Origin of the sequence: Pseudomonas sp. ACM7 (assembly GCF_004136015.1) — a bacterium.
Taxonomy (GTDB): domain Bacteria; phylum Pseudomonadota; class Gammaproteobacteria; order Pseudomonadales; family Pseudomonadaceae; genus Aquipseudomonas; species Aquipseudomonas frigoris.
Map to the genome: position 1 here is coordinate 3,378,247 of NZ_CP024866.1, position 55,456 is coordinate 3,433,702.

Annotated in this window: 60 protein-coding genes, 4 tRNA genes and 1 rRNA gene (1 of these 65 cut by a window edge); 57 read left to right on the plus strand and 8 right to left on the minus strand. The window is 56.3% G+C overall.

Features of this window, described 5'->3' with window-relative positions; genetic code table 11:
• Positions 1-123: 123 nt before the first annotated feature.
• The 51 genes from rrf (at position 124) to bfr (ending at position 36,918) form a co-directional block, all read left to right on the plus strand.
• Positions 124-239: ribosomal RNA gene (rrf, locus tag CUN63_RS15860) — 5S ribosomal RNA — on the plus strand.
• A 135-nt stretch (positions 240-374) separates the two neighbouring features.
• Positions 375-1,334: a bifunctional biotin--[acetyl-CoA-carboxylase] ligase/biotin operon repressor BirA gene (birA, locus tag CUN63_RS15865; RefSeq protein WP_129440751.1), complete on the plus strand. Its 960-nt coding sequence runs from the start codon at positions 375-377 to the stop codon at positions 1,332-1,334.
• On the plus strand, positions 1,324-2,073 hold the full coding sequence (locus CUN63_RS15870) for a pantothenate kinase (protein ID WP_129440753.1): 750 nt from the start codon (positions 1,324-1,326) through the stop codon (positions 2,071-2,073). Before birA ends, CUN63_RS15870 begins: the two co-directional genes overlap by 11 nt.
• 7 nt (positions 2,074-2,080) lie before the next feature.
• Complete coding sequence (locus tag CUN63_RS15875) at positions 2,081-2,521, plus strand: hypothetical protein (protein ID WP_129440755.1); 441 nt, start codon at positions 2,081-2,083, stop codon at positions 2,519-2,521.
• A gap of 142 nt (positions 2,522-2,663) precedes the next feature.
• Positions 2,664-2,748: transfer RNA gene (locus tag CUN63_RS15880), tRNA-Tyr, on the plus strand.
• 23 nt (positions 2,749-2,771) lie between these two features.
• A tRNA-Gly gene (locus CUN63_RS15885) sits at positions 2,772-2,845 on the plus strand.
• A gap of 26 nt (positions 2,846-2,871) precedes the next feature.
• A tRNA-Thr gene (locus tag CUN63_RS15890) sits at positions 2,872-2,947 on the plus strand.
• An 84-nt stretch (positions 2,948-3,031) separates the two neighbouring features.
• On the plus strand, positions 3,032-4,225 hold the full coding sequence (gene tuf, locus CUN63_RS15895; protein ID WP_007896619.1) for an elongation factor Tu: 1,194 nt from the start codon (positions 3,032-3,034) through the stop codon (positions 4,223-4,225).
• Between the two features lie 53 nt (positions 4,226-4,278).
• Positions 4,279-4,354: transfer RNA gene (locus CUN63_RS15900), tRNA-Trp, on the plus strand.
• A 45-nt stretch (positions 4,355-4,399) separates the two neighbouring features.
• Entirely contained in the window at positions 4,400-4,768 is a 369-nt protein-coding gene (gene secE / locus CUN63_RS15905) for a preprotein translocase subunit SecE (RefSeq protein ID WP_008145488.1), read from the plus strand.
• A 9-nt stretch (positions 4,769-4,777) separates the two neighbouring features.
• Positions 4,778-5,311, plus strand: a complete 534-nt coding sequence (gene nusG, locus CUN63_RS15910; RefSeq protein ID WP_007896622.1) for a transcription termination/antitermination protein NusG — start codon at positions 4,778-4,780, stop codon at positions 5,309-5,311.
• 117 nt (positions 5,312-5,428) lie between these two features.
• Positions 5,429-5,860, plus strand: a complete 432-nt coding sequence (gene rplK / locus CUN63_RS15915) for a 50S ribosomal protein L11 (RefSeq protein ID WP_003210097.1) — start codon at positions 5,429-5,431, stop codon at positions 5,858-5,860.
• Positions 5,860-6,555 carry a 50S ribosomal protein L1 gene (rplA, locus tag CUN63_RS15920; RefSeq protein WP_007896626.1) on the plus strand — a complete coding sequence of 232 codons (696 nt, stop codon included), beginning with the start codon at positions 5,860-5,862 and terminating at the stop codon, positions 6,553-6,555. Before rplK ends, rplA begins: the two co-directional genes overlap by 1 nt.
• Positions 6,556-6,753: 198 nt before the next feature.
• On the plus strand, positions 6,754-7,254 hold the full coding sequence (gene rplJ, locus CUN63_RS15925) for a 50S ribosomal protein L10 (protein WP_010467255.1): 501 nt from the start codon (positions 6,754-6,756) through the stop codon (positions 7,252-7,254).
• Between the two features lie 80 nt (positions 7,255-7,334).
• Positions 7,335-7,700, plus strand: a complete 366-nt coding sequence (gene rplL, locus CUN63_RS15930; RefSeq protein WP_008145490.1) for a 50S ribosomal protein L7/L12 — start codon at positions 7,335-7,337, stop codon at positions 7,698-7,700.
• A 220-nt stretch (positions 7,701-7,920) separates the two neighbouring features.
• Entirely contained in the window at positions 7,921-11,994 is a 4,074-nt protein-coding gene (gene rpoB, locus CUN63_RS15935) for a DNA-directed RNA polymerase subunit beta (protein WP_129440756.1), read from the plus strand.
• A gap of 64 nt (positions 11,995-12,058) precedes the next feature.
• Positions 12,059-16,258 (plus strand): DNA-directed RNA polymerase subunit beta', encoded by a 4,200-nt coding sequence (gene rpoC / locus CUN63_RS15940; RefSeq protein WP_007896632.1) that lies wholly within the window; start codon positions 12,059-12,061, stop codon positions 16,256-16,258.
• A 216-nt stretch (positions 16,259-16,474) separates the two neighbouring features.
• A complete protein-coding gene (gene rpsL, locus CUN63_RS15945) occupies positions 16,475-16,846 on the plus strand; it encodes a 30S ribosomal protein S12 (protein WP_002555494.1) in 372 nt (123 codons plus the stop codon).
• A gap of 118 nt (positions 16,847-16,964) precedes the next feature.
• Entirely contained in the window at positions 16,965-17,435 is a 471-nt protein-coding gene (rpsG, locus tag CUN63_RS15950; protein ID WP_002555493.1) for a 30S ribosomal protein S7, read from the plus strand.
• A gap of 30 nt (positions 17,436-17,465) precedes the next feature.
• Positions 17,466-19,571: an elongation factor G gene (gene fusA, locus CUN63_RS15955; protein ID WP_129440758.1), complete on the plus strand. Its 2,106-nt coding sequence runs from the start codon at positions 17,466-17,468 to the stop codon at positions 19,569-19,571.
• Positions 19,572-19,601: 30 nt separating this feature from the next.
• Entirely contained in the window at positions 19,602-20,795 is a 1,194-nt protein-coding gene (gene tuf, locus CUN63_RS15960) for an elongation factor Tu (protein ID WP_129440760.1), read from the plus strand.
• Positions 20,796-20,936: 141 nt separating this feature from the next.
• Positions 20,937-21,248 (plus strand): 30S ribosomal protein S10, encoded by a 312-nt coding sequence (gene rpsJ / locus CUN63_RS15965; protein WP_003186070.1) that lies wholly within the window; start codon positions 20,937-20,939, stop codon positions 21,246-21,248.
• A gap of 80 nt (positions 21,249-21,328) precedes the next feature.
• Entirely contained in the window at positions 21,329-21,964 is a 636-nt protein-coding gene (gene rplC, locus CUN63_RS15970) for a 50S ribosomal protein L3 (RefSeq protein WP_003186059.1), read from the plus strand.
• Positions 21,965-21,976: 12 nt separating this feature from the next.
• Positions 21,977-22,579 carry a 50S ribosomal protein L4 gene (gene rplD, locus CUN63_RS15975; protein WP_007896707.1) on the plus strand — a complete coding sequence of 201 codons (603 nt, stop codon included), beginning with the start codon at positions 21,977-21,979 and terminating at the stop codon, positions 22,577-22,579.
• A complete protein-coding gene (gene rplW, locus CUN63_RS15980; RefSeq protein ID WP_002555488.1) occupies positions 22,576-22,875 on the plus strand; it encodes a 50S ribosomal protein L23 in 300 nt (99 codons plus the stop codon). Before rplD ends, rplW begins: the two co-directional genes overlap by 4 nt.
• A 14-nt stretch (positions 22,876-22,889) precedes the next feature.
• A complete protein-coding gene (gene rplB, locus CUN63_RS15985; protein ID WP_129440762.1) occupies positions 22,890-23,714 on the plus strand; it encodes a 50S ribosomal protein L2 in 825 nt (274 codons plus the stop codon).
• A gap of 16 nt (positions 23,715-23,730) precedes the next feature.
• Positions 23,731-24,006 (plus strand): 30S ribosomal protein S19, encoded by a 276-nt coding sequence (rpsS, locus tag CUN63_RS15990; protein WP_002555486.1) that lies wholly within the window; start codon positions 23,731-23,733, stop codon positions 24,004-24,006.
• A 13-nt stretch (positions 24,007-24,019) separates the two neighbouring features.
• Positions 24,020-24,352, plus strand: a complete 333-nt coding sequence (gene rplV / locus CUN63_RS15995; protein ID WP_003103908.1) for a 50S ribosomal protein L22 — start codon at positions 24,020-24,022, stop codon at positions 24,350-24,352.
• A 13-nt stretch (positions 24,353-24,365) separates the two neighbouring features.
• Complete coding sequence (rpsC, locus tag CUN63_RS16000; RefSeq protein ID WP_003176422.1) at positions 24,366-25,052, plus strand: 30S ribosomal protein S3; 687 nt, start codon at positions 24,366-24,368, stop codon at positions 25,050-25,052.
• Between the two features lie 12 nt (positions 25,053-25,064).
• Complete coding sequence (gene rplP / locus CUN63_RS16005; RefSeq protein WP_008145497.1) at positions 25,065-25,478, plus strand: 50S ribosomal protein L16; 414 nt, start codon at positions 25,065-25,067, stop codon at positions 25,476-25,478.
• Entirely contained in the window at positions 25,478-25,669 is a 192-nt protein-coding gene (gene rpmC / locus CUN63_RS16010) for a 50S ribosomal protein L29 (RefSeq protein WP_008030901.1), read from the plus strand. Before rplP ends, rpmC begins: the two co-directional genes overlap by 1 nt.
• A gap of 2 nt (positions 25,670-25,671) precedes the next feature.
• Complete coding sequence (rpsQ, locus tag CUN63_RS16015; RefSeq protein WP_003176419.1) at positions 25,672-25,938, plus strand: 30S ribosomal protein S17; 267 nt, start codon at positions 25,672-25,674, stop codon at positions 25,936-25,938.
• A gap of 23 nt (positions 25,939-25,961) precedes the next feature.
• Entirely contained in the window at positions 25,962-26,330 is a 369-nt protein-coding gene (gene rplN, locus CUN63_RS16020) for a 50S ribosomal protein L14 (RefSeq protein WP_002555479.1), read from the plus strand.
• A gap of 11 nt (positions 26,331-26,341) precedes the next feature.
• On the plus strand, positions 26,342-26,656 hold the full coding sequence (gene rplX, locus CUN63_RS16025; protein WP_008145498.1) for a 50S ribosomal protein L24: 315 nt from the start codon (positions 26,342-26,344) through the stop codon (positions 26,654-26,656).
• Positions 26,657-26,676: 20 nt separating this feature from the next.
• Positions 26,677-27,216 carry a 50S ribosomal protein L5 gene (gene rplE / locus CUN63_RS16030; protein WP_003176415.1) on the plus strand — a complete coding sequence of 180 codons (540 nt, stop codon included), beginning with the start codon at positions 26,677-26,679 and terminating at the stop codon, positions 27,214-27,216.
• 13 nt (positions 27,217-27,229) lie between these two features.
• Positions 27,230-27,535, plus strand: coding sequence for a 30S ribosomal protein S14 (rpsN, locus tag CUN63_RS16035; RefSeq protein WP_003176414.1), 306 nt, complete (start codon positions 27,230-27,232; stop codon positions 27,533-27,535).
• Between the two features lie 209 nt (positions 27,536-27,744).
• On the plus strand, positions 27,745-28,137 hold the full coding sequence (gene rpsH / locus CUN63_RS16040) for a 30S ribosomal protein S8 (protein WP_003186040.1): 393 nt from the start codon (positions 27,745-27,747) through the stop codon (positions 28,135-28,137).
• Between the two features lie 12 nt (positions 28,138-28,149).
• The gene (gene rplF / locus CUN63_RS16045; RefSeq protein ID WP_007896774.1) at positions 28,150-28,683 is read left to right on the plus strand and encodes a 50S ribosomal protein L6; all 534 of its coding nucleotides are present in this window, start codon (positions 28,150-28,152) and stop codon (positions 28,681-28,683) included.
• Between the two features lie 10 nt (positions 28,684-28,693).
• Positions 28,694-29,044, plus strand: a complete 351-nt coding sequence (gene rplR / locus CUN63_RS16050; protein ID WP_003186037.1) for a 50S ribosomal protein L18 — start codon at positions 28,694-28,696, stop codon at positions 29,042-29,044.
• Between the two features lie 3 nt (positions 29,045-29,047).
• The gene (rpsE, locus tag CUN63_RS16055; protein ID WP_007943782.1) at positions 29,048-29,548 is read left to right on the plus strand and encodes a 30S ribosomal protein S5; all 501 of its coding nucleotides are present in this window, start codon (positions 29,048-29,050) and stop codon (positions 29,546-29,548) included.
• A 2-nt stretch (positions 29,549-29,550) separates the two neighbouring features.
• On the plus strand, positions 29,551-29,727 hold the full coding sequence (gene rpmD, locus CUN63_RS16060) for a 50S ribosomal protein L30 (protein ID WP_003186033.1): 177 nt from the start codon (positions 29,551-29,553) through the stop codon (positions 29,725-29,727).
• A 3-nt stretch (positions 29,728-29,730) separates the two neighbouring features.
• A complete protein-coding gene (gene rplO, locus CUN63_RS16065) occupies positions 29,731-30,168 on the plus strand; it encodes a 50S ribosomal protein L15 (RefSeq protein ID WP_007896782.1) in 438 nt (145 codons plus the stop codon).
• Entirely contained in the window at positions 30,169-31,497 is a 1,329-nt protein-coding gene (gene secY / locus CUN63_RS16070) for a preprotein translocase subunit SecY (protein WP_003228718.1), read from the plus strand.
• Between the two features lie 27 nt (positions 31,498-31,524).
• Entirely contained in the window at positions 31,525-31,641 is a 117-nt protein-coding gene (gene rpmJ / locus CUN63_RS16075) for a 50S ribosomal protein L36 (RefSeq protein WP_002555468.1), read from the plus strand.
• Positions 31,642-31,771: 130 nt separating this feature from the next.
• Complete coding sequence (gene rpsM / locus CUN63_RS16080; RefSeq protein ID WP_003186020.1) at positions 31,772-32,128, plus strand: 30S ribosomal protein S13; 357 nt, start codon at positions 31,772-31,774, stop codon at positions 32,126-32,128.
• A 30-nt stretch (positions 32,129-32,158) separates the two neighbouring features.
• Complete coding sequence (gene rpsK / locus CUN63_RS16085; protein WP_002555466.1) at positions 32,159-32,548, plus strand: 30S ribosomal protein S11; 390 nt, start codon at positions 32,159-32,161, stop codon at positions 32,546-32,548.
• An 18-nt stretch (positions 32,549-32,566) separates the two neighbouring features.
• Positions 32,567-33,187 carry a 30S ribosomal protein S4 gene (gene rpsD / locus CUN63_RS16090; protein WP_003210056.1) on the plus strand — a complete coding sequence of 207 codons (621 nt, stop codon included), beginning with the start codon at positions 32,567-32,569 and terminating at the stop codon, positions 33,185-33,187.
• A gap of 22 nt (positions 33,188-33,209) precedes the next feature.
• Positions 33,210-34,211 carry a DNA-directed RNA polymerase subunit alpha gene (gene rpoA / locus CUN63_RS16095; RefSeq protein WP_003186012.1) on the plus strand — a complete coding sequence of 334 codons (1,002 nt, stop codon included), beginning with the start codon at positions 33,210-33,212 and terminating at the stop codon, positions 34,209-34,211.
• 42 nt (positions 34,212-34,253) lie between these two features.
• Positions 34,254-34,640, plus strand: a complete 387-nt coding sequence (rplQ, locus tag CUN63_RS16100) for a 50S ribosomal protein L17 (RefSeq protein ID WP_008145500.1) — start codon at positions 34,254-34,256, stop codon at positions 34,638-34,640.
• Between the two features lie 209 nt (positions 34,641-34,849).
• Positions 34,850-36,304 (plus strand): catalase, encoded by a 1,455-nt coding sequence (locus CUN63_RS16105; RefSeq protein WP_129440764.1) that lies wholly within the window; start codon positions 34,850-34,852, stop codon positions 36,302-36,304.
• 149 nt (positions 36,305-36,453) lie between these two features.
• Entirely contained in the window at positions 36,454-36,918 is a 465-nt protein-coding gene (gene bfr, locus CUN63_RS16110) for a bacterioferritin (RefSeq protein ID WP_129440766.1), read from the plus strand.
• 65 nt (positions 36,919-36,983) lie between these two features.
• Here the strand turns inward: bfr and uvrA are convergent, their stop codons facing one another.
• Positions 36,984-39,818 carry an excinuclease ABC subunit UvrA gene (gene uvrA, locus CUN63_RS16115; protein ID WP_129440768.1) on the minus strand — a complete coding sequence of 945 codons (2,835 nt, stop codon included), beginning with the start codon at positions 39,816-39,818 and terminating at the stop codon, positions 36,984-36,986.
• Positions 39,819-40,009: 191 nt separating this feature from the next.
• On the opposite strand from uvrA, the gene CUN63_RS16120 reads away from it, so the two are divergent.
• Positions 40,010-41,407 carry an MFS transporter gene (locus tag CUN63_RS16120; protein ID WP_129440770.1) on the plus strand — a complete coding sequence of 466 codons (1,398 nt, stop codon included), beginning with the start codon at positions 40,010-40,012 and terminating at the stop codon, positions 41,405-41,407.
• A gap of 9 nt (positions 41,408-41,416) precedes the next feature.
• Positions 41,417-41,947: a single-stranded DNA-binding protein gene (locus CUN63_RS16125; protein WP_008145505.1), complete on the plus strand. Its 531-nt coding sequence runs from the start codon at positions 41,417-41,419 to the stop codon at positions 41,945-41,947.
• A 65-nt stretch (positions 41,948-42,012) separates the two neighbouring features.
• Here the strand turns inward: CUN63_RS16125 and CUN63_RS16130 are convergent, their stop codons facing one another.
• Positions 42,013-44,217: an OsmC domain/YcaO domain-containing protein gene (locus CUN63_RS16130; RefSeq protein ID WP_129440772.1), complete on the minus strand. Its 2,205-nt coding sequence runs from the start codon at positions 44,215-44,217 to the stop codon at positions 42,013-42,015.
• 154 nt (positions 44,218-44,371) lie between these two features.
• A complete protein-coding gene (locus tag CUN63_RS16135) occupies positions 44,372-44,926 on the minus strand; it encodes a cysteine hydrolase family protein (protein WP_129440774.1) in 555 nt (184 codons plus the stop codon).
• A 102-nt stretch (positions 44,927-45,028) separates the two neighbouring features.
• Between CUN63_RS16135 and CUN63_RS16140 the strand changes: the two genes are divergently transcribed.
• From CUN63_RS16140 to CUN63_RS16150, 3 genes are all read left to right on the plus strand, one after another.
• On the plus strand, positions 45,029-46,021 hold the full coding sequence (locus tag CUN63_RS16140) for a GlxA family transcriptional regulator (protein ID WP_129440776.1): 993 nt from the start codon (positions 45,029-45,031) through the stop codon (positions 46,019-46,021).
• Between the two features lie 303 nt (positions 46,022-46,324).
• Positions 46,325-47,434, plus strand: a complete 1,110-nt coding sequence (locus CUN63_RS16145) for a DUF3182 family protein (protein WP_129440778.1) — start codon at positions 46,325-46,327, stop codon at positions 47,432-47,434.
• Positions 47,424-48,182 carry a S9 family peptidase gene (locus CUN63_RS16150; RefSeq protein WP_129440780.1) on the plus strand — a complete coding sequence of 253 codons (759 nt, stop codon included), beginning with the start codon at positions 47,424-47,426 and terminating at the stop codon, positions 48,180-48,182. The genes CUN63_RS16145 and CUN63_RS16150 overlap by 11 nt, the downstream gene beginning before the upstream one ends.
• A gap of 116 nt (positions 48,183-48,298) precedes the next feature.
• On the opposite strand, the gene CUN63_RS16155 is transcribed toward CUN63_RS16150, so the two are convergent.
• The 5 genes from CUN63_RS16155 to CUN63_RS16175 all read right to left on the minus strand — a co-directional run bounded on the left by CUN63_RS16155 (position 48,299) and on the right by CUN63_RS16175 (position 53,694).
• Positions 48,299-49,285: a lysylphosphatidylglycerol synthase domain-containing protein gene (locus CUN63_RS16155; RefSeq protein WP_129440782.1), complete on the minus strand. Its 987-nt coding sequence runs from the start codon at positions 49,283-49,285 to the stop codon at positions 48,299-48,301.
• The gene (gene clsB, locus CUN63_RS16160) at positions 49,285-50,568 is read right to left on the minus strand and encodes a cardiolipin synthase ClsB (protein WP_129440784.1); all 1,284 of its coding nucleotides are present in this window, start codon (positions 50,566-50,568) and stop codon (positions 49,285-49,287) included. The genes CUN63_RS16155 and clsB overlap by 1 nt, the downstream gene beginning before the upstream one ends.
• Entirely contained in the window at positions 50,565-51,362 is a 798-nt protein-coding gene (locus CUN63_RS16165; protein WP_129440786.1) for an endonuclease/exonuclease/phosphatase family protein, read from the minus strand. The genes clsB and CUN63_RS16165 overlap by 4 nt, the downstream gene beginning before the upstream one ends.
• A complete protein-coding gene (locus CUN63_RS16170; protein WP_129440788.1) occupies positions 51,359-52,285 on the minus strand; it encodes a DUF72 domain-containing protein in 927 nt (308 codons plus the stop codon). Before CUN63_RS16170 ends, CUN63_RS16165 begins: the two co-directional genes overlap by 4 nt.
• Before the next feature lie 206 nt (positions 52,286-52,491).
• Positions 52,492-53,694, minus strand: a complete 1,203-nt coding sequence (locus CUN63_RS16175) for an MFS transporter (protein WP_129440790.1) — start codon at positions 53,692-53,694, stop codon at positions 52,492-52,494.
• Between the two features lie 381 nt (positions 53,695-54,075).
• On the opposite strand from CUN63_RS16175, the gene CUN63_RS16180 reads away from it, so the two are divergent.
• On the plus strand, positions 54,076-55,456 hold the 5' portion of the coding sequence (locus CUN63_RS16180; protein ID WP_129440792.1) for a mechanosensitive ion channel family protein. It continues 749 nt past the right edge of the window; only the first 1,381 of its 2,130 coding nucleotides appear in the window; it begins with the start codon at positions 54,076-54,078; its stop codon lies beyond the right edge, outside the window.

The following is a 55,456-nucleotide window of genomic DNA, read 5'->3' on the forward strand; positions in this document are numbered from 1 at the left end:
AGATTGCGGTGTGTGAAGACGAAACGAACCGAAAGTTCGAGATACTCACAAAACACCCAACTATCGCATACCCATTCGCTGGAGCGTGAACCTGAAAAGGCCCACGACCTGGCTACCGAATTTCTTGACGACCATAGAGCATTGGAACCACCTGATCCCATCCCGAACTCAGCAGTGAAACGATGCATCGCCGATGGTAGTGTGGGGTTTCCCCATGTGAGAGTAGGTCATCGTCAAGATTAAATTCCGAAACCCCTATCTGCGTATGCAGGTAGGGGTTTTGTTTTGTCCGCAGGAAAACTGACCTGTAGGGTTTCTATGCAATGGCGCGGGGCATGGCTATCATGCGGGCCTCATTGTGAGGCGAGACTTGCATGCTGACATTGTTAAAGCTTCTTAAAGATGGCCGATTCCATTCGGGTCAGGCCTTGGGCGTCGCCTTGGGTGTCAGTCGTAGTGCCGTTTGGAAGCAGCTTCAGCATTTAGAAGCTGAGCTGGGATTATCTATTCACAAGGTGCGGGGTCGCGGCTATCAACTGGCTGCGCCATTGACGCTGCTTGATCCTGTCGAGATAAGAGAGCAGGCGCCTTCTTGTGATTGGCCCATCCTGGTTTTCGATTCAATTGACTCCACTAATGCCGAGGCATTGCGCGCCATAGAGCGGGGGCAGGCGGCACCCTTTCTGGTGCTTGCCGAGCGGCAAACTGCAGGGCGCGGGCGGCGTGGACGTAAATGGGCGAGTCCATTCGCGGAAAACATCTATTACAGCCTCGTGCTGCGTATTGAAGGTGGAATGCGTCAGCTGGAAGGCTTGAGCCTTGTTGTTGGGCTCGCCGTCATGCAGGCCCTGCGTGAGCTTGGTATTTCGGGGGCTGGATTGAAGTGGCCCAATGATGTTCTGGTTGGTCAGAAGAAGATCGCCGGGATATTGCTCGAGCTGGTGGGGGATCCTGCTGATGTGTGTCACGTTGTGCTGGGTGTGGGAATTAATGTGAACATGCAGATTACCGATGAGGTAGATCAGCAGTGGACGTCCATGCGGCTAGAGTCGGGCAAGGTGTTTGATCGAAATCACTTGGTCGGGCAGTTGGGTGCGACGCTCAAGGCATATCTGTCTCGTCATCAAGTCGACGGATTTTCAGCTATCCAGGCAGAGTGGGAGCAAAATCATCTCTGGCAGGGGCGGGCCGTGTCGTTGATCGCAGGTGTTAACCATATAGATGGCGAAGTGCTGGGTATTGATAGTCAGGGTGCTCTGCGCTTGAAGGTGGGTGGTGTGGAAAAAGTCTTTAGTGGTGGTGAGCTCAGTCTGAGGTTGCGTGATGATTCTTGAGCTCGACTGCGGAAACAGTTTTATCAAGTGGCGTGTGCTCGACGCGGATGTTCGGTGGGTGGTTGGCGAGGGCGTCGTTGATTCGGATCTCGCTTTGTTGGAGAGCTTGAAAGTGCTCAAGGGTCTCGCTCTCAAGTTTTGTCGGTTGGTCAGTGTCAGGACCGCCGAAGAAACCAGTGCACTGATTTCTCTGCTGACAGAAGCTTTTGGCGTGTCGGTGGTATGTGCGGCGCCGTCCCGCGAAATATCCGGGGTTCGTAATGGTTATGAGGAGTTCGAACGGTTAGGGCTCGACCGTTGGCTGGCGATGCTTGGGGGATTCCAACTGGCTTCGGGTGCGTGCCTTGTGCTTGATTTTGGTACGGCTGTTACTGCGGACTTCATCTCTAGGGATGGAGAGCACCTAGGAGGATTTATATGTCCGGGAATGCCTCTGATGCGAAACCAATTGCGTACCCACACCCGTAGAATTCGTTATGGCGATCTAGCAGCTGAGCGCGCTCTGGAAAGTCTTGTTCCTGGTCGGACAACTGTCGAGGCGGTCGAGCGGGGGTGCTCGTTGATGCTGAGAGGCTTTGTCCTGACACAGCTAGAGTTGGCGCGTAGCTATTGGGGGGATGATTTTGCTGTGTTCCTCACTGGAGGAGATGCAGACCTGGTTTCCGAGATCGTGCCTGAGGCCAGGGTGGTTCCTGATCTGGTGTTTGTAGGTTTGGCTATGGCGTGTCCCTTGTCGTGAGGTTTTTATGCGTTGGTTGTTTCTGCTGCTGCTTGTTCTCAATGTGTTCTATTACATCTGGCACCAACAAGAGGCTCCTCTGCGTGCGAAGGATGTAACCCCTTTGAATTTGTATAGGGGGTCGCAGCAGGATATTCGCTTGTTGAGTGAAACGACTGACGCGGCTCGTGACAAAGGAAAGCCTACCCAGGCAGACGAGGGATGCCTCTATCTTGGCGGTTTTACTCGTCAGGAAGCGGCTCAGGCGGTTGAGCGGCGATTGAGTGGCATGGAAATCAAGTTCGAGTCCTTGCTGAGGCCCCCTGCTGAGTCTGATGGTTACTGGGTGCGTGTGGCACCAGAAAGCCGGCGTTGGCTGGATGACTCGCAGCTGAAAAACCTTTCTAGAGAATTCAATGAGTTAAAACATAAAATAATGCCGTGCGAGGGGGTTGCACCCGCCGAATAGTTTGCATAGAATGGCGCCCGCTTCGCAGTGAAGACCTTTAATGGTTAACACCGCAAAGTGATGTCAACGCAGCTAACCTCAGGTTTTTAATGAGAAAATGCTTGACAGAAGGCTGGCATGATATAGAATGCCGGCTCGCTTAGGAGGGGTTCCCGAGCGGCCAAAGGGATCAGACTGTAAATCTGACGTCTACGACTTCGAAGGTTCGAATCCTTCCCCCTCCACCATTTTTAGCGAGAGCTGCAAGCTCGCGGGTATAGTTTAGTGGTAGAACCTCAGCCTTCCAAGCTGATGATGCGGGTTCGATTCCCGCTACCCGCTCCAAGTTTGCAGATCCTGCATAGTGTTACGCTCTTGTAGCTCAGTTGGTAGAGCACACCCTTGGTAAGGGTGAGGTCAGCGGTTCAAATCCGCTCAAGAGCTCCATATAACAAGGCAGATATGAAAATATCTGCCTTTGTTTTAATGGCTTGTTTGACCTGCTCAATTCTTCTCCTAGGGGTGATTTTGATGGCTAAGGAAAAGTTCGAACGTAATAAGCCGCACGTCAACGTTGGTACCATTGGTCACGTCGATCACGGTAAAACTACTCTGACTGCTGCTTTGACCCGCGTCTGCTCCGAAGTTTTCGGTTCGGCAAAGGTAGACTTCGATAAGATCGATAGCGCCCCTGAAGAAAAAGCTCGTGGTATTACCATCAACACCGCTCACGTTGAGTACGATTCGGCTGTGCGTCACTACGCGCACGTTGACTGTCCAGGTCACGCTGACTACGTAAAAAACATGATTACCGGTGCTGCCCAGATGGATGGCGCGATTCTGGTTTGCTCGGCCGCTGATGGTCCGATGCCGCAAACCCGTGAGCACATCCTTCTGTCCCGCCAGGTTGGCGTTCCGTACATCGTTGTCTTCCTGAACAAGGCTGACATGGTTGATGATGCGGAGCTGCTGGAGCTGGTTGAGATGGAGGTGCGCGACCTGCTGAGCACTTACGATTTCCCAGGTGATGACACTCCGATCATCATTGGTTCGGCGCTGATGGCGCTGAATGGTCAAGATGACAACGAGATGGGTACTACTGCCGTCAAGAAGTTGGTCGAGACTCTGGATAGCTACATTCCGCAGCCTGAGCGGGCTATTGATAAGCCGTTCCTGATGCCGATCGAGGATGTTTTCTCGATCTCCGGTCGCGGTACTGTTGTGACTGGTCGTGTTGAGCGTGGCATTGTCCGCATTCAGGAAGAGGTTGAGATTGTTGGTCTTCGTGACACAGTCAAAACTACTTGCACTGGTGTTGAGATGTTCCGCAAGCTGCTCGACGAAGGTCGTGCTGGCGAGAACTGCGGCGTATTGCTGCGTGGTACCAAGCGAGATGATGTTGAGCGTGGCCAGGTTCTGGTCAAGCCGGGCACTGTCAAGCCGCATACCAAGTTCACTGCAGAGGTTTACGTTCTGAGCAAGGAAGAGGGTGGTCGTCATACTCCGTTCTTCAAGGGTTACCGTCCACAGTTCTACTTCCGTACCACGGACGTGACCGGTAACTGCGAATTGCCAGAAGGCGTTGAAATGGTAATGCCTGGTGACAACGTTCAGATGACTGTCACCCTGATCAAAACCATCGCGATGGAAGATGGCCTGCGTTTCGCCATTCGTGAAGGCGGTCGTACCGTCGGTGCTGGTGTCGTTGCTAAGGTTATCGAGTAAATTGTTGTAATGTCTTTTTCGGGCCGGCATAATGGTCGGCCTGATTTTGTTTTAGGTCAGTAGCTCAATTGGCAGAGCGACGGTCTCCAAAACCGTAGGTTGGGGGTTCGATTCCCTCCTGACCTGCCAGATTCACTTGGTGTGTCTGGCTTTCTTTTCACAGGATCTTCATAGATGACTCCTAAAGCTGAAGCTCAAGGCTCTCGCTTCGATCTGCTCAAGTGGCTAGTAGTAGTTGCTTTGGTGGTTGTTGGCGTTGTTGGCAATCAGTATTACTCTGCTTCGCCGATCCTGTACCGCGTACTTGCTTTGCTCGCCATTGCTGCTGTAGCTGCCTTTGTAGGCCTGCAGACGGTCAAGGGCAAGTCTTTCTTTGTACTGGTTAAGGAAGCTCGCACCGAGATTCGTAAAGTCGTATGGCCAACTCGCCAAGAAACCACGCAGACCACGTTGATTGTTGTGGCTGTTGTTCTGGTTATGGCGTTGCTGTTGTGGGGGCTTGATTCCCTGCTCGGCTGGCTTGTTTCCTTGATTGTCGGCTAAGGGTGTCCCGTGGCTAAGCGTTGGTACGTTGTGCATGCTTACTCCGGTTACGAGAAGCATGTCATGCGCTCGTTGGTAGAGCGCGTAAAGCTGGCTGGCATGGAAGATGGCTTTGGCGAAATTCTGGTTCCCACTGAAGAAGTGGTTGAAATGCGTAATGGCCAGAAACGCAAAAGCGAGCGCAAGTTCTTCCCAGGTTATGTGCTGGTTCAGATGGACATGAATGAGGGTACTTGGCACTTGGTCAAGGATACTCCTCGGGTGATGGGTTTTATCGGCGGTACTGCTGATAAGCCTGCACCTATCACAGATAAAGAGGCAGAAGCGATTCTGCGTCGCGTTGCTGATGGTAGCGACAAGCCGAAGCCGAAGACGTTGTTCGAGCCAGGTGAGTCGGTGCGTGTCAATGATGGGCCGTTTGCTGACTTTACTGGCACGGTCGAAGAAGTTAACTACGAGAAGAGCCGGATCCAAGTGGCAGTGCTCATTTTCGGTCGCTCTACTCCGGTAGAGCTAGAGTTCAGCCAGGTCGAAAAAGTCTAGCTGAGCAAGCATCCCAACCCCGCAGCCCTAGGCTGTGGGGTTTTGTCGTCACTGGGATAAACGCGCAAGTAACCGGGGAGCCTTTCGAGGCGTTCGAACCCGTAATTGGAGTGCCTCATGGCCAAGAAGATTACCGCTTACATCAAGCTGCAAGTGAAGGCCGCTCAGGCTAACCCAAGCCCACCTGTTGGTCCTGCTCTGGGTCAGCACGGCGTGAACATCATGGAATTCTGCAAGGCTTTCAACGCCCGTACTCAGGGTATTGAGCCAGGTCTGCCGACTCCAGTGATCATCACTGTCTACAGCGACCGTAGCTTCACTTTCGAAACCAAATCCACACCTGCTTCGGTTCTGCTGAAGAAAGCTGCTGGTCTGACTAGCGGTTCCGCTCGTCCGAACACCGTTAAGGTTGGCACCGTTACCCGTGCTCAGCTGGAAGAGATCGCGAAAACCAAAAACGCGGATCTGACTGCAGCTGATATGGACGCGGCCGTGCGTACTATCGCCGGTTCTGCTCGTAGCATGGGCCTTAACGTGGAGGGTGTGTAATGGCTAAGTTGACCAAACGTCAAAAGGCTATCGCCGGCAAAATCGAAGCAGGCAAGTCCTACAACTTTGTAGACGCTGCTGCTCTGCTGGCTGAGCTGTCGACCGTCAAGTTCAGCGAGTCGTTTGACGTTGCTGTAAACTTGGGTGTTGACCCGCGTAAATCCGACCAGGTCGTTCGTAGCGCTACTGTGCTGCCACACGGCACTGGCAAGACCGTTCGCGTTGCTGTGTTCACCCAGGGTCCAGCTGCCGAGGCCGCTTTGGCTGCCGGCGCTGACCGTGTAGGTATGGACGATCTGGCTGCCGAAATGAAAGGCGGCGACCTGAACTATGACGTAGTTATCGCATCCCCGGATGCAATGCGCGTTGTTGGTCAGTTGGGTCAGATCCTGGGCCCACGTGGCCTGATGCCTAACCCTAAAGTCGGCACCGTAACGCCAGACGTAGCTACCGCGGTTAAGAACGCCAAGGCTGGTCAGGTTCGTTATCGCACCGACAAAAACGGCATCATCCACACCTCCGTTGGCAAGGTTGGCTTCGACGCCGTCAAGCTGAAGGAAAACGTTGAAGCCCTGATCGCTGATCTGAAGCGTATCAAGCCAGCTTCCTCGAAAGGTATTTACGTCAAGCGCGTTACCCTGAGCACCACCATGGGTCCAGGTCTGGTCATCGACCAAGGCTCGCTCGACGCGTAAGACACAGGTTGGCGCAAGCGATTGCGCCAATTGAAAGATTGGGGTCCCTGCCTGGCGGGGGCTATCCAAGACCGTAGGCGACGCAAGTCTTAAACCTCAAGCCTACGCAGATGGTGCTCCCGGTTCCTTACCGAATCAGACACCAAAACGACATCTGGCCTCGGTTGGATGAAACGGTAACAAGCAGGAGTTTTTCCCGTGGCAATTAAACTTGAAGACAAGAAGGCCATCGTCGCTGAAGTCAACAAGGCTGCCCAAGTTGCTCTGTCCGCTGTCGTGGCTGATGCCCGTGGCGTAACAGTAGGCGCTATGACCGGACTCCGTAAAGAGGCTCGTGAAGCTGGCGTTTACGTACGTGTTGTACGTAACACCCTGCTCAAGCGCGCCGTTGCTGGCACTCAATATGACGTGCTCAACGACGTGTTCACCGGCCCGACCTTGATTGCATTCTCCAAAGAACATCCGGGCGCTGCTGCTCGTATCTTCAAAGAGTTCGCAAAAGGTCAGGATAAGTTCGAGATCAAGGCAGCTGCGTTCGAGGGCAAGTTCCTCGCAGCTAATCAGATCGACGTACTGGCAAGCCTGCCGACCCGTGACGAAGCAATTTCTCAGCTGATGAGCGTGATTCAAGGCGCAACCAGCAAATTGGCTCGTACTCTGGCGGCTCTTCGCGACCAGAAAGAAGCTGCCGCAGCCTAAGGCTGAGCGACTCCTTTCAGCGTTTATTGTTTATTTCGATGGCCGCGTAGGCTGTCACCCCAATACAGGAATTTATAGTCATGTCTCTGACTAACGACCAAATCATCGAAGCAATCGGCGAAAAATCCGTTCTGGAAATCGTTGAGCTGATCAAGGCCATGGAAGAGAAGTTCGGCGTTTCCGCTGCCGCTGCTTCCGCTGGTCCAGCTGCTGTCGCTGCCGTTGTTGAAGAACAAACTGAATTCAACGTCATGCTGCTGGAAGCTGGCGAGAAGAAAGTTAACGTGATCAAGGCAGTACGTGAACTGACCGGTCTGGGCCTGAAAGAAGCCAAGGCTGTAGTTGACGGCGCTCCTGGCGTTGTTCTGGAAGCTGTTTCGAAAGATGCAGCTGACAAAGCAAAAGCCACTCTGGAAGAAGCAGGCGCTAAAGTCGAGCTGAAGTAAGCATCGACTTTGCGTCTCCAGCCCGAGCGTTAAGCGAAAGGCTGATGGCTGGTGGCTCTTGCCACCGGCCTTTTTCCGTTATTGGCAGCCGACTGGGTCGGTGCTGATAACGAGCTGTAACCACCCGATGCGGTGGCGCAAACCATGGGGTTTGCACGATTTTCTGGCTGCTCCCGTCGGGAGGGGCCAAACAAGCAGGTGACCAAGCTGGGGAACGCTGATGGCTTACTCATATACTGAGAAAAAACGTATCCGCAAGGACTTTAGCAAGTTGCCGGACGTCATGGATGTGCCGTACCTCCTGGCCATCCAGCTGGATTCGTATCGTGAATTCTTGCAAGCGGGAGCGACTAAAGATCAGTTCCGCGACGTGGGCCTGCATGCGGCCTTCAAATCCGTTTTCCCGATCATCAGCTACTCCGGCAATGCTGCGCTGGAGTACGTCGGTTATCGCCTGGGCGAACCGGCATTTGATGTCAAAGAATGCGTATTGCGCGGTGTAACTTATGCCGTACCTTTGCGGGTAAAAGTGCGCCTGATCATTTTCGACAAAGAGTCGTCGAACAAAGCGATCAAGGACATCAAAGAGCAAGAAGTCTACATGGGTGAAATCCCCCTGATGACTGAGAACGGTACCTTCGTAATCAACGGTACCGAGCGTGTAATCGTTTCCCAACTGCACCGTTCCCCGGGCGTGTTCTTCGACCACGACCGTGGCAAGACGCACAGCTCCGGCAAACTGTTGTACTCGGCGCGTATCATTCCTTACCGCGGTTCGTGGTTGGACTTCGAGTTCGACCCGAAAGACTGCGTATTCGTGCGTATCGACCGTCGTCGCAAGCTGCCTGCATCGGTACTGCTGCGCGCGCTCGGCTATACCACTGAAGAAGTGCTGGACGCGTTCTATACCACCAACGTATTCCATGTGCAGGGCGAAAGCATCAGCCTGGAGTTGGTGCCTCAGCGCCTGCGTGGTGAAATTGCCGCTATCGATATCGTCGATGACAAGGGCAAGGTTATTGTCGAGCAGGGTCGTCGTATTACCGCTCGCCACATTAACCAGCTGGAAAAAGCCGGGATCAAAGAGCTGGTCATGCCTCTGGACTACGTCCTGGGTCGCACTACCGCCAAGGTCATCGTGCATCCGGCAACCGGCGAAATCCTGGCAGAGTGCAACACCGAGCTGAACACCGAGATCCTGGCAAAAATCGCCAAGTCCCAGGTTGTTCGCATCGAAACTCTGTACACCAACGATATCGACTGCGGTCCGTTCGTCTCCGACACTCTGAAGATCGACTCCACCAGCAACCAATTGGAAGCGCTGGTCGAAATCTATCGCATGATGCGTCCAGGCGAGCCGCCAACCAAAGACGCTGCCGAGACTCTGTTCAACAACCTGTTCTTCAGTCCTGAGCGCTATGACCTGTCTGCGGTCGGCCGGATGAAGTTCAACCGTCGTATCGGTCGTACCGAGATCGAAGGTTCGGGCGTGTTGTGCAAAGAAGACATCGTTGCGGTGCTGAAGACTCTGGTCGACATCCGTAACGGTAAAGGCATCGTCGATGACATCGACCACCTGGGTAACCGTCGTGTTCGCTGCGTAGGCGAAATGGCCGAGAACCAGTTCCGCGTTGGCCTGGTACGTGTTGAGCGTGCGGTCAAAGAGCGTTTGTCGATGGCTGAAAGCGAAGGCCTGATGCCGCAAGACCTGATCAACGCCAAGCCAGTGGCTGCGGCGGTGAAAGAGTTCTTCGGTTCCAGTCAGCTTTCCCAGTTCATGGACCAGAACAACCCGCTGTCCGAGATCACCCACAAGCGTCGTGTTTCTGCACTCGGCCCTGGCGGTTTGACTCGTGAACGTGCTGGCTTTGAAGTTCGTGACGTACACCCGACTCACTACGGTCGTGTATGCCCGATTGAAACGCCGGAAGGTCCGAACATCGGTCTGATCAACTCCCTGGCCGCTTATGCGCGCACCAACCAGTACGGCTTCCTCGAGAGCCCGTATCGTGTGGTGAAAGACGCTCTGGTCACCGACGAGATCGTGTTCCTGTCCGCCATCGAAGAAGCTGATCACGTGATCGCTCAGGCTTCGGCCACGATGAACGACAAGAAAATGCTGATCGACGAGCTGGTAGCTGTTCGTCACTTGAACGAGTTCACCGTCAAGGCGCCGGAAGACGTCACCTTGATGGACGTTTCTCCGAAGCAGGTAGTTTCGGTTGCAGCGTCGCTGATCCCGTTCCTCGAGCACGATGACGCCAACCGTGCGTTGATGGGTTCGAACATGCAGCGTCAAGCTGTACCAACCCTGCGCGCTGACAAGCCGTTGGTCGGTACCGGCATGGAGCGTAACGTAGCTCGTGACTCCGGCGTTTGCGTCGTGGCTCGTCGTGGTGGCGTTATCGATTCCGTCGACGCCAGCCGTATCGTGGTTCGTGTTGCTGATGATGAAGTTGAAACCGGTGAAGCTGGTGTCGACATCTACAACCTGACCAAATACACCCGCTCCAACCAGAACACCTGCATCAACCAGCGTCCGCTGGTGCGTAAAGGTGATCGGGTTCAGCGTAGCGACATCATGGCTGACGGCCCGTCCACCGACATGGGTGAACTGGCGCTGGGTCAGAACATGCGCATCGCGTTCATGGCCTGGAACGGTTACAACTTCGAAGACTCCATCTGCCTGTCGGAACGAGTTGTTCAAGAAGACCGCTTTACCACGATCCACATTCAGGAACTGACCTGTGTGGCACGTGACACCAAGCTTGGGCCAGAGGAAATCACTGCAGACATCCCGAACGTGGGTGAAGCTGCACTGAATAAGCTGGACGAAGCCGGTATCGTTTACGTAGGTGCTGAAGTTGGCGCAGGCGACATCCTGGTTGGTAAGGTCACTCCGAAAGGCGAGACTCAACTGACTCCGGAAGAAAAACTGCTGCGTGCCATCTTCGGTGAAAAAGCCAGCGATGTTAAAGACACCTCCCTGCGCGTGCCTACCGGCACCAAGGGTACCGTCATCGACGTACAGGTCTTTACCCGCGACGGCGTTGAGCGTGATGCTCGTGCACTGTCGATCGAGAAGACTCAACTCGACGAGATCCGCAAGGACCTGAACGAAGAGTTCCGTATCGTTGAAGGCGCAACTTTCGAACGTCTGCGTTCCGCTCTGGTCGGCCGCAAAGCCGAAGGCGGCGCCGGTCTGAAGAAAGGTCAGGAAATCACCGACGAAGTTCTCGACGGTCTTGAGCATGGTCAGTGGTTCAAGCTGCGCATGGCTGAAGATGCTCTGAACGAGCAGCTCGAGAAGGCTCAGGCCTACATCGTTGATCGCCGCCGTCTGCTGGACGACAAGTTCGAAGACAAGAAGCGCAAGCTGCAGCAGGGCGATGACCTGGCTCCAGGCGTGCTGAAAATCGTCAAGGTTTACCTGGCAATCCGTCGCCGCATTCAGCCGGGCGACAAGATGGCCGGTCGTCACGGTAACAAAGGTGTGGTCTCCGTGATCATGCCGGTTGAAGACATGCCGCACGATGCCAATGGCACCCCGGTCGACGTCGTCCTCAACCCGTTGGGCGTACCTTCGCGTATGAACGTTGGTCAGATCCTTGAAACCCACCTGGGCCTCGCGGCTAAAGGCTTGGGCGAGAAGATCAACCGGATGATCGAAGAACAGCGCAAAGTCGCTGAGCTTCGTAAATTCCTGGACGAGATCTACAACCAGATCGGCGGTCGTAACGAAGATCTGGATAGCTTCTCCGACCAGGAAATCCTGGATCTGGCGAAGAACCTGCGTGGCGGCGTTCCAATGGCCACTCCAGTGTTCGACGGCGCCAAGGAAAGCGAAATCAAGGCCATGCTGAAACTGGCGGACCTGCCAGAAAGCGGCCAGATGCAGCTGACCGACGGCCGTACCGGCAACAAGTTCGAGCGCCCGGTTACTGTTGGCTACATGTACATGCTGAAGCTGAACCACTTGGTAGACGACAAGATGCACGCTCGTTCTACCGGTTCGTACAGCCTGGTTACTCAGCAGCCGCTGGGTGGTAAGGCGCAGTTCGGTGGTCAGCGTTTCGGGGAGATGGAGGTCTGGGCACTGGAAGCATACGGTGCTGCTTACACTCTGCAAGAAATGCTCACAGTGAAGTCGGACGATGTGAACGGCCGTACCAAGATGTACAAAAACATCGTGGATGGCGATCACCGTATGGAGCCGGGCATGCCCGAGTCCTTCAACGTGTTGATCAAGGAAATTCGTTCCCTCGGCATCGATATCGATCTGGAAACCGAATAACACGTGACGCGAATCGAGAGCGGGGCAGGATTGCCCGCTCTCTGCTCCGCCAGGAGGAAAGGCCTTGAAAGACCTACTGAATTTGCTGAAAAACCAGGGTCAAGTCGAAGAGTTCGACGCCATCCGTATTGGATTGGCATCGCCTGAGATGATCCGTTCGTGGTCGTTCGGTGAAGTTAAAAAGCCGGAAACCATCAACTACCGTACGTTCAAACCTGAGCGTGACGGCCTGTTCTGCGCCAAGATCTTTGGCCCGGTAAAGGATTACGAGTGCCTGTGCGGTAAGTACAAGCGCTTGAAACACCGTGGCGTGATCTGCGAGAAGTGCGGCGTTGAAGTCGCGCTGGCTAAAGTTCGTCGTGAGCGCATGGCACACATCGAACTGGCCTCGCCAGTTGCCCACATCTGGTTCCTGAAATCGCTGCCGTCGCGTATCGGCTTGCTGATGGACATGACCCTGCGTGATATCGAGCGCGTTCTCTACTTCGAGAGCTATGTCGTTATCGATCCAGGCATGACCACCCTTGAAAAAGGTCAGCTGCTCAACGATGAGCAGTATTTCGAAGCGCTGGAAGAGTTCGGCGACGATTTCGATGCCCGCATGGGTGCCGAAGCTGTCCGTGAACTGCTGCACGCTATCGATCTGGAACACGAGATTGGCCGTCTGCGTGAAGAAATTCCGCAAACCAACTCCGAAACCAAAATCAAGAAGCTGTCCAAGCGTCTGAAGTTGATGGAAGCCTTCCAGGGTTCCGGCAACCTTCCAGAATGGATGGTGCTGACCGTTCTGCCGGTTCTGCCGCCAGATCTGCGTCCGCTGGTCCCGCTGGATGGCGGTCGCTTCGCGACTTCCGACCTCAACGATCTGTATCGTCGAGTGATCAACCGTAACAACCGCTTGAAGCGCCTGCTTGATCTGTCCGCTCCGGACATCATCGTGCGCAACGAAAAGCGTATGTTGCAGGAAGCTGTCGATGCACTGCTCGATAACGGTCGTCGTGGCCGCGCTATCACTGGTTCCAACAAGCGTCCTCTGAAATCCCTGGCTGACATGATCAAGGGTAAACAAGGTCGTTTCCGTCAGAACTTGCTCGGTAAGCGTGTTGACTACTCCGGTCGTTCGGTAATCACCGTAGGTCCGACCCTGCGTCTGCACCAGTGCGGTCTGCCGAAGAAAATGGCTCTCGAGCTGTTCAAGCCGTTCATTTTCGGCAAGCTGGAAATGCGTGGTCTCGCGACCACCATTAAAGCTGCCAAGAAGATGGTCGAGCGCGAGCTGCCTGAGGTTTGGGACGTTCTCGCTGAAGTGATCCGTGAACACCCGGTTCTCCTCAACCGTGCACCGACCCTTCACCGTCTGGGTATCCAGGCGTTTGAACCGGTACTGATCGAAGGTAAGGCTATCCAGCTGCACCCTCTGGTCTGTGCTGCGTACAACGCCGACTTCGACGGCGACCAAATGGCCGTGCACGTACCGCTGACACTGGAAGCCCAGTTGGAAGCGCGTGCGTTGATGATGTCGACCAACAACATTCTGTCGCCAGCCAACGGTGAGCCAATCATCGTTCCGTCGCAGGACGTTGTATTGGGTCTGTACTACATGACTCGTGAAGCGATCAACGCCAAGGGCGAAGGTCGTGTGTTCGCGGATCTGCAAGAAGTTGACCGTGTGTTCCGTGCCGGCGAAGCCGCACTGCACGCCAAGGTCAAAGTGCGGATCAACGAAACCGTCAACGATCGTGATGGTGGCAGCGTCAAGAACACCCGTATCGTCGACACCACTGTCGGCCGTGCGCTGTTGTTCCAGGTTGTTCCACCTGGCCTGTCGTACGACGTCGTCAACCAGCCGATGAAGAAGAAGGCGATCTCCAAGCTGATCAACCAGTGCTACCGCGTGGTTGGTTTGAAAGAGACCGTGATCTTCGCTGACCAGTTGATGTACACCGGTTTTGCCTATTCGACCATTTCCGGCGTTTCCATCGGTGTTAACGACTTCGTTATCCCGGATGAAAAAGCCCGCATCATCGGTGCTGCTACCGACGAAGTGAAAGAGATCGAAAGTCAGTACGCCTCCGGCCTGGTAACCCAGGGCGAGAAGTACAACAAAGTGATCGACCTTTGGTCCAAGGCGAACGACGAAGTTTCCAAGGCGATGATGGCCAACCTCTCGAAAGAGAAAGTCATCGACCGTCATGGCGTCGAAGTCGACCAGGAATCCTTCAACTCGATGTATATGATGGCCGACTCGGGCGCACGGGGTTCTGCTGCGCAGATCCGTCAGCTCGCCGGTATGCGTGGCCTGATGGCCAAGCCGGACGGTTCCATCATCGAAACGCCGATTACTGCGAACTTCCGTGAAGGTTTGAGCGTACTTCAGTACTTCATCTCCACTCACGGTGCTCGTAAAGGTTTGGCGGATACCGCGCTGAAAACTGCGAACTCCGGTTACCTGACTCGTCGTCTGGTAGACGTGGCGCAGGATCTGGTAGTAACCGAGATCGATTGCGGCACCGAACATGGCCTGGTAATGACTCCGCACATTGAAGGCGGTGACGTTGTTGAGCCGCTGGGTGAGCGCGTATTGGGTCGTGTTATTGCCCGTGACGTTTTCAAGCCAGGTACCGAAGAAATCATCGTTCCTGCCGGCACGCTGGTAGACGAGAAGTGGGTCGAGTTCATCGAGCTGAACAGCATCGACGAAGTGATCGTGCGTTCGCCGATCAGCTGCGAAACCCGCTACGGCATTTGCGCCAAATGCTACGGCCGTGACTTGGCTCGTGGTCACCAGGTGAACATCGGTGAAGCGGTCGGCGTTATCGCTGCCCAGTCCATCGGTGAGCCGGGTACCCAGCTGACCATGCGTACGTTCCACATCGGTGGTGCGGCAAGCCGGACCTCCGCAGCCGACAGCGTTCAGGTGAAGAATGGCGGTACCGTCCGTCTGCACAACCTGAAGCACGTTGAACGAGTAGATGGTTGCCTGGTTGCTGTGTCCCGTTCCGGTGAGCTGGCAATCGCTGATGACTTCGGTCGTGAGCGCGAGCGTTACAAGCTGCCGTACGGTGCTGTGATTTCGGTTAAAGAAGGTGACAAGGTCGACGCTGGCGCAATCGTGGCCAAGTGGGATCCGCACACTCACCCAATCGTTACCGAAATGAAAGGTACCGTGACCTACGTGGGCATGGAAGAAGGCATCACGATCAAGCGTCAGACAGACGAATTGACCGGTATGACCAACATTGAAGTACTCGACGCCAAAGACCGTCCAGCTGCCGGTAAAGATATCCGTCCTGCTGTGAAGATGGTTGATGACAACGGCAAGGATCTCTTGCTGCCGGGTACCGACGTAATTGCTCAGTACTTCCTGCCTGCTAACGCCCTGGTCGGTGTAGCGGACGGTGCGAAAATCGCGATCGGTGATGTTATCGCTCGTATTCCGCAAGAAACTTCGAAAACCCGTGACATCACCGGTGGTCTGCCGCGTGTTGCCGACTTGTTCGAAGCCCGTCGTCCGAAAGAAGCCTCGATTCTGGCTGAAGTCAGCGGCACCATCGCGTTCGGTAAAGAGACCAAAGGCAAGCGCCGTCTGGTCATTACCCCGAACGACGGTAGCGATCCGTACGAAGAGCTGATTCCGAAGTGGCGTCACCTGAACGTCTTCGAAGGCGAACAGGTAAACCGCGGCGAAGTTATCTCCGACGGCCCGAGCGATCCACACGACATCCTGCGTCTGCTGGGTGTGAGTGCGCTGGCCAAGTACATCGTGAACGAGATCCAGGACGTTTATCGTCTGCAAGGCGTGAAGATCAACGACAAGCACATCGAGACCATCCTGCGTCAGATGCTGCGTAAAGTTGAAATCGCTGAATCCGGCGATTCCAGTTTCATCAAGGGCGACCAGATGGAATTGACTCACGTTCTGGTAGAGAACGAACGTTTGGCTGGCGACGAGAAATTCGTTTCCAAGTTCACTCGCGTGCTGTTGGGTATCACCAAGGCGTCGTTGTCCACCGAATCGTTCATCTCGGCGGCTTCCTTCCAGGAAACCACTCGCGTACTGACCGAGGCGGCGGTAACCGGCAAGCGCGATTACCTGCGCGGCCTGAAAGAAAACGTGGTCGTGGGTCGTCTGATCCCGGCTGGTACCGGTCTGGCTTATCACAGCGAGCGCAAGCGCCGCCGTGATGCTGACAAACCGTTGCGCGTAAGCGCCAGTGAAGTGGAAGCTGCACTGACCGAAGCACTGAACTCGAGCGGTAACTGAGTTCTGCAGTAAATAAGCGTGGGGCCCTGGCAGCCCCGCTCATCGAATCGAGACAATTTGTCGAGGTTGGATGAGTGGGGAGGTCGGGGCCTTGCCTTGACTGGGGACAAGATCCTCTTTAGACTCTTGTACCCCTAAATTTGGCGGGAATTCGTTCCTGCCATTTTGCTTTTCTTGCAAGACAATAGCGTCGCAAGACAACAGTGGAGCTAGTAGATGGCAACTATCAACCAGCTGGTACGTCAGCCGCGTAAGCGTATCGTCGAGAAATCCGACGTGCCTGCGCTGCAGAACTGCCCGCAACGTCGTGGCGTATGCACCCGTGTGTATACCACCACGCCGAAAAAACCTAACTCGGCACTGCGTAAAGTATGCCGTGTGCGTCTGACCAACGGTTTCGAGGTTTCCTCGTACATCGGCGGTGAAGGCCACAACCTGCAAGAGCACAGCGTGGTACTGATCCGCGGCGGTCGTGTAAAAGACTTGCCAGGTGTTCGTTACCACACCGTACGCGGTTCTTTGGATACTTCCGGCGTTAAAGGTCGTAACCAGGGTCGTTCGAAGTACGGTACCAAGAAGCCTAAGTAGTAGTGGCTTTTTGTAAAAACTGATTTTCTATTTTTCTGAGTCGATAAGAGTAAGGTCGGAGGCGTCCCGAAAGGGCACCGATTCCGAGCGAACCTGAAGACCGTTTGAGGGCTTATCCATGCCAAGAAGACGCGTAGCAGCCAAGCGCGAAGTGCTTGACGATCCAAAATACGGAAGCCAAATCCTGGCCAAGTTCATGAACCACGTTATGGAAAGCGGCAAGAAAGCCGTTGCCGAGCGTATCGTTTATGGCGCGCTGGAGAAGGTTAAAGAACGCAAGAACAGCGACCCCCTGGAAATCTTCGAGAAAGCTCTCGACGCCATCGCTCCGCTGGTCGAAGTAAAGTCGCGCCGTGTAGGCGGTGCTACTTACCAGGTTCCGGTTGAAGTTCGTCCGTCCCGTCGTAACGCTCTGGCAATGCGCTGGTTGGTAGACTTCGCCCGTAAGCGCGGCGAGAAGTCTATGGCTCTGCGTTTGGCTGGCGAACTGTTGGACGCTGCTGAAGGTAAAGGTGCTGCAGTTAAGAAGCGTGAAGACGTGCACCGTATGGCTGAAGCCAACAAGGCTTTCTCGCACTACCGCTTCTAATTTTAGCGTCACTAATTTTGCGAGGGCTTTATGGCTCGTACTACACCGATTAACCGCTACCGTAACATTGGTATCGTTGCTCACGTGGATGCTGGTAAAACCACCACCACCGAGCGCGTCCTTTTTTACACTGGCAAAAGCCACAAGATGGGCGAGGTGCATGACGGCGCCGCGACCACGGACTGGATGGTGCAGGAGCAGGAGCGTGGTATTACCATTACTTCTGCTGCTATTACCACCTTCTGGCAGGGTTCCGAGAAGCAATACGCTGACAAGTACCGCTTCAACGTCATCGATACCCCGGGCCACGTTGACTTCACTATTGAAGTTGAACGTTCCCTGCGTGTACTCGACGGCGCTGTCGTGGTGTTCTGCGGCACCTCGGGCGTTGAGCCTCAGTCGGAAACCGTATGGCGTCAAGCCAACAAGTACGGCGTTCCACGTCTTGTTTACGTAAACAAGATGGACCGTGCTGGTGCGAACTTCCTGCGCGTGATCGGTCAGATCAAGCAGCGTCTGGGTCACACCCCGGTGCCAATCCAGTTGGCAATCGGTTCCGAAGACAACTTCGAAGGTCAGATCGATCTGATCAACATGGAAGCTGTTTACTGGAACGATGCTGACAAGGGTACTGTTCCGCGTCGCGAAGCTATTCCTGCAGAACTGCTGGAATTGGCTGAAGAGTGGCGTGACAACATGGTTCAGGCTGCAGCCGAAGCTAGCGAAGAGCTGATGGACAAGTACCTGGAAGGTGAGGAAATCACCATCCCGGAAATCAAGGCCGCTCTGCGTCAGCGTACCATCGCTGGTGAGATCGTCTTGGCTGTCTGCGGTTCTTCCTTCAAGAACAAGGGTGTTCCCCTGGTTCTCGATGCTGTTATCGACTACCTGCCGGCCCCGGTCGACATTCCTGCCATCAAGGGTACTGACCCGGATGACGAGACTATCGAATTGGAGCGTCATGCAGACGACAGCGAGCCGTTCTCGGCTCTGGCGTTCAAGATCGCTACTGACCCATTCGTGGGTACCTTGACCTTCGTTCGAGTTTACTCGGGCGTGTTGAGCTCCGGCGACGGCGTGATCAACTCGGTTAAAGGCAAGAAAGAGCGTGTGGGTCGTATGGTGCAAATGCACGCAAACGCCCGCGAAGAAATCAAGGAAGTACGCGCTGGCGACATCGCGGCCTTGATCGGCATGAAGGACGTCACCACTGGTGAAACTTTGTGCACCGCTGACAAGCCAATCATCCTGGTTCGCATGGACTTCCCGGAGCCGGTTATCTCGGTAGCCGTTGAGCCTAAGACCAAGGACGACCAGGAAAAAATGGGTATCGCTCTGGGCAAACTTGCTCAGGAAGATCCATCTTTCCGCGTTAAAACTGATGAAGAGACTGGTCAAACGATCATCTCCGGCATGGGCGAGCTGCACCTGGACATCCTGGTTGACCGGATGCGCCGTGAGTTCAACGTCGAAGCCAACATCGGTAAGCCTCAGGTTTCCTATCGTGAGCGCATCACGAAGAACTGTGAAATCGAAGGTAAGTTCGTTCGTCAATCCGGCGGTCGTGGCCAGTTCGGTCACTGCTGGATTCGTTTTGCTCCTGCTGACGAAGGTCAGGAAGGTCTGCAATTCGTGAACGAAGTAGTGGGTGGTGTGGTTCCTAAGGAATACATCCCGGCTATCCAGAAGGGTATCGAAGAGCAGATGAAGAACGGTGTTGTTGCCGGCTATCCGCTGATCGGCCTGAAGGCTACCGTTTTTGATGGTTCTTACCACGACGTCGACTCCAACGAGATGGCGTTTAAGGTGGCTGCTTCCATGGCGACCAAGCAACTGGCCCAGAAGGGCGGTGGTGAGTTGCTTGAGCCGATCATGGCGGTAGAGGTTGTTACGCCTGAAGACTATATGGGTGACGTGATGGGCGACCTTAACCGTCGTCGCGGCATGATCCTGGGTATGGAAGACACGGTTTCCGGCAAAGTGATTCGCGCCGAGGTTCCGTTGGGTGAGATGTTCGGTTACGCAACCGACGTCCGTTCCATGTCCCAAGGTCGCGCAAGCTACTCTATGGAATTCAAAAAATACAATACAGCTCCGTCGCATATCGTCGAAACTGTTACCAAAAAACAAGGCTGATTCAGCCCTTTAGGCAAGGAGTTAATTGTCGTGGCTAAAGAAAAATTTGTACGTGACCTCCCGCACGTTAACGTTGGCACTATCGGTCACGTTGACCACGGTAAAACCACGCTGACTGCTGCTCTGACTCGCGTCTGCTCCGAAGTTTTCGGTTCGGCCGCTGTTGCTTTCGACAAAATCGACAGCGCACCGGAAGAAAAGGCTCGTGGTATCACCATCAATACCGCACACGTTGAATACAACTCGCTGATCCGTCACTACGCTCACGTTGACTGCCCAGGTCACGCTGACTATGTGAAGAACATGATCACCGGTGCTGCTCAGATGGACGGCGCTATCCTGGTTTGCTCGGCCGCTGATGGTCCGATGCCTCAGACCCGCGAGCACATCCTGCTGTCCCGTCAGGTTGGCGTTCCGTACATCGTTGTCTTCCTGAACAAGGCTGACATGGTTGACGACGCTGAGCTGCTGGAACTGGTTGAGATGGAAGTGCGCGATCTGCTGAGTGCTTACGACTTCCCGGGCGACGACACTCCGATCATCATCGGTTCCGCTCTGATGGCTCTGAACGGCCAAGACGACAACGAAATGGGCACCACTGCCGTTCGTAAACTGGTTGAGACTCTGGACAGCTACATTCCAGATCCAGTTCGTGTTATCGACAAGCCGTTCCTGATGCCAATCGAAGACGTATTCTCGATCTCCGGTCGCGGTACTGTTGTAACTGGCCGTATCGAGCGCGGTATCGTCAAGGTTCAGGATTCGCTGGAAATCGTTGGTCTGCGTGACACTGTTGTCACCACCTGCACCGGCGTTGAAATGTTCCGTAAGCTGCTCGACGAAGGTCGTGCTGGCGAGAACTGCGGCGTGCTGCTGCGCGGCACCAAGCGTGACGACGTTGAGCGTGGCCAGGTTCTGGTCAAGCCAGGTTCGGTTAAGCCGCACACTACCTTCGAAGCTGAAGTGTACGTGTTGAGCAAAGAAGAAGGCGGTCGCCACACTCCGTTCTTCAAAGGCTACCGTCCACAGTTCTACTTCCGGACCACTGACGTGACCGGTAACTGCGAACTGCCGGAAGGCGTTGAAATGGTAATGCCGGGCGACAACATCAAAATGGTTGTCACCCTGATCAAAACCATCGCAATGGAAGATGGTCTGCGTTTCGCTATTCGTGAAGGCGGTCGTACCGTCGGCGCTGGCGTCGTAGCCAAAATCATCGCTTAATAAGTGATGACTTGAAAAAGCCCCCGCCTAGCGGGGGCTTTTTTATTGGGTTGACACTGTAGAAACCCGTCTATAGAATTGCGCCTCCTTTTAACGGGCGTATTGCGCTCGCTGGGAATAGCAGCCGGAGTCTGAAATCCAATGCAAAATCAGCAAATCCGTATCAGGTTGAAGGCTTTTGACCATCGCCTGATCGACCAATCCACCCAGGAAATCGTGGAAACCGCGAAACGTACTGGTGCTCAAGTGCGTGGTCCAATTCCACTGCCTACCCGTAAAGAGCGGTTCACCGTTCTGGTCTCCCCGCACGTCAACAAAGACGCGCGTGACCAGTACGAGATCCGTACTCATAAGCGCGTTCTGGACATCGTCCAGCCGACGGATAAAACCGTTGATGCGCTTATGAAGCTTGATCTTGCGGCCGGTGTGGAAGTGCAGATCAGCCTCGGCTAAGACTCGGTCTTAGTCGTGTAACGCTCTGAAATGGGCGGCCATAGCGGGTGAAAGCCCCGTACACTCATGAGGTTTACAACATGACTATTGGTGTAGTCGGTCGTAAATGCGGTATGACCCGTATTTTCACCGAAGAAGGTGTCTCCATTCCGGTCACGGTCATTGAGATCGAACCGAATCGCGTCACCCAGTTCAAAACTGAAGAGACCGATGGCTATCGTGCAGTGCAAGTCACTGTAGGCGAGCGTCGTGCTTCGCGTGTTACAGCTGCTCAAGCTGGCCACTTCGCTAAAGCGAACGTTGCCGCTGGTCGTACCGTAATGGAATTCCGTCTTGAAGAAGGCGAGTACCAGGCCGGCGATCTGATCAACGCTGAAATCTTCGCCGCTGGTCAACTGGTTGATGTAACCGGTCAGTCCAAAGGTAAAGGCTTCCAGGGTACGATCAAGCGTTGGAATTTCCGCGGGCAAGATAATACCCACGGTAACTCCGTATCCCACCGCGTTCCAGGCTCTATCGGCCAGTGCCAGACTCCTGGTCGTGTATTCAAGGGCAAAAAAATGTCCGGTCATATGGGCGCTGAGCGCGTGACCGTGCAGTCCCTCGAAGTAGTGCGCGTGGACGCTGAACGCAATCTGTTGTTGGTCAAGGGCGCTGTTCCTGGCGCTACTGGCGGCAACTTGGTTGTACGTCCAGCAGCCAAGGCTCGCGGTTAAGGGGAAGCTGACATGCAATTAAATGTAAATGACGCTCAAGCGATCGAAGTTTCCGAACTGACATTTGGCGGCGAATTCAACGAGACGCTGGTTCACCAAGCAGTCGTGGCCTACATGGCCGGCGGCCGTCAAGGTAGCAAGCAGCAAAAGACCCGTTCCGACGTTCGTGGTGGCGGTAAGCGCCCATGGCGTCAGAAAGGTACTGGCCGTGCTCGTGCCGGTACTATCCGTAGCCCAATCTGGCGTGGCGGCGGTACCACTTTCGCAGCTCGTCCTCAGGATCACACCCAGAAGCTGAACAAGAAGATGTATCGCGCAGCAATGCGTTCCATCCTTGCTGAGCTGGTGCGTACTGATCGTCTGGTTGTGGTTCAGGACTTCGCTGTTGATGCACCGAAGACCAAAGATCTGCTGAACAAACTGACCGGCATGGGCCTGACTGACGTCTTGATCGTGTCTGAAGTGGTTGATCAGAACCTGTACCTGGCTGCTCGTAACCTGCCACACGTTGATGTGCGTGACGTGCAAGGTTCCGATCCAGTTAGTCTGATCGCATACGACAAGGTGTTGATCACCGTGTCGGCCGTGAAGAAATTCGAGGAGCTGCTGGGATGAACCAGGAACGCGTATTTAAAGTTCTGCTTGGCCCGCACGTTTCCGAAAAGGCTACGGTTCTGGCTGACAAGAAAGGCCAGTTCGTTTTCAAGGTTGCAACTGACGCAACCAAGCTGGAAATCAAGAAGGCCGTCGAAAGCCTGTTCAGCGTGAAAGTAGAGCGTGTTACTACCCTGAATGTTCTGGGTAAGAGCAAGCGCACTGCTCGCGGTCTGGGCAAGCGTAATGACTGGAAGAAGGCAGTTATCTCCCTTCAGCCAGGCCAAGATCTCGATTTCAGCAGCAGTGCTGAGTAAGGAAGGGGTGCATCATGGCAATCGTTAAATGCAAACCGACTTCCCCTGGCCGCCGTTTTGTGGTCAAGGTGGTCAACCAGGAGCTGCATAAAGGCGCTCCTCACGCACCGCTGCTCGAGAAAAAATCGAAGACTGGTGGTCGTAACAACAATGGTCGTATTACCACTCGTCACATCGGTGGTGGCCATAAGCAGCATTATCGTCTGGTCGATTTCCGTCGCAACGACAAAGATGGCATCTCTGCCACTGTCGAGCGTATTGAATACGATCCAAACCGTACTGCTCACATCGCTCTGCTGCTGTACGCAGATGGCGAGCGTCGCTACATCATCGCCCCTAAAGGCGTGAGTGCTGGTGACCAGCTGATCGCAGGTGCTTTGGCACCGATCAAGCCGGGCAACGCTCTGCAACTGCGTAACATTCCAGTTGGTAGCACCGTACACGGCATCGAATTGAAGCCAGGTAAAGGCGCGCAAATCGCTCGTTCCGCTGGTGCTTCGGCTCAGCTGGTCGCTCGTGAAGGTGTCTACGTGACCCTGCGTCTGCGTTCTGGTGAGATGCGTAAAGTGCTGGCTGAATGCCGCGCGACCTTGGGTGAAGTCTCGAACTCCGAGCACAGCCTGCGTTCGCTGGGTAAAGCTGGTGCCAAACGCTGGCGTGGCGTTCGCCCAACCGTTCGTGGTGTTGCCATGAACCCGGTTGACCACCCACATGGTGGTGGTGAAGGTCGTACCTCTGGTGGTCGTCATCCGGTATCGCCATGGGGCTTCCCGACTAAGGGCGCGAAGACTCGTGGTAATAAGCGTACCGACAAAATGATCGTCCGTCGTCGCAAGTAAATAGAGGGATACGACAGTGCCACGTTCTCTGAAAAAAGGTCCTTTTATTGATCTTCACCTACTGAAGAAGATCGAAGTGGCGGCGGAAAAGAACGATCGCAAACCAGTTAAGACCTGGTCGCGCCGTTCCATGATCCTGCCACAAATGGTCGGTTTGACCATTGCTGTGCATAACGGTCGTCAACATGTTCCAGTTCTCGTGAACGAAGACATGGTCGGCCACAAACTAGGCGAGTTTGCCGGTACCCGCACATATCGTGGGCACGTGGCAGACAAGAAAGCCAAGCGTTAAGGGGTAAGGAACGATGGAAGTAGCCGCTAAGTTGTCGGGCGCTCGAATCTCCGCCCAGAAAGCCCGCTTGGTCGCCGACCAGATCCGCGGGAAGAAGGTGGGCGAAGCGCTCAACCTGTTGGCTTTCAGCAGTAAGAAAGCCGCCGAGATCATGAAGAAAGTGCTGGAGTCGGCCGTAGCCAACGCCGAGCATAACGAAGGCGCAGACGTTGATGACCTTAAGGTCAGCACCGTTTTCGTCAACGAAGGGCGTTCGCTGAAGCGAATCATGCCACGTGCCAAAGGCCGTGCTGATCGCATCGTCAAGCGGTCTTGCCATATCACTGTCAAGGTTGCTGACAAGTAACGGAGTCGAAGAGATGGGTCAGAAAGTACATCCCATTGGCATTCGCCTGGGAATCGTCAAGGAGCACACCTCCGTCTGGTACGCAGACGGTCGGACTTATGCGGACTATTTGTTCGCTGATCTGAAGGTGCGTGAGTATCTCCAAGACAAACTAAAAAGCGCGTCCGTAAGCCGTATCGATATCCATCGTCCGGCTCAAACTGCACGTATCACCATCCACACCGCTCGTCCAGGTATCGTTATCGGGAAGAAAGGTGAAGATGTTGAGAAACTGCGTCAGGACCTGACCAAACAAATGGGTGTGCCTGTGCACATCAATATCGAAGAAATCCGCAAGCCGGAACTCGACGGTATGTTGGTTGCGCAGAGCGTAGCTCAGCAGCTGGAGCGTCGCGTAATGTTCCGTCGCGCTATGAAGCGCGCTGTACAGAACGCCATGCGCATTGGTGCCAAAGGCATCAAAATCCAAGTGAGCGGTCGTCTCGGCGGTGCTGAAATCGCACGTACTGAATGGTATCGCGAAGGTCGTGTGCCACTGCACACCCTGCGTGCCGACATCGACTATGCCAACTACGAAGCTCACACCACTTACGGTGTGATCGGTGTAAAGGTTTGGATCTTCAAAGGCGAAGTAATTGGTGGTCGCCAAGAAGAACTGAAACCACAAGCACCAGCGCCTCGTAAAAAAGCTGCTAAGTAAGGGGTACGCCAAATGTTGCAACCAAAGCGTACGAAGTTCCGCAAGCAGATGACAGGCCACAACCGTGGTCTGGCACAGCGCGGTAGCAAAGTCAGCTTCGGCGAGTTCGCGCTGAAGTCTGTAGCTCGTGGTCGTCTCACCGCTCGTCAGATCGAGTCAGCGCGTCGTGCTCTGACCCGTCACGTTAAACGTGGCGGCAAGATCTGGATCCGTGTATTCCCGGACAAGCCTATTTCCAAAAAGCCACTCGAAGTTCGGATGGGTAAAGGTAAGGGTAGTGTGGAGTACTGGGTTGCCCAGATTCAGCCAGGCAAAGTCCTGTATGAAATCGAGGGTGTTACTGAAGAGCTGGCGCGTGAGGCTTTTGCCTTGGCTGCTGCAAAGCTGCCGCTCGCCACTGCCTTCGTTAAACGGACGGTGATGTGATGAAAGCGAACGAACTTCGTGAAAAAGACGCGCCGCAGCTTAACGAGCAACTGCTCGGCCTGCTGCGCGACCAGTTCAATCTGCGCATGCAGAAAGCAACTGGCCAGTTGGGGCAGTCTCACCTGCTCCGGCAAGTTAAGCGTGACATCGCTCGCGTGAAGACTGTGCTCAAACAGCAGGCAGGTAAGTAATCATGGCTGAAGCCGAAAAAACCGTCCGTACGCTGACTGGCCGTGTTGTCAGCGACAAAATGGACAAGACCATCACCGTTCTGATCGAGCGTCGCGTTAAGCACCCGATCTACGGTAAATACGTTAAGCGTTCGACTAAGCTGCACGCGCACGACGAAACCAATCAGTGCCACATCGGCGACAAAGTCACTATTCGTGAAACTCGTCCGCTGGCCAAGACCAAGTCTTGGGCATTGGTTGATGTTCTCGAACGCGCTGTGGAAGTCTAAGGACTAGGGGTCGGAGAAATTATATGATTCAGACTCAATCCATGCTCGATGTGGCCGATAACAGCGGCGCTCGCCGTGTTATGTGCATCAAGGTGCTGGGTGGCTCCCATCGTCGTTACGCTGGTATCGGTGACATCATCAAAGTTACCGTGAAGGAAGCAATTCCTCGCGGTAAAGTGAAAAAAGGCCAAGTGATGACTGCTGTTGTAGTCCGCACTCGTCACGGCGTACGTCGTGCTGATGGCTCCATTATCCGCTTTGATGGCAACGCTGCTGTTCTTCTGAACAACAAGCAAGAGCCGATCGGCACCCGTATCTTTGGGCCAGTGACTCGTGAACTTCGTACTGAGAAGTTCATGAAGATCGTCTCGCTCGCCCCAGAAGTGCTGTAAGGAGATCCGACATGCAAAAGATTCGTCGTGACGACGAGATCATCGTGATCGCCGGCAAAGACAAAGGTAAGCGCGGTAAGGTGCTTAAGGTTCTCGCTAATAACCGTCTGGTTATTGGTGGTCTGAACCTGGTTAAGCGTCATACCAAGCCTAACCCGGCGTCGGGCGTACAAGGCGGTATCGTCGAAAAAGAAGCTCCACTGGACGCTTCTAACGTCGCCATTTTCAACGGCGAAACCAACAAGGCTGACCGCGTTGGTTTCAAAGTAGAAGACGGCAAGAAAATTCGTGTCTTCAAGTCGACCCAAAAAGCGGTTGATGCTTGAACACTGCTAGGTAGAAGACCATGGCACGACTAAAAGAGATTTACTGGAAGGAAATCGCACCGAAGCTTAAGGAAGAACTTAAGCTTTCGAATGTGATGGAAGTTCCACGCGTTACCAAAATCACCCTGAACATGGGTCTGGGCGAAGCGGTCGGTGACAAAAAAGTCATCGAGCACGCTGTTGCCGACTTGGAAAAGATCACCGGTCAGAAAGTTGTTGTGACTTACGCTCGGAAATCCATCGCTGGCTTTAAAGTCCGTGAAGGTTGGCCGATCGGCGTCAAAGTGACCCTGCGCCGTGAGCGTATGTACGAGTTCCTGGATCGTCTGCTGTCGATCTCCCTGCCTCGGGTTCGCGACTTCCGCGGCCTGAATGCCAAGTCCTTCGATGGTCGTGGTAACTACAGCATGGGCGTTAAAGAGCAGATCATCTTCCCGGAAATCGACTACGACAAGATCGATGCTCTCCGCGGTCTGGACATTACCCTGACCACCACTGCCAAGAACGATGATGAAGGTCGCGCCCTGTTGCGTGCTTTCAAATTCCCGTTCCGCAACTGATTGGAGTAGGAAAATGGCCAAGATGAGCATGAAAAACCGCGAGCTGAAGCGTCAGCTCACGGTTGCCAAGTACGCCAAAAAGCGTGCAGCACTGAAAGCTATCATCGTTGATCTGAACGCAAGTCCAGAAGCGCGTTGGGAAGCTACAGTTGCTCTGCAGAAGCAGCCACGTGACGCAAGCGCTTCGCGCATGCGTAACCGCTGCCGCCTGACCGGTCGTCCACACGGCGTTTACCGCAAGTTCGGCCTCGGCCGTAACAAACTGCGTGAAGCTGCAATGCGTGGCGACGTACCTGGTCTGGTTAAAGCCAGCTGGTAAGCACTGTCAAAGTCTCGGTGTTCGGGATCGCAAGATCCTGACCGCCGGTGACCTTGAACTTGAATCAAGCCCCTTTTGGGGCTTGATTCATTTGTGGGGTGTGTCTAGAATACCCGGCTCGCCTGAGCCCGTGCTTTTTTCGCATGGATGAGCTCGGCGACAAGTAGTAGCCGCAAGGCTAATTTTTTTGTATTAGGAGCGTCTAGCCCATGAGTATGCAGGACCCGTTAGCGGACATGCTAACTCGAATCCGTAATGCCCAGATGGCTGAAAAGTCCGTCGTAAGCATGCCATCTTCTACTTTGAAGGTAGCTGTTGCCAAAGTCCTGAAGGACGAAGGTTACATTGCGGGTTATCAGATCAGCAGCGAAATCAAACCACTGCTGTCCATCGAGCTGAAGTACTTCGAAGGCCGTCCGGTCATCGAGGAAGTGAAGCGCGTTAGCCGTCCAGGCCTGCGTCAGTACAAGTCCGTCGATGATCTGCCCAAAGTTCGTGGCGGTCTCGGTGTGTCTATCGTCTCCACCAACAAAGGTGTGATGACGGATCGTGCTGCGCGCGCTGCCGGTGTCGGCGGCGAAGTTCTTTGCACTGTGTTCTAAGGGGGGATAAGCATGTCACGCGTCGCTAAGAACCCCGTTAAGCTGCCAGCCGGTGTCGAAGTAAAATTCGCAGGCCAACAGCTTTCGGTGAAGGGTGCCAAGGGCACTCTCGAACTGAACATCCATTCGTCTGTTGAGATCGTTGAAGAAGCTGGTGAGCTGCGTTTCGCTGCTCGCAATGGCGATCAACAAACTCGCGCAATGGCTGGTACCACTCGTGCGTTGGTAAACAACATGGTCCAAGGCGTAAGCCAAGGCTTCGAGCGTAAGCTCCAGCTGGTCGGTGTTGGTTATAAAGCGCAAGCAAAAGGCACAGTGCTGAACCTGGCTCTTGGCTTCTCGCACCCAGTGGATTATGAACTGCCGGAAGGCATCACCGCTGAGACTCCTAGCCAAACCGACATCCTGATTCGGGGTATCGATAAGCAGCTGGTAGGTCAAGTGGCCGCCGAGATCCGCGACTTCCGTCCACCAGAGCCGTACAAAGGCAAAGGTGTGCGCTACGCGGACGAAGTCGTCCGTCGTAAAGAAGCCAAGAAGAAGTAGGGCATAGCAAATGACCGACAAAAAAGTTACTCGACTGCGTCGCGCTCGCAAAGCACGCCTGAAAATGCACGAACTCGAAGTCGTGCGTCTCTGCGTGTTCCGCTCGTCGCAGCACATCTACGCCCAGGTCATTTCGGCCGACGGCAACAAAGTCCTGGCATCTGCCTCGACTTTGGATAAAGAACTGCGTGATGGCGCCACTGGCAACATCGACGCGGCCACTAAGGTTGGCCAGCTGGTCGCTACGCGTGCTAAAGCCGCTGGCGTCTCGCAGGTGGCTTTCGACCGCTCTGGCTTCAAGTACCACGGCCGCGTCAAGGCGCTGGCTGATGCTGCTCGTGAAGCTGGGCTGGAGTTCTAAGTTATGTCAAATAACGACCAAAAGCGCGACGAAGGCTACATTGAGAAGCTGGTTCAAGTTAACCGCGTAGCCAAAACCGTAAAAGGCGGCCGTATCTTCACTTTCACCGCGTTGACCGTGGTTGGTGATGGTAAAGGGCGTGTTGGCTTCGGCCGTGGCAAGTCACGTGAAGTGCCTGCTGCGATCCAGAAGGCAATGGAAGCTGCTCGCCGCAACATGATCCAAGTTGATCTGAACGGCACCACTCTGCAGTACGCAATGAAGTCCGGTCACGGCGCTTCGAAGGTGTACATGCAGCCTGCTTCTGAAGGTACCGGTATCATCGCTGGCGGCGCTATGCGTGCTGTCCTCGAAGTTGCTGGCGTTCAGAACGTTCTGGCCAAGTGCTACGGCTCGACTAACCCGGTAAACGTGGTTCACGCCACTTTCAAAGGTTTGAAAGCTATGCAGTCTCCTGAATCCATTGCCGCCAAGCGTGGCAAAAGCGTCAAGGAGATCTTCTGATCATGGCTACCGTTAAAGTTACGCTGATCAAAAGCATGACCGGCCGTATCCCTAACCACAAACTGTGCGTTAAGGGTCTGGGTCTGCGTCGCATCGGTCACACTGTAGAAGTACTTGATACTCCCGAGAATCGCGGGATGATCAACAAGGCTTACTACATGCTGCGTGTCGAGGGTTAATCGATGAAACTCAATGATCTGAGTCCAGCGCCGGGTTCCCGTCGCGAAAAGCATCGTCCGGGCCGTGGTATCGGTAGTGGTTTGGGCAAGACCGGTGGCCGTGGCCACAAAGGTCAGTCCTCCCGCTCCGGTGGCACCATTGCTCCAGGCTTTGAAGGCGGTCAACAGCCGCTGCATCGTCGCCTGCCGAAGTTCGGTTTCGTTTCCCTGAAAGCCATGGACCGCGCAGAAGTGCGTCTGTCTGAGCTGGCTAAAGTGGAAGGCGACATCGTCACCGTGCAGTCCCTGAAAGATGCCAACGTGATCAACGTCAACGTACAGCGTGTGAAAATCATGCTGTCCGGCGAAGTTACTCGCGCTGTTACCATCGGAAAGGGAATCGGCGCCACCAAAGGTGCGCGTGCGGCTATCGAAGCAGCTGGCGGCAAGTTCGAGGAATAAATGGCTAAGCAAGGTGCTCTCTCTGCGCTCGGCAAAGGCGGTATGTCTGAACTCTGGGCTCGTCTGCGTTTTCTGTTCCTGGCGATTATCGTCTACCGAATAGGCGCACACATCCCGGTTCCAGGTATCAACCCGGACCGACTCGCGGACCTGTTTCGACAGAATGAGGGGACCATTCTTAGCTTGTTCAACATGTTTTCCGGCGGCGCGCTGGAACGGATGAGCATCTTTGCACTGGGGATCATGCCGTACATTTCGGCATCGATCATCATGCAGCTGATGACCGCCGTCAGCCCGCAGTTGGAGCAGTTGAAGAAGGAAGGTGAAGCTGGCCGTCGCAAGATCAGCCAGTACACCCGCTACGGCACTGTCGTTCTCGCTCTCGTTCAGGCAATTGGCATGTCCATTGGTCTGGCAGGGCAGGGCGTTGCGTTCACTGGTGACTTTGGCTTCCATTTCGTCGCGGTATCCACTTTTGTGGCTGGTGCGATGTTCATGATGTGGCTGGGTGAGCAGATTACTGAGCGTGGTGTTGGCAACGGTATCTCGATGTTGATTTTTTCGGGTATCGTCGCCGGTCTTCCGAGAGCGATCGGGCAGTCTTTCGAGTCTGCACGTCAGGGTGATATCAACATCTTCGCCCTGGTTGCCATCGGTTTGCTGGCAGTAGCGATTATCGGTTTTGTGGTGTTCATTGAGCGTGGTCAGCGTCGTATTGCTGTTCACTACGCCAAGCGTCAGCAGGGCCGCAAGGTCTTCGCTGCGCAGACTAGCCACTTGCCGCTGAAGGTGAACATGGCCGGTGTTATTCCGGCCATTTTCGCGAGCAGCATTTTGCTGTTCCCGGCTTCGTTGGGTGCCTGGTTCGGCCAGTCTGAAGGTATGGGCTGGTTGCAGGACATCTCGCAGTCGATCGCTCCTGGTCAGCCGTTGAATATTCTGCTGTTTAGTGCAGGGATTATTTTCTTCTGCTTCTTCTATACGGCGTTGATGTTCAATCCGAAAGACGTAGCGGAAAACCTGAAGAAGTCCGGTGCCTTTATTCCGGGCATCCGTCCAGGCGAGCAGTCTGCGCGCTACATTGATGGCGTTCTGACTCGTTTGACCATGTTCGGTGCTCTTTACATGACGGCCGTGTGCTTGCTGCCCCAGTTCCTGGTGGTTGCAGCAAACGTACCGTTCTACCTTGGCGGGACCTCGTTGCTGATCGTCGTCGTGGTTGTGATGGACTTCATGTCCCAAGTACAATCGCACCTCGTTTCGCACCAGTACGAATCCCTGATGAAGAAAGCCAACCTGAAGGGTTACGGCAGCGGCATGTTGCGCTGAGTACCCATAAGGTTCGAGGAGTTGGTGATGAAAGTTCGTGCATCGGTGAAAAAGCTGTGCCGTAACTGCAAGATTATTCGCCGCGAAGGTGTTGTTCGAGTAATTTGCAGCGCGGAACCGCGTCACAAACAGCGCCAAGGCTGAGTGTGATTGTGCTTCAAGCCCGGCAGCTAGTGCGCTGCCGGGTTGATTATTTGTTATTACAGCGATATTATCTCGCGCCCTATTTCTTGGCTTCCGGGGCGTAGGTAGCTGTCAATTGGAGTCCCACTGAATGGCCCGTATTGCAGGCGTTAACATTCCAGATAACAAGCATACTGTTATCTCGCTGACCTACATCTATGGTGTTGGTCGCACTACTGCACAGAAGATCTGTGCAGTGACTGGGGTAAACCCAGCCGCAAAGATCAAAGATCTGAGCGACGAGCAGATTGAACAGCTGCGTGGCGAAGTGGCGAAGTTCACCACTGAAGGTGACCTGCGTCGCGAAATCAACATGAAAATCAAGCGTTTGATGGACCTCGGTTGCTATCGCGGTCTGCGTCATCGTCGTGGTCTTCCAGTGCGCGGTCAGCGTACCAAGACTAACGCGCGTACCCGTAAAGGTCCGCGTAAGCCGATCCGCAAGTAATCGCCCCAGCGAATCGACAGGAAATTAATCATGGCTAAACCTGCTGCTCGTCCTCGTAAAAAAGTTAAAAAGACAGTGGTTGATGGCATCGCCCACATCCATGCATCTTTTAACAACACAATCGTGACCATCACCGACCGTCAAGGCAACGCTCTTTCCTGGGCTACCTCCGGTGGTTCGGGTTTCCGCGGTTCCCGCAAGTCCACCCCGTTTGCTGCTCAAGTAGCTGCTGAACGTGCTGGTCAAGCTGCGCTGGAATACGGCCTGAAAAACCTCGACGTTAACGTCAAAGGTCCAGGTCCAGGTCGTGAATCTGCAGTCCGCGCTTTGAACGGCTGTGGCTACAAGATCGCCAGCATCACCGACGTGACGCCAATCCCGCACAACGGGTGCCGTCCGCCGAAGAAGCGCCGCGTGTAATCCAGGAGATTGTAAAGAATGGCTCGTTACATTGGTCCAAAATGCAAACTCGCTCGTCGCGAAGGCACCGATCTCTTCTTGAAGAGCGGCGTGCGCGCGATCGAATCGAAGTGCAACATTGAAGCAGCACCTGGTATCCACGGCCAACGCCGCGGTCGCCAGTCCGATTACGGCACCCAACTGCGTGAAAAGCAGAAGGTCCGTCGTATCTACGGCGTTCTCGAGCGTCAATTCAGCGGCTACTACAAAGAAGCTGCTGGCAAGAAAGGTGCAACTGGCGAAAACCTGTTGCAACTGCTCGAATGCCGTCTGGACAACGTTGTATACCGTATGGGTTTTGGCTCTACTCGTGCCGAATCCCGTCAGCTGGTATCGCACAAATCCGTAAGCGTTAACGGTCAGACCGTAAACGTGCCGTCGTACCAGGTTCGTGCTGGTGACGTGGTCGCGATTCGCGAGAAAGCAAAGAACCAACTTCGCATTGTCCAAGCTCTCGATCTGTGTGCCCAACGTGGCCGCGTAGAATGGGTAGAAGTAGACACTGAGAAGAAGTCGGGCGTTTTCAAGAACGTTCCTGCTCGCAGTGATCTGTCCGCCGACATCAACGAAAGCCTGATTGTCGAGCTCTACTCCAAGTAAGGGCTAGAAAATAGGTGCATCCATGCAGATTTCGGTAAATGAGTTCCTGACACCCCGCCATATTGATGTGCAGGTTGTCAGTCCAACCCGCGCCAAGATCACTCTCGAGCCTCTCGAGCGTGGTTTTGGCCACACCCTGGGCAACGCGCTGCGCCGCATCCTGTTGTCCTCAATGCCCGGCTGCGCAGTAGTCGAGGCCGAGATTGACGGTGTGCTCCATGAGTACAGCGCCATCGAAGGTGTACAGGAAGACGTAATTGAAATCCTGTTGAACCTTAAAGGTCTGGCTATCAAGCTGCACGGCCGTGACGAAGTTACGCTGACCTTGTCGAAGAAGGGTTCGGGGGTGGTTACCGCTGCCGATATTCAGCTGGATCATGATGTCGAGATCGTTAACCCCGATCACGTAATCGCTAACCTGGCGTCTAACGGCGCCCTGAACATGAAGCTCACCGTAGCTCGTGGTCGTGGTTATGAACCGGCAGACTCGCGTCAGAGCGATGAAGACGAAAGCCGCAGCATCGGTCGCTTGCAGCTTGACTCTTCGTTCAGCCCGGTTCGCCGTATCGCATACGTGGTGGAAAACGCCCGTGTCGAACAGCGTACTAACCTGGACAAGCTGGTTATTGATCTGGAAACCAACGGTACTCTGGACCCTGAAGAGGCTATTCGCCGCGCTGCAACCATTCTGCAACAGCAGTTGGCTGCGTTCGTCGACCTCAAAGGTGACAGCGAGCCAGTGGTTGTTGAGCAGGAAGACGAGATCGATCCGATCCTGCTTCGCCCGGTTGACGATCTGGAACTGACTGTACGTTCGGCTAACTGCCTTAAGGCGGAAAACATCTACTACATCGGTGACCTGATTCAGCGTACCGAAGTAGAGCTGTTGAAGACTCCGAACCTTGGCAAGAAATCCTTGACTGAAATCAAGGACGTTCTGGCCTCCCGCGGTCTGTCCCTCGGCATGCGCCTCGACAACTGGCCGCCTGCAAGTCTTAAGAAGGACGACAAGGCGACTGCCTGATCGTCGTAATCACCGAACGTTGTGTTTGGTAAGGAATGAACCATGCGTCATCGTAAAAGTGGTCGTCACCTGAGCCGCACTAGCTCGCACCGCAAGGCCATGTTTCAAAACATGGCAGTGTCGCTGTTCGAGCACGAGCTGATCAAAACTACACTGCCGAAAGCTAAAGAACTGCGTCGCGTTGCTGAGCCGCTGATCACTTTGGCCAAGACAGACAGCCTGGCTAACCGCCGTCTGGCTTTCGACCGTACTCGTTCGAAAGCTATCGTTGGTAAGCTCTTCAACGACCTGGGCAAGCGTTACGCTACCCGTGAGGGTGGCTACCTGCGCATCCTCAAGTGCGGTTTCCGCACTGGCGACAACGCGCCTATGGCGTACGTCGAGTTGGTTGATCGTCCTGCCGGTGGTGAAGCTGTATCCGCTGAGTAAGACGTCAGTCTGAAACGAAGAACCGGGCCTAGTGTCCGGTTTTTTGTGAGCGCTCGAAAAGTATCGAGAGGACTAGGTGATACAGTTTCATTAGTATTTATCTATCGATGCTCACAACTTAATGAATTTGATGGTGTCATGTTGATGGTCAATACTCCCTCTCAGCCGATTAGCCGGCAGTAGGAAAGACAGACAGAGGAAGACATCGCATGAGCCAAAATAGAACACTTACCACCGCCAGTGGCGCTCCTGTCGCCGACAACCAGAATTCCCGCTCCGCCGGCCCTCGTGGCCCGCTGCTGCTCGACGACTTTCACCTGATCGAGAAGCTTGCCCACTTCAACCGTGAAAACATCCCTGAGCGCCGCGTACACGCCAAAGGTTCGGGTGCTTACGGTACGTTCACCGTAACTCGGGACATCACCGAGTACTCCAGTGCCAAACTGTTTGAATCTGTTGGTAAGCAAACCCCAACCTTCCTGCGGTTTTCCACCGTTGGCGGTGAGCGTGGTTCGGCCGACACAGAACGCGATCCACGTGGCTTTGCCCTGAAGTTCTACACCGAAGAAGGTAACTGGGACATCGTGGGCAACAACACGCCAGTGTTCTTCATCCGCGATCCGCTCAAATTCCCTGACTTTATTCACACCCAAAAACGTCTTCCGCAAAGCAATCTGAAAAGCGCACAAATGATGTGGGACTTCTGGTCGCACTCACCTGAGGCGTTGCATCAGGTCACTATTCTGTTCTCGGACCGCGGCATCCCCGATGGCTACCGTCACATGCACGGCTTCGGCAGCCACACCTACAGCCTGATCAACGCCAATGGCGAACGTCACTGGGTGAAATGGCACTACAAGACCAAGCAAGGGATCAAAAACCTGGCGCCAGCAGAAGCGGCGCGCCTGGCTGGTACCGATCCAGATTACGCACAGCGTGATCTGTTCGGCGCGATCGAGCGCGGTGATTTTCCGAAATGGCGCGTGTGCATCCAGATCATGACCGAGGCTCAGGCCGCAGCGCACTACGAGAACCCGTTTGACGTGACCAAAACCTGGTCGCAGAAAGAGTTTCCGCTGATCGAAGTGGGTGAGCTGGAACTTAACCGCAACCCACAGAACTACTTTGCTGAAGTCGAGCAAGCGGCGTTCGGTCCGAGCAACATGGTCCCGGGTGTCGGTTTGTCGCCTGACCGCATGTTGCAGGGGCGAGTGTTCGCTTACGCCGATGCTCACCGCTACCGCATTGGCACCAACCACCAGCAATTGCCGGTGAACGCGCCTCGCAGCCCGGTGAACAGCTATCAGCGCGACGGTTCGATGGCGTTTGGCAGCAATGGCGGTGCGACACCTAACTACGAGCCGAACAGCTACATCGAATCGCCGAAACAAGCACCTCGCTATGCAGAGCCAGCGCTGGCGCTGAGTGGTGCAGCTGATCGTTACGATCATCGCGAAGATACTGACTACTACAGCCACGCCGGTGCACTGTTCCGCCTGATGAATGATGAGCAGAAAACCCTGCTGGTCAACAACATTGCCGGCGCCATGGCGGGAGTTTCCGGTGACGTGGTTGATCGTCAACTGCAGCATTTCTTCAGGGCCGACCCGGCGTACGGAGAAGCGATCGCAACGGCGTTGGGCGTACAGCTTAACGAAGTCTAAACGAGAAGCAGAACCGCCCTCATTTTGGCGGTTTTTGCGTTATTTAAACCACTTTTCTCAGAATATCTTCGCTTTTATCGCGCAAGCAGAGTGACCAAACAGTCTGCTTGGTTCAAACTACAGACTTTCAAGCAGGGAGATGTAGGGCGATGCAAGGCCACCCAGACGTAATCGATTACCTCAACACGTTGCTGACCGGCGAACTGGCGGCTCGTGATCAATATTTCATCCATTCGCGGATGTACGAGGACTGGGGTTTTACCGAGCTCTACGAACGTATCAACCACGAAATGGACGAAGAGGCGCAGCACGCTGACGCCCTGATGCGCCGGATTCTAATGCTCGAAGGCACTCCGCGCATGCGTCCGGACGACCTGGACGTCGGCACCACAGTGCCTGACATGCTCGCCGCGGACCTGCGTCTGGAATACAAAGTCCGCGCCGCACTCTGCAAGGGCATCGAGCTCTGCGAGCTGCACAAGGACTACGTCAGCCGCGAGATGCTGCGTATTCAGCTGAACGACACCGAAGAGGATCACACCTACTGGCTCGAGAAGCAGTTGGGTCTGATCAAGTTGATCGGTCTGGAGAATTACCTGCAATCGCAGTTCTGATTCCGCCGGCTACAAAAAAGCCCCTGTCACCGATGAAGTGACAGGGGCTTTTTCGTGGGCCTGATTCAGGCTTTGTCGCGAGCCAGTAGCGGCTTGAGGTAGAAGCCCGTGTGAGATTGCTTCATCTCGGACACTTCTTCCGGCGTACCGACTGCAATGATCTGGCCGCCCTTGGAACCGCCTTCCGGCCCCAAGTCCACCAGCCAGTCGGCCGTCTTGATCACATCCAGATTGTGCTCGATCACCACCACGGTGTTGCCGTGGTCGCGCAATCGATGCAGTACGTCGAGCAGCTGCTGAATATCCGCGAAGTGCAGGCCAGTTGTCGGCTCATCGAGGATATACAGCGTCTTGCCGGTGTCGCGCTTGGACAGTTCGCGGGACAGCTTGACCCGTTGGGCTTCACCACCCGACAGCGTGGTCGCTGACTGCCCGAGCTTGATGTACGACAGGCCGACATCCATCAGCGTCTGAAGCTTGCGCGCCAAGGCCGGAACCGCGTCGAAGAACACCCGCGCTTCCTCGATCGTCATCTCGAGGGTTTCGTGGATGCTCTTGCCCTTGTACTTGATCTCCAGAGTCTCGCGGTTGTAGCGCTTGCTCTTGCAGACGTCGCACGGAACATAGATGTCCGGCAGGAAGTGCATTTCCACCTTGATCAAGCCATCGCCCTGACACGCTTCGCAACGTCCGCCCTTCACGTTGAAGGAGAATCGTCCAGGACCATAACCGCGGGAGCGGGACTCCGGCACACCGGCGAACAGTTCGCGAATCGGTGTAAACAATCCGGTGTAGGTCGCCGGGTTGGAGCGTGGCGTTCGACCGATCGGGCTCTGATCGATGTCGACAACCTTATCCAGATGCTCCAGGCCTTTGATGCTGTCGTGGGCAGCCGCTTCGAGTGTCGTCGCTCCGTTCAACGCCGTAGCGCTAAGCGGGAACAGGGTGTTGTTGATCAGCGTCGACTTGCCCGAGCCGGACACGCCGGTCACGCAGGTCAGCAGGCCGATCGGAATGTCCAGATCGACATCGCGCAAGTTGTTGCCGCGTGCACCCTTGAGGGACAGCGACAACTTCTTGTTGCGCGGTGTGCGTTTGGCCGGAACGGCAATCTTCACCCGACCCGACAGGTATTTGCCGGTCAACGAATCAGGATGAGCCATGACTTCGGCCGGCGTACCTTCGGCAACGATATGCCCACCGTGTACACCCGCACCCGGGCCGATATCCACCACGTAGTCAGCCAGGCGAATCGCATCTTCGTCGTGCTCGACCACAATCACCGTATTACCGATGTCCCGCAGGTGCTTGAGCGTACCGAGCAGCCGATCGTTGTCCCGTTGGTGCAAGCCAATCGACGGCTCGTCGAGGATGTACAGAACCCCTACCAGGCCCGCGCCGATCTGACTGGCCAGACGAATCCGCTGAGCTTCACCGCCAGACAATGTGTCCGCACTGCGATCGAGCGACAGATAATCGAGGCCAACGTTGACCAGGAACTGAAGTCGCTCGCGAATTTCCTTGAGAATCTTGTCAGCAATTTCGCCACGGCGGCCGGTGAGTTTCAGCACGCCGAAATATTCACAGGCATCGCCAATCGGCAGATTGGTCACCGCCGGCAGCGTCTTCTCGCCAACCCACACATGCCGCGCCTCACGACGCAGGCGAGTACCGCGGCAATCCGGGCAAGGCTGGGTGCTGAGGAACTTGGCCACCTCTTCACGCACCGAGGCGGACTCGGTTTCACGGTAGCGACGTTCCAGATTCGGCACGATGCCTTCGAACGGGTGCGAACGTTTGACGATGTCGCCACGGTCGTTCAGGTATTTGAAGTCGACGTTCTGCGAACCGCTGCCGTGCAAGATGAATTTCTGCTGATCGGCCGGCAGTTCGTTGAACGGCACCTCCAGACTGAACTTGTAGTGCGAGGCCAGCGACCCGAGCATCTGGAAGTAATAGACGTTGCGCCGGTCCCAGCCACGAATCGCGCCCTCGGCCAGCGTCAGTTCGCCATTGACCAATCGCTTGATGTCGAAGAACTGCTTCACCCCCAGGCCATCGCACGTCGGGCAAGCGCCGGCAGGGTTGTTGAAGGAGAACAGCTTGGGTTCCAGTTCGCTGATGGCATGACCGCAGATCGGGCAGGCGAAGCGCGCGGAGAAGATGATTTCTTCGCCGGGCTCGTCGTCCATCGGCGCAACCAGGGCGATGCCGTCCGCGAGCTTTAAAGCGGTCTCGAACGACTCGGCCAGGCGCTGCTGTAGGTCGGCGCGCACCTTGAAACGGTCGACCACCACATCGATCGAGTGCTTCTTCTGCTTATCCAGCTTCGGCAATTCGTCCAGCTCGCAGAGCCGGCCGTTGACCCGGGCCCGCACAAAGCCTTGGGCGCGCAGTTCTTCGAAAACCGAAAGGTGTTCGCCTTTACGCTCGCGGATCACCGGCGCTAACAGCATAAGCTTGCTGCCCTCCGGTTGGGCGAGGACCAGGTCGACCATCTGGCTGACGGTCTGGGCTTCCAGCGGAATGTCGTGATCCGGGCAGCGCGGAATACCCACGCGAGCGTAAAGCAGGCGCAGATAATCGTAGATTTCGGTGATGGTGCCGACCGTCGAACGCGGGTTGTGCGAGGTCGATTTCTGCTCGATGGAAATGGCTGGCGACAAACCTTCGATGGTGTCGACGTCAGGTTTTTCCATCATCGACAAAAATTGCCGAGCGTAGGCCGACAGCGATTCGACGTAGCGGCGCTGGCCTTCGGCGTACAGCGTGTCGAATGCCAGAGATGATTTTCCGGAGCCGGACAGGCCGGTGATGACGATCAGTTTGTCCCTGGGCAGGGTCAGGTCGATGTTCTTCAGGTTGTGGGTTCGGGCCCCACGAATCAGGATCTTGTCCAAAGTGGCCTCGCTCGGCGGGCGTCGAAAACGTAGGAGTATACGGCCAAATACTGGATGGATGCACACTATCGAATGAGCGGGTTGCAGCCTTACATGAAGAGTCTGTCAGCAGAGCGCGTCAAAGCGTCGCGATATACCCTGTCAATCGATGGGACTGGTAGAATCGCCGCCGGTTCACATGAGGTTTTTCCATGCACGATCCCCACAGCGAACGCATGAGTGGCAGTGAGACCCGAGCAGCAAGCGGTCTGGCCCTGGTGTTCGCCTTCCGTATGCTTGGCATGTTCATGGTGTTGCCGGTTCTGGCGACCTATGGGATGGATCTGGCAGGCGCGACCCCGGCCCTCATCGGGCTGGCGATTGGCGCTTACGGCCTGACCCAGGCGATCTTCCAGATTCCTTTCGGCTTTATTTCCGACCGTATCGGCCGTCGCCCGGTGATTTACCTGGGGCTGGTCGTCTTCGCCCTCGGTAGCGTACTGGCGGCTAATGCCGACTCGATCTGGGGCGTGATCGCCGGACGAATCCTGCAAGGCGCCGGGGCGATTTCTGCGGCGGTGATGGCGTTGCTGTCAGACCTGACCCGCGAACAGCATCGGACCAAAGCCATGGCCATGATCGGCATGACGATCGGTCTGTCGTTCGCTGTCGCGATGGTTGTAGGACCGTTGCTGACCCGCGCCTTTGGCCTGTCCGGGTTGTTCCTCGCCACGGGTGGCATGGCGCTGTTCGGCATCGTGATCGTGATGTTCATGGTGCCGCGCTCAACCGGGCCGTTGCAGCACCGCGAGTCCGGCGTTGCGCGCCAGGCACTGATACCGACGCTCAAGCATCCAGACTTGCTGCGTCTGGACCTGGGCATTTTTGTGTTACACGCGATGTTGATGTCGAGCTTCGTTGCGTTGCCTTTGGCGCTGGTCGAAAAAGCCGGGCTGCCTAAAGAGCAGCACTGGTGGGTCTACCTGACCGCGCTGCTGATTTCCTTCTTCGCCATGATCCCGTTCATCATCTACGGCGAGAAGAAACGCAAAATGAAACGAGTTTTACTCGGCGCCGTCGCGACGCTGATGCTCACTGAGCTATTCTTCTGGCAGTTCGGCGATAGCTTGCGGGCTCTGGTGATCGGGACGGTGGTGTTCTTTACCGCGTTCAACTTGCTGGAAGCTTCGTTGCCATCGCTGATCAGCAAGGTTTCACCGGCGGGCGGCAAGGGCACGGCGATGGGGGTTTATTCCACCAGCCAGTTCCTCGGTTCTGCACTGGGCGGCATCCTCGGCGGCTGGTTGTTCCAGCATGGCGGTCTGTCGGTTGTGTTCCTTGGATGCGCCGGTCTGGCTGCCCTCTGGCTGGCCTTTGCTGTTACCATGCGCGAACCTCCCTACGTGACGAGCCTGCGCTTGCCGTTGTCGCCTGAGGCGATCCGCGAAGCGGGTCTGGTCGAGCGCCTGAAGGCCGTCGTAGGGGTAACAGATGCAGTGATCGTCGAAGATGAAGCGGCGATTTACATCAAATTGGACACAGAACTATTGGATCGCACCACCCTTGAGCGCCTGGTGAACAACCCGGCCGGGGCAGCGTGCGTAGCCTAGGAGAACGTTATGGCCCGTGGGGTTAACAAAGTCATATTGGTCGGCACTTGCGGCCAGGATCCCGAAGTTCGCTACTTGCCTAACGGTAACGCCGTGACCAACCTGAGTCTGGCGACCAGCGAACAGTGGACTGACAAGCAAACCGGTCAGAAGGTCGAGAAGACCGAATGGCACCGTGTGTCGATGTTCGGCAAAGTTGCCGAGATCGCCGGCGAGTACCTGCGTAAAGGTTCGCAGGTCTACATCGAAGGCAAGCTGCAGACCCGCGAGTGGGAAAAAGACGGTATCAAGCGTTACACCACTGAAATCGTGGTCGACATGCAAGGCACCATGCAACTGCTGGGCGGCCGTCCACAGCAGGGCGACCAACAAGGCGGGGGCAATAACTACCAGCAGTCCGCCCCGGCTCCACGCCAGCAGGCTCCGCGTCCGCAGCAGTCGGCAGCACCGCAACAGTCGCGTCAGGCTCCGGCTCCACAGCAGGCTGCTCCGCAACCGGCTCCGGATTTCGACAGCTTTGATGACGATATCCCGTTCTAAAAAGCAGCTATCCAGTCAGTAACAAAAAAGCGAAGCCATCTGGCTTCGCTTTTTTGTTGGCGCTATTAACTGGATAACGCGGTCACATTGGCCCGTGCCGAGTGCAGTTTCTTGTAGCTATCGATCAACCGCAGGTGCCTGTCGAGCCCCTCCAGTTTCAAGCTGGTCGGCGTCAAGCCATGGAAACGCACGCTGCCGTCCACCGATCCGATCGCTGCATCCGTGCGCTCGTTGCCAAACATCCGGCGGAAATTGGCCTCGTAGTCTTCCAGTTCCAGGTCTTCGTCCAGCTTCATCTCCAGCACCACATTGACGGCCTGGTAGAACAAGCCACGCTCAACCGTGTTGTCGTTGTACTGCAGGAACATCTCCACTGCCTCTTTCGCCTCTTCAAACTGCTGCAAGGCGAGATAAATCAGCAGCTTCAACTCCAGGATCGTCAACTGACCCCAGGCCGTATTGTCATCAAATTCGATGCCGATCAGGGAGGTGATGTCGGTGTAGTCATCCAGCTCACTTTCCACCAGGCGCTCAACCAGCGCTTGCAGTTCGTCGTCGTCCAGGCGATGCAGGTTCAGGATATCGGCGCGGAAGAACAGCGCTTTGTTGGTGTTATCCCAGATCAGGTCGTCCACGGGATAGATTTCCGAATAGTCCGGCACCAGGATGCGGCATGCCGTCGCGCCGATATGCTCGTAGACCGCCATGTACACTTCCTTGCCCATGCCTTCGAGAATGCCGAACAAGGTCGCGGCTTCTTCGGCATTCGAGTTTTCACCCTGGCCGGAGAAGTCCCACTCCACGAATTCGTAATCGGACTTGGAGCTGAAGAAGCGCCACGACACCACGCCGCTGGAATCGATGAAGTGCTCGACGAAGTTATTCGGCTCGGTCACCGCATGGCCTTCAAACGTCGGCTGGGGCAAGTCGTTGAGGCCTTCGAAGCTGCGGCCCTGGAGCAATTCGGTCAGGCTGCGCTCCAGTGCCACTTCCAGGCTAGGGTGCGCGCCGAACGAGGCGAACACACCGCCGGTACGCGGGTTCATCAACGTGACGCACATCACCGGGAATTCACCGCCCAGGGACGCATCCTTCACCAACACCGGGAACCCTTGCTCTTCCAGCGCCTGAATCCCGGCCAGTATCCCGGGGTACTTCGCCAGCACATCGGCGGGCACATCCGGCAGTGCAAATTCACCTTCGATGATTTCGCGTTTTACCGCACGCTCGAAGATCTCCGACAGGCATTGCACCTGGGCTTCGGCCAGCGTGTTGCCGGCACTCATGCCGTTGCTCAGGAACAGGTTTTCAATCAGGTTGGACGGGAAATACACCACTTCGCCGTCCGACTGGCGCACGTATGGCAGCGAGCAGATGCCGCGCTCTTCATTGCCCGAGTTGGTGTCGATCAGGTGGGAACCACGCAACTCGCCGTCGCGGTTGTAAATCTTCAGGCAGTACGCGTCGAGGATTTCGGCCGGCAGTTCATCTTTACGGCCAGGCTTGAACCAGCGTTCGTCCGGGTAATGCACAAACGGCGCGTTGGCGATCTCTTCGCCCCAGAACTGATCGTTGTAGAAGAAGTTGCAGTTGAGTCGCTCGATAAACTCGCCCAACGCCGACGCCAGCGCGCCTTCTTTGGTTGCGCCCTTGCCGTTGGTAAAACACATCGGCGAGTGCGCATCGCGGATATGCAGCGACCACACGTTGGGAACGATATTGCGCCACGAGGCGATTTCAATCTTCATGCCCAGGTCCGCCAGAATGGCCGACATATTGGCGATGGTCTGCTCCAGCGGCAGATCCTTGCCCGCAATATACGTGCTCGCCTCTGAGGTAGAAGCAGGCATCAGCAACGCTTGGGCATCGGCGTCGAGGTTTTCCACCTCTTCGATCACAAACTCAGGCCCGGCCTGGACCACTTTTTTCACGGTACACCGGTCGATGGAACGCAGGATGCCCTGGCGGTCCTTGTCGGAAATATCCGCCGGCAACTCGACCTGGATCTTGAAAATCTGGTTGTAGCGGTTTTCCGGATCAACAATGTTGTTCTGCGACAGGCGGATGTTTTCGGTGGGAATACTGCGAGTGTCGCAGTACAGCTTCACGAAATAAGCCGCACACAACGCCGACGAAGCCAGGAAGTAGTCGAACGGACCCGGTGCCGAGCCATCGCCCTTGTAGCGGATAGGTTGATCGGCCACCACCGTGAAGTCGTCGAACTTGGCTTCAAGTCGAAGGTTGTCGAGAAAGTTGACCTTGATTTCCATGGGGGATTACCAGAATAACGGGCTAGACGATTTGGTCGCCATTATCCGGCTTTTCGGCCGTAAGTCTCAGAAAAAAGGCCAGTCATGTGCGCACGCGACTGGCCTTCTTTGTTTCGGGAGCGTCGGATTGCAGCACATGAGGCAGAAGCGTTGGTCAGTGATGCGCCGCCAGGAATTCCTCAGTGGAAATCACGCTCGCATAGGCGAAGCCCAGGGCCGACATGAAGGCGGCGTGCACTTGGGCTGCCGGGACCGTGACACCGTTGAACTCCAGATCACGGGTAGCGCAGGCGTCGTGAATCACCGTGACGGTATAGCCCATATCGGCAGCCGCGCGGGTGATGCCGTCGACACACATGTGGCTCATGCTGCCGACGACGACCAGTTCCTTGATGCCTTGCTCGTCGAGGATTGACCGTAGTTCGGTTTCTCGGAACGAGTTGACGAAGTGTTTGAGCACGACCGGTTCGTCGGCGCGGTTGAGGACTTTGGGGTGCAGCTTCGCGCCCTCGGAGCCCGGCGTGAAAAAGGGCGCTTCGTCGGAGGTGAATTCGTGGCGGATGTGCACCACCGAATCACCCGCATCGCGGAAGGCTTTGAGCAGACGAACGGTATTGTCCGCCGCGGCATCGGCGCCGACCAGCGGCCACTTGCCTTGAGGGAAGTAGTCGTTTTGGATATCAACTACGATGAGTGCTTGCTTGGCCATGACTGTTTCCTCGAAGTGCTTGTTGGGTGTGGAAGGAAGTATTGGGTCTGGCAGGCCGTCCGAGGATTGGCCGCACCGACAATAGAAGGGGGAAAACTGACAATGGACGCAGAAAGACCAATCGCCGAGTTGGGCGTACTGATCTATCCCGGTGCGCAGATGGCGGCGGTGCATGGATTGACAGACTTGTTCGGGGTGGCGAACCGGATTGCCGCCGAGCATCAGGCGGCGCAGTTGCCGTTGCTGCGGGTCAGCCATTGGCAGGTTGATGGCGATCAGGCGCCCGAGCGGGTCTACGACAGTCATCCTGCTCCAGGCGGCACGTTGGTGGCGGTGTTGATCCCGCCGTCGATTGCCGGTTTTTCCGAAGGCCAGGCACCGCAGGGGCTGACTCGCTGGCTGCGTCAGCAACACGCCAATGGCGCGACACTCGGCGGGGTTTGTGTGGGGTCGATTCTGTTGGCCGAAAGCGGCCTGCTTGACGGTCGCAGCGCCACCACCCACTGGACCTCGGCCAAAACCTTCGCCGAGCGTTACCCGGCGATCAAGCTCAAGGCCGAAACCCCCATCGTTGACGACGGAGACCTGATCACCACCGCTGGGCTGATGGCCTGGTCCGAACTGGGCTTGCGTCTGGTCAACCGCCTGCTGGGGCCAAGCATTGCCACCAGCACCGCGCGGTTTCTGGTGGTGGAGCACAGCGACAGCGCGAGCGAGTGCGGCAGCAATTTTTCACCCATTCTCAGCCATGGCGACGCCTCGATTCTCAAGGTCCAGCATTGGTTGCAAAGCACCGGAGCGACCGATGTGTCGCTGGCGGCGATGGCCGAGCGGGCAGGACTGGAAGAGCGCACGTTCCTGCGTCGATTTCGTGCGGCAACTGGACTCAAACCCACTGAGTACTGCCAGCACCTGCGGGTCGGCAAGGCCCGGGAAATGCTCGAGTTTACCAACGGCACCATCGATCACATTGCCTGGACGGTGGGTTATCAGGATCCGAGCGCCTTTCGGGCGACGTTCAAGAAGATTACCGGGTTGGCGCCGAGTGATTACCGGACACGGTTTGGGGTGACGCCCTCAGCCGTGGCTCGGTAGCCAAATCACAACAGATCAAAATGTGGGAGCGGGCTTGCTCGCGAATGCAATCTGTCAGTCGATATTAATGCTGAATGACACACCGCTTTCGCGAGCAAGCCCGCTCCCACATTGGATCTGTGTAAGCCTTCGGTCGTGCAAAATGCCGGAATCTTGAAGGCTGTCGTGCAGAATCAAGCAGGCACGGTGCCATCATGTTTTTCGTAACGGGCTGATTTGAAAAACGTTTGTCTTTGGCCCCCCTTGGCCTGATCTCTGCACCCCTTCAACTACATTCATCAAGCGCAGACTGAAGGGGGACGCATGACCCCAGCAAGCCGCAAGAAACTGGTGGTCGCCCACTCCGTGCGCCCCGAGGCTCCGTTGCACGAAGTGGAAACCAATCGTGCGCTGGCCCGTTGGCTGGCACAGATCCTGGGGCTTAAATACGGCGGCAGTTACGACCCCGAACTGCACAACGGTCGAGACCTTTATCTGTTGCCGACCCAGACGCTTGTTGGCGTCGCTGCCGCCCGGCAATTGGGCGTCAAGGGGCCGGAGGATTTATGGGGCGGTTACGTCGACCATGATTTCATCTGTACCAAAGCCATCAGTCACGGGCTGCGCAACAAAGATGCTCACGCACCGGAAGGCTGGTCACCGTTGTTTTCCGAACGGGTGCGCAGCGTGGTGCTCGACGGCCTCAGTGTTTTTTCCATGGCCGATGCGCGTCCTGCGGCGGAGCATCTGCTCTACAGCGGCCCGATCCGCATCAAGCCGATTCATGCCTGCGCCGGACGCGGTCAGGAAGTGATCAAAAGCCTCGACCAGTTCGATGCCATCCTCGCCAGACCCGAGGCCAATGCGCTGTTCACCGAAGGTGTGGTGCTGGAGCAGGACCTGGACAACGTGATCACCCACAGCGTCGGTCAGAGCTTTATCGGCGACACGGTGCTGAGTTATTGCGGTGATCAATACTTGACCGAAGACGGTCAGGGCGAGCAGGTTTATGGAGGGTCCAACCTGCTGGTGGTGCGGGGTCACTACGATGATCTGCTCGAACTGGAACTGCCGGACGATGTGCGGCTGGCGATCCGCCAGGCGCAATTGTTCGACCGCGCCGCGGATGAGGCTTATCCCGGTTTCTACGCCTCGCGGCGCAACTACGACATTGCCCAAGGTGTCGACAGTAATGGCAAGCAGCGCAGCGGTGTGCTCGAGCAGTCCTGGCGGATGGGCGGTGCCAGCAGCGCCGAAGTTGCCGCCTTGCAAAGCTTCGTCAACGACTCCGGGATGCGCGCGATTCGCGTGTCGTCGGTCGAGACCTACATCGACCAGCCGCTGCCGGCGGACGCCATCGAGGTGTATCGCGGGCCGGCGCAAAACAGTGACTTTCTTCTCAAGTACGTAACGGTTAAATCCTATGACGGCTAGAAGCGAAACCATTCAGATCGACATCGACGATGAGCAGATGGTCGGGACTTTTCTCAGTCCAAAATCGAAAGTACCCGGCGTGCTCTTTGTGCACGGTTGGGGCGGCAGTCAGGAGCGAGACCTGGAGCGGGCCAAAGGCATAGCCGGTTTGGGTTGCGTGTGCCTGACGTTCGACTTGCGCGGGCACACCGGCGGGGCCGGAATTGCGCTGAATCGAGTCACGCGCGAAGACAACCTGCGCGACTTGCTGGCGGCGTATGACCGCTTGCTCGCGCACCCGGCGCTCGATACATCGGCGATTGCCGTGGTCGGCACCAGTTATGGCGGTTACCTGGCCTCGATCCTGACGTCATTGCGTCCGGTGCGCTGGCTGGCGCTGCGGGTGCCGGCGCTGTATCGCGATGATCAATGGCACACGCCAAAACGTGACCTGGACAAGCTCGATTTACGTGATTACCGCAGCACGTTAGTCCGCGCCGAGAGCAATCGTGCGCTGCATGCCTGTTCGCAATTTACCGGGGATGTGCTGCTGGTGGAGTCCGAGACCGACGACCATGTGCCCCACTCAACCATCATGAGTTACCGCGCTGCGTGTCAGCAGACCCACTCGCTGACCCACCGGATTATCGACGGCGCCGATCACGCCTTGAGCGAACCTGTTTCGCAACAGGCATACACCTCGATCCTGGTGGGCTGGATCACCGAGATGGTAGTGGGCGAGCGGTTGAGCATTATCCAATCAACCTGAGACCTGTGGTGTTCTTGCGATCAATCGCGAGCAAGCTCGCTCCCACACTCGACCTGTGTTCGCAGGACTAATGTGGGAGCGAGCTTGCTCGCGATGACGGCCTCACAAACACCAGATCACTTGGGCTTTTTCGCGATCCGCAACGACTTGGCCTTGGCTTCCACGATCAGGTACATCACCAGGGTAATCAGTAGCGGCAAGATGAAATAGATCGCCCGATAGGCCAGCAATCCGGCCACCAGGCTCCCTCGGGACACTTCATGTTGCAGCAGCGCCACGAACACCGCTTCCAGCACGCCAAGCCCGGCCGGAATGTGCGTGATGACCCCGGCAATCGCGCTGATCAGCAACACCCCGAGCACCAGCGGGTAATCCAGCTTGCTCGGCAGCAAGGTGAAAATCACCGCCGCCATCAGCGACCAATTCAGCGCCCCGAGGGCCAGTTGCAGCACCGCCATGCGCAGGGACGGCAGGTTGATTTCCACCCCGCGTATCGCCCACTCCCGCCGCTTGGAAAACTGACACGCTGCCAGATACCCCGCACTCACCAGCAGCAACAACACACCCACACCTTGCAAGGCGCCGCTGCTCAGCTTCCAGCCTGGCGGCATTCGCACCAATCCGCTGCTGAACACTGCACCGGCAATCACCATGTAACCAAACCAGTTTGTCGCGAGACTCAACCCGAGAATTTTCGCGATGTTGCCCTTGCTCACCCCGAGTCGCGAATACAGCCGATAACGCATGGCAATACCGCCGACCCAAGCGCTCAGATTGAGATTGAAGGCATAGCTGATAATCCCCACCGGCAGGATCTGCTTCCACGTCAGGTTCTGGCGAATGTAGGTACGGCCGATCAGGTCGAAGCAGGCGTAAACCAGAAAACTCACCAAGGTCAGACCGGACGCGATGATCAGCGTGCGCACCTTGAAATCTGCGAGGTTGTCGAATACTTCATCCCATTCGATGCGCTGGGCAAGCATCGTGAACAGCACGATCAGCGCCAGGAAAAACAGCATTGTCAGCGGCCGTTTCCAGCGGCTCCAGCGGGATTTGGTCGGGTTGTCGGCGAGGGTCGCCGGTTGTGTATCAGAGTGGCTCATCAGGTGTCACTCCCGGCGGAATGGGAAAAAGGTTTCAGGCGCGGTTTATGCGCCGGCAGCCAACCGGCCCAGGCCGGGAATTGCGCCAAGAAGTGAAACACCAGAAAGCCGACGGTCATGTGCCAGACCCGTCCACGCGGGGTTTTGTCGACCGACATGACCTTGCAATGGTTGTTACTCAGGTCTTCGAGGCGCTTGAACAGGTCGCGGTTGAAGGCGCGATCGCGGATCAACACATTGGCTTCCAGGTTCAAGGACAGGCTCAACGGGTCGAGGTTGCTCGAACCGACCGTGCTCCAATCCTCATCCACCAGCGCGACTTTGCCGTGCAGCGGACGGTCGCAATATTCGTAAATCTGCACGCCGGATTTGAGCAGGTAGTCATAGGTCATCCGTGCGGCGAGTTTGGCCGCCAGCATATCGGGTTGACCTTGCAGGATCAGTCGCACATCGACGCCACGGTGCGCCGCGTTGCGGATCTCGCGCAGCAGGCGATAGCCCGGAAAGAAGTAGGCATTAGCGATCACCACTCGGCGCTGGGCACTGCGCAGCACCTGTCGGTAAACCTCTTCGATGTCAGTCGGATGCTCGCCGTTGTCGCGGTACACCAGGCGAACCTGGCCGTCATGATCGGTGAACGCCAGTTCCGAGCGCCGTTGCCTGCGTCGTTGCCACCAGTATTTGGCGCGAGCCGGGCGACCGCATTGCAGCAAGGCGAAGTGATGGATGTCGGCCACCGCCGGGCCTTGCACTTCAACGGAATAATCCTGCTTGGCCTCAGGGCCGAAGTCAGCCAGATGGTCGGCAGAAAAGTTGATGCCGCCGATGAACGCAATCGTGCCGTCGACCACCACGATCTTGCGGTGCAGGCGGCGGAACCAGTTGGTGCGGATGCCGAGATGTTTGGGCGCGGGGTCGAAAATCTGGATGCGCACGCCGGCCTCACTCAGGGCGGTGAGGTATCCCGTGCTCAGTTCACCGCAGCCAAAGCCATCGAGACTGGCGGTGATTCGCACGCCGCGTTGAGCGGCGGCGATCAGTACTTCCTGCAGCTCTTCACCGACCTTATCCTCAAACACAATGAAGGTTTCCAGCAGGATTTCAGTCTTCGCCTGACGTATGGCCTCGAACACCCGAGGGAAATACGCTTCGCCGTTTTCCAGCAGCTCTACGCGGTTGTTGCCTTGCCAGCCATATTCGACGTCGACCACCCCCGGCTCACGAATCGCCGGGGTCGTGGATAAGTGCTCCACATGGGTTTTATCCATCGATGGGCTGCTCATAGCTCGATCTCCACCGATAGTGGTGCATGGTCGGAAAGGTGTGACCAGGGTCGCGCGGCCAGCACTTGCGGCTGACTGGCCTTGAGGTTGCGCACGTAGATGCGGTCGAGGCGCAGCGCTGGCAAGCGCGCTGGAAAACTGCGCGCTGGTTTGCCGTGGAGTTCGGCGAAAACCTCCCGCAGACCGCAGGGTTTGAGCAGTGCGTCGGCGCGCTGGCGCCAGTCGTTGAAGTCACCGGCAACGATCACCGGGGCATCGCTGGGCAGTTCTTCGAGGCACTGGGCCAACAACTTGAGTTGTTCGGTCCGGTGGGTTTCGCGAAGACCCAGATGCACACAAATGGCATGCACTTCCTGGCCGTCACCGGGCAGGCGCAGCACGCAATGCAGGATGCCGCGGCTCTCGTGACCGCTGATGGAAACGTCGAGGTTGTCGTGGCGAATGATCTGGAATTTCGACAGCAGCGCATTGCCGTGATCGCCCGCTGGATAGACCGCATTGCGTCCATAGGCGAACTGCGGCCACAGGGTGTCGGCGAGGAATTCGTATTGCGGTATCGCCGGCCAATTGCTGTAGCGCTGGGGATGATGCTCGTGGGTGCCGTGGACTTCCTGCAAAAACACCACGTCGGCGGACACGCTGCGCACCGCTTCGCGCAATTCGGGCAGGATGAAGCGCCGGTTGAGCGCGGTGAAACCCTTGTGCGTGTTGACCGTCAGCACGGTGAAGCGGCGCACGGCGGTGATGATAGTTTGCTGTTCGTCGGTGGTGCCGACCGGTTCGGAAATGCTCATGACAGCACCCCCTCGGCGGCCAGTTCACCGGGACGGGTGGCGAGGTCTTTATCCAGATGAAAGCGCTCCAGCGAGCGGCGGGCATCGAAGGGCGCGCGGACTTTGATGTCGTTGTCGAAGTAGCAAAACACCTCACGGGATTTGCGCGCCTTGGGCTTCTGCCGGGGCGCGATCAATTGCGGGTCGCTCGGTTGCTGGCCGTGGTACCAGGCTTCGATCCGGTCACCCCAGCGTTTCAGCGCCTCGGGGGTGTAACCGCTGGCATAGAGTTCTTCGGCACCGTGCAGGCGCAGGTAGACGAAGTCGCTGGTGAGGTCTTCGCGGTACGGCCATTTACCGGCGGTGTCGGCGATGACGAGGGCCGCGTTATAGCGTTTGAGCAGGCGGATGAAGGCCGGGTCGACGAAGCTCTCGTTTCTGATTTCTACGGCATGGCGCAAAGGCTTTTTCCCGTAGGCCTTCAGGCTGGCGTGACCGTTCACGTGCGAATCATGCTGGCGGGCGAGGGCGGCGGCCTCTTCGGTGTTGTGCGGCAACTGCTCCAGAAAGGTTTCGAACAGCTCGGCATCGAATTTGAAGTTGGGCGGAAATTGCCAGAGGATCGGGCCGAGTTTTTCTTTGAGTTCCAGCACCCCGGACGCAAAGAAATTCGCCAAGGGTTTATGGACGTCCCGCAGTCGCCTGATGTGGGTGATGAAACGCGGGGCTTTGACGCTGAAAACGAAGCCCCTCGGGGTTTCGGCGTACCACTGGGCATAACGTTCGGGCCGTTGCAGGGCGTAAAACGATCCATTGATTTCGATGCTGTTGACCGCCCGTGAGGCGAATTGCAATTCGCGCTTGTGGGTCAGCCCCTTCGGGTAGAAATCCCCCCGCCAGGGCGTGTAGCGCCAGCCTGAAATACCGATGTGGATCGCCGCCATGTCGCCTCCCGTCTAATGGTTCTCGGACTGCCCCTGTCTTTTGATGACTGCGAGGCGTGCGAGAAAGTTTCGACGGGACTACGGACGGCATCGACCAAACACCACAGACCAAATGTGGGAGCGGGCTTGCTCGCGAAGACGGCGGCACATTCAACATGGATGTGACTGACAGACCGCTTTCGCGAGCAAGCCCGCTCCCACAGGGTTTAGTGACCGGCAACAACCTGGGTCGAGCTCTCTGCATACACCGGGCCCAATCGATCAAGACGACCGCTCCACGCGGTCAGGGTTAACGCGACCAACACCACCAGACCGCCAATCCAAGCGGTGTGGATCAGGCCCATGTGAGCAACGATCAAGCCACCGCCCCATGCGCCACCGGCGATGCCGAGGTTGAACGCGGCAATGTTCAGGCCCGACGCCACGTCCACCGCATGCGGCGTGTGGTGTTCGGCCTGCCGCACCACGTAAACCTGCAAGCCCGGCACGTTGCCGAAGGCAACCGCGCCCCAGACCAGCACGGTGGCCAGGGCCATCCATGGGTTGCCGGCGGTAAAGGTCAGTACGAATAACACCGCCGCGAGCAGGGCGAAGATGATTTTCAGGGCGCTGATCGGGCCGCGTTTGTCTGCCAGTTTGCCGCCCCAGAGGTTACCGACGGCCACCGAGATGCCGTAGACCAGCAACACCAGGCTGACGGTGCTGGCGCTGAAGCCGGAAATATCCTGAAGAATCGGTGCCAGGAAGGTGAACGCGATGAACGAGCCGCCGTAACCGACCGCGGTCATGGCGTACACCAGCAGCAGACGGGGTTGCTTGAGCACCTGCAATTGCTGCAACAGTGAAGCCGGTTTGCTGTGGGCAATGTCTTTCGGCACGTAAAGCAGGCTGCCGATGAACGCGATCACACCCAGTGCAGACACCGCGAGGAAGGTTTCACGCCAGCCGAAATGTTGACCAATGAACGTCCCCAGTGGCACGCCGGTGACCAGTGCCACGGTCAGGCCGGTGAACATGATGGCGATCGCGCTGGCGGCTTTTTCCTTCGGCACGAGGCTGGTGGCGATAGTCGAGCCAATCGAGAAAAACACCCCGTGGGCCAGGCCGGTGACGATCCGTGCAATGATCAGCGATTCGTAGCTTGGCGCTTTCCAGGCCAGCAGGTTGCCGAGGGTGAACAGCACCATCAGCGACAACAGCAGCATTTTGCGCGGGACTTTACCGGTGAGGGCGGTCAGCACCGGGGCGCCAATGGCAACGCCCAATGCGTAGAGGCTGACCAGCAGGCCGGCGGACGGCAGGCTGACGCTGAGGTCGGCGCCAATGGTGGGTAACAGACCAACGATGACGAACTCGGTCGTCCCGATGGCGAAGGCGCTGAGGGTCAGCGCGAGTAAGGCAATGGGCATGGCTGCAACTCCGGAGGATTGATTGATGGAGCGCAGTGTCCGGGTTTGGGTTGTGTGGAAAAATACAGGGATGGGCATTTGATATTTGCGTGTAGATCAAATATCGAAAGGGTTAAAGGTTTTTCAGCTGCAACGCAGACCCTGTAGCCGCTGGCGAAGCCTGCGTCCGGCTGCGCAGCAGTCGTGAACCCTGAGTGCACGGTGAATCTGACACACCGCAGTGTCTGACTTTACGACTGCTGCGCAGCCGGACGCAGGCTTCGCCAGCTGCTACACGGATTGCGTTATGGCCGCATCAGCTGGTTATCTCCCGGCCAAAACCGAACTTGCCTACAATTCCCCGATCAGTTCCTTACAGACCCTTTCGCAGGAGCGCCGCGTTTGTTCAAGTTCAAGACCGCGATACTACTGGGGGCGTTGCTGATTCTGGGCAGCAACGAGCTGGAGGCTGCCGCACTACCGGGTGTGTCGGCGGCGACCACCGCCACGACACCACTGGCCCACCCCGAACCGCTGGTACAGGGTGGTTTGCTGGGTGCCATCAGTTCGAGCATTGAGGAAGTCCAGGGCAAACTCGATCTCAACGAGGACCTGCTGGACGCCTGGCGTCTGCGTGCAGACCGGGCGGCGGTTGAGGTGGATCAACTGGTCAATCGTCCTTCGGCCCGTTCGAGCTGGAGCGTGGCGGGGGACTTCCTGCTGTTGTCCGGTGTGTGGATGGGCGTCTTTGTGCTGCTCTGGCTGCTGGGAGGACTGCTCTCCAAACGTCTGTGTCAGAACCGCCTGCTGCTCACTCGCGAGCGCGGTCAGGCTTTACTGGGTTATGTGTTGCCCTACACGGTTCCGGCGCTGATCAGCCTGCCCCTGACGCTGTATGTCAGCCACTTCTTGCAAGTGTCCGCCGGCCGGGCGCTGGCATTGTGTTTCGCCTATGCCACCAGCAGCGGCATTTTTGCCGCGTCGTTGCTGTTGTCGCTGGTGGTGCTGTTCAACGCCGGCCACAAGCGCCGGGCGGTGCAGATTATTCGTCAGTACAGCCCGCGACCGCTGTTTTTGATGGGCTTCCTCGTGGCCTTGAGCGACGCCTTGACCAGTCCGCAGATCGCCCGCCTGCTCGGCGGCAATCTCACCAGCAGTGTCGCGGTGTTCACCGGGGTGGCGGCCTCGGTCACCTTTGGCATTTTGGTGATCAAGATGCGCCGTCCGGTCGCCCATCTGATCCGCATTTTGCCGTTGTCCCAGCGCCTCAGTCAGCCGGCCTTGCGTGAAATGCTGCGGATCTTTTCCGGGCTCTGGTACTGGCCGATTCTGTTGATGGTGCTGGTGTCGGTGATCAACCTGATCGGCATTGGCGATGACAACCAGAAAGTACTGCGCTGTGCGTTGTTTACTACGGTGCTACTGATTGCGATGGTGTTTCTTAGCACGTCGCTTCATCACCTGTTCAAGTCGCGCAGTGAGTTGGCCGTACGCCGCAGCAGTGCCTACAAAGAACGCTTTCTCAGCCTTTCGCACGCGTTGCTGCGGATCGCCCTGGCGATTGTTTTTATCGATGTCCTGGGGCGCATCTGGGGTGTGTCGCTGTTCGAGTTTGCGGTGAGCAATTCGGTCGGCCGGGCGATCAGCGATTCCCTGAGCCGTATCGGTTTGATTTTCCTGGTGACCTGGATGGGCTGGGTGGTGTTGGACACGGCGATTCAGGAAGCCCTGAAACCACCCGTTAACAAACGCTCGGCGCGCCAACCCAGTACCCGAACCAAAA

Excerpts from the sequence above, each read along its gene's own strand:
- birA (WP_129440751.1), top strand. The coding sequence starts at position 375 with ATGCTGACATTGTTAAAGCTTCTTAAAGATGGCCGATTCCATTCGGGT.
- CUN63_RS15870 (WP_129440753.1), top strand. The coding sequence starts at position 1,324 with ATGATTCTTGAGCTCGACTGCGGAAACAGTTTTATCAAGTGGCGTGTG.
- CUN63_RS15875 (WP_129440755.1), top strand. The coding sequence starts at position 2,081 with ATGCGTTGGTTGTTTCTGCTGCTGCTTGTTCTCAATGTGTTCTATTAC.
- tuf (WP_007896619.1), top strand. The coding sequence starts at position 3,032 with ATGGCTAAGGAAAAGTTCGAACGTAATAAGCCGCACGTCAACGTTGGT.
- secE (WP_008145488.1), top strand. The coding sequence starts at position 4,400 with ATGACTCCTAAAGCTGAAGCTCAAGGCTCTCGCTTCGATCTGCTCAAG.
- rplK (WP_003210097.1), top strand. The coding sequence starts at position 5,429 with ATGGCCAAGAAGATTACCGCTTACATCAAGCTGCAAGTGAAGGCCGCT.
- rplA (WP_007896626.1), top strand. The coding sequence starts at position 5,860 with ATGGCTAAGTTGACCAAACGTCAAAAGGCTATCGCCGGCAAAATCGAA.
- rplL (WP_008145490.1), top strand. The coding sequence starts at position 7,335 with ATGTCTCTGACTAACGACCAAATCATCGAAGCAATCGGCGAAAAATCC.
- rpoB (WP_129440756.1), top strand. The coding sequence starts at position 7,921 with ATGGCTTACTCATATACTGAGAAAAAACGTATCCGCAAGGACTTTAGC.
- rpsL (WP_002555494.1), top strand. The coding sequence starts at position 16,475 with ATGGCAACTATCAACCAGCTGGTACGTCAGCCGCGTAAGCGTATCGTC.
- rpsG (WP_002555493.1), top strand. The coding sequence starts at position 16,965 with ATGCCAAGAAGACGCGTAGCAGCCAAGCGCGAAGTGCTTGACGATCCA.
- fusA (WP_129440758.1), top strand. The coding sequence starts at position 17,466 with ATGGCTCGTACTACACCGATTAACCGCTACCGTAACATTGGTATCGTT.
- rpsJ (WP_003186070.1), top strand. The coding sequence starts at position 20,937 with ATGCAAAATCAGCAAATCCGTATCAGGTTGAAGGCTTTTGACCATCGC.
- rplC (WP_003186059.1), top strand. The coding sequence starts at position 21,329 with ATGACTATTGGTGTAGTCGGTCGTAAATGCGGTATGACCCGTATTTTC.
- rplD (WP_007896707.1), top strand. The coding sequence starts at position 21,977 with ATGCAATTAAATGTAAATGACGCTCAAGCGATCGAAGTTTCCGAACTG.
- rplW (WP_002555488.1), top strand. The coding sequence starts at position 22,576 with ATGAACCAGGAACGCGTATTTAAAGTTCTGCTTGGCCCGCACGTTTCC.
- rplB (WP_129440762.1), top strand. The coding sequence starts at position 22,890 with ATGGCAATCGTTAAATGCAAACCGACTTCCCCTGGCCGCCGTTTTGTG.
- rplV (WP_003103908.1), top strand. The coding sequence starts at position 24,020 with ATGGAAGTAGCCGCTAAGTTGTCGGGCGCTCGAATCTCCGCCCAGAAA.
- rpsC (WP_003176422.1), top strand. The coding sequence starts at position 24,366 with ATGGGTCAGAAAGTACATCCCATTGGCATTCGCCTGGGAATCGTCAAG.
- rplP (WP_008145497.1), top strand. The coding sequence starts at position 25,065 with ATGTTGCAACCAAAGCGTACGAAGTTCCGCAAGCAGATGACAGGCCAC.
- rpmC (WP_008030901.1), top strand. The coding sequence starts at position 25,478 with ATGAAAGCGAACGAACTTCGTGAAAAAGACGCGCCGCAGCTTAACGAG.
- rpsQ (WP_003176419.1), top strand. The coding sequence starts at position 25,672 with ATGGCTGAAGCCGAAAAAACCGTCCGTACGCTGACTGGCCGTGTTGTC.
- rplN (WP_002555479.1), top strand. The coding sequence starts at position 25,962 with ATGATTCAGACTCAATCCATGCTCGATGTGGCCGATAACAGCGGCGCT.
- rplX (WP_008145498.1), top strand. The coding sequence starts at position 26,342 with ATGCAAAAGATTCGTCGTGACGACGAGATCATCGTGATCGCCGGCAAA.
- rplE (WP_003176415.1), top strand. The coding sequence starts at position 26,677 with ATGGCACGACTAAAAGAGATTTACTGGAAGGAAATCGCACCGAAGCTT.
- rpsN (WP_003176414.1), top strand. The coding sequence starts at position 27,230 with ATGGCCAAGATGAGCATGAAAAACCGCGAGCTGAAGCGTCAGCTCACG.
- rpsH (WP_003186040.1), top strand. The coding sequence starts at position 27,745 with ATGAGTATGCAGGACCCGTTAGCGGACATGCTAACTCGAATCCGTAAT.
- rplF (WP_007896774.1), top strand. The coding sequence starts at position 28,150 with ATGTCACGCGTCGCTAAGAACCCCGTTAAGCTGCCAGCCGGTGTCGAA.
- rplR (WP_003186037.1), top strand. The coding sequence starts at position 28,694 with ATGACCGACAAAAAAGTTACTCGACTGCGTCGCGCTCGCAAAGCACGC.
- rpsE (WP_007943782.1), top strand. The coding sequence starts at position 29,048 with ATGTCAAATAACGACCAAAAGCGCGACGAAGGCTACATTGAGAAGCTG.
- rpmD (WP_003186033.1), top strand. The coding sequence starts at position 29,551 with ATGGCTACCGTTAAAGTTACGCTGATCAAAAGCATGACCGGCCGTATC.
- rplO (WP_007896782.1), top strand. The coding sequence starts at position 29,731 with ATGAAACTCAATGATCTGAGTCCAGCGCCGGGTTCCCGTCGCGAAAAG.
- secY (WP_003228718.1), top strand. The coding sequence starts at position 30,169 with ATGGCTAAGCAAGGTGCTCTCTCTGCGCTCGGCAAAGGCGGTATGTCT.
- rpmJ (WP_002555468.1), top strand. The coding sequence starts at position 31,525 with ATGAAAGTTCGTGCATCGGTGAAAAAGCTGTGCCGTAACTGCAAGATT.
- rpsM (WP_003186020.1), top strand. The coding sequence starts at position 31,772 with ATGGCCCGTATTGCAGGCGTTAACATTCCAGATAACAAGCATACTGTT.
- rpsK (WP_002555466.1), top strand. The coding sequence starts at position 32,159 with ATGGCTAAACCTGCTGCTCGTCCTCGTAAAAAAGTTAAAAAGACAGTG.
- rpsD (WP_003210056.1), top strand. The coding sequence starts at position 32,567 with ATGGCTCGTTACATTGGTCCAAAATGCAAACTCGCTCGTCGCGAAGGC.
- rpoA (WP_003186012.1), top strand. The coding sequence starts at position 33,210 with ATGCAGATTTCGGTAAATGAGTTCCTGACACCCCGCCATATTGATGTG.
- rplQ (WP_008145500.1), top strand. The coding sequence starts at position 34,254 with ATGCGTCATCGTAAAAGTGGTCGTCACCTGAGCCGCACTAGCTCGCAC.
- CUN63_RS16105 (WP_129440764.1), top strand. The coding sequence starts at position 34,850 with ATGAGCCAAAATAGAACACTTACCACCGCCAGTGGCGCTCCTGTCGCC.
- bfr (WP_129440766.1), top strand. The coding sequence starts at position 36,454 with ATGCAAGGCCACCCAGACGTAATCGATTACCTCAACACGTTGCTGACC.
- CUN63_RS16120 (WP_129440770.1), top strand. The coding sequence starts at position 40,010 with ATGCACGATCCCCACAGCGAACGCATGAGTGGCAGTGAGACCCGAGCA.
- CUN63_RS16125 (WP_008145505.1), top strand. The coding sequence starts at position 41,417 with ATGGCCCGTGGGGTTAACAAAGTCATATTGGTCGGCACTTGCGGCCAG.
- CUN63_RS16130 (WP_129440772.1), bottom strand. The coding sequence starts at position 44,217 with ATGGAAATCAAGGTCAACTTTCTCGACAACCTTCGACTTGAAGCCAAG.
- CUN63_RS16135 (WP_129440774.1), bottom strand. The coding sequence starts at position 44,926 with ATGGCCAAGCAAGCACTCATCGTAGTTGATATCCAAAACGACTACTTC.
- CUN63_RS16140 (WP_129440776.1), top strand. The coding sequence starts at position 45,029 with ATGGACGCAGAAAGACCAATCGCCGAGTTGGGCGTACTGATCTATCCC.
- CUN63_RS16145 (WP_129440778.1), top strand. The coding sequence starts at position 46,325 with ATGACCCCAGCAAGCCGCAAGAAACTGGTGGTCGCCCACTCCGTGCGC.
- CUN63_RS16150 (WP_129440780.1), top strand. The coding sequence starts at position 47,424 with ATGACGGCTAGAAGCGAAACCATTCAGATCGACATCGACGATGAGCAG.
- CUN63_RS16155 (WP_129440782.1), bottom strand. The coding sequence starts at position 49,285 with ATGAGCCACTCTGATACACAACCGGCGACCCTCGCCGACAACCCGACC.
- clsB (WP_129440784.1), bottom strand. The coding sequence starts at position 50,568 with ATGAGCAGCCCATCGATGGATAAAACCCATGTGGAGCACTTATCCACG.
- CUN63_RS16165 (WP_129440786.1), bottom strand. The coding sequence starts at position 51,362 with ATGAGCATTTCCGAACCGGTCGGCACCACCGACGAACAGCAAACTATC.
- CUN63_RS16170 (WP_129440788.1), bottom strand. The coding sequence starts at position 52,285 with ATGGCGGCGATCCACATCGGTATTTCAGGCTGGCGCTACACGCCCTGG.
- CUN63_RS16175 (WP_129440790.1), bottom strand. The coding sequence starts at position 53,694 with ATGCCCATTGCCTTACTCGCGCTGACCCTCAGCGCCTTCGCCATCGGG.